The organism is Streptomyces sp. NPDC107498 (genome assembly GCF_055582805.1).
Genome location: NZ_JBVJPE010000037.1, coordinates 1 through 44,225, shown reverse-complemented (window position 1 = coordinate 44,225; position 44,225 = coordinate 1). Strand labels below are relative to the sequence as shown.

The following is a 44,225-nucleotide window of genomic DNA, read 5'->3' as shown; positions in this document are numbered from 1 at the left end:
TCGAGGAGTCCGGCGGAGCGGTGGATCACGCGCTGGAGCTCGGCCGGGTCGTAGAACTCCATGTGCGCGGTGAAGCCGAAGCGGTCGCGCAGCGGGGGCGGCAGGAGTCCGGCCCGGGTGGTGGCGCCGACCAGGGTGAAGGGCGGCAGTTCGAGCGGGATGGCGGTGGCGCCGGGGCCCTTGCCGACGATGACGTCGACCCGGAAGTCCTCCATCGCCATGTAGAGCATCTCCTCGGCGGGCCGGGACATCCGGTGGATCTCGTCGAGGAAGAGGATCTCGCCCTCCTGGAGGGAGGAGAGGATCGCGGCGAGGTCGCCGGCGTGCTGGATGGCGGGGCCGGAGGTGATGCGGATCGGCGCGTTCATCTCGGCGGCGATGATCATCGAGAGGGTGGTCTTGCCGAGGCCGGGGGCGCCGGAGAGCAGTACGTGGTCGGCGGTGGCGCCGCGCTGGCGGGCGGCCTTGAGGACCAGGTCGAGCTGCTGGCGGACTTTTTCCTGGCCGACGAACTCGCTGAGGTCCTTGGGGCGCAGGGCCGCCTCGACGGCCTGGTCGTCGCCCTCCGCGGAGGCGCCGACGATGCGCGCGTCCGACTCGGCGGTGCTGTCGTCGTCCCAGTTCACGGTGATGGTCTTCCTTCGTACGGGAGGTCAGCGGGCCCGGTTGAGGGTCTGCAGGGCGGCGCGGAGCAGCTGCGGCACGGGCGCGGTGCCGGTCTCGGCGAGGGCGGCCTCGGCCTGCGGGGTGACCGCGCTGACGGCCTCCTCGGCCTCGCGGCTCGCGTAGCCGAGGCCGATCAGGGCGGCGGACAGCTGCTCGGTCCACGGCGCGGGGCCGGAGGCGGCGGCGCGCTGGGCGCCGACCAGGCCGCTGCTGCCCAGGGGGGCGCCGAGCTTGTCCTTCAGTTCGAGCAGGAGCTTCTGGGCGCCCTTCTTGCCGATGCCGGGGACGGCGGTGAGGGCCTTCTCGTCGCCGGTGGCGAAGGCGAGGCGCAGCGCGTCGGGGCTGTGCACCCCGAGCATGGCCTGGGCGAGGCGGGGGCCGACGCCGCTGGCGGTCTGGAGGAGCTCGAAGACCTGCCGCTCGTCGTCGTCGGCGAAGCCGTACAGGGTGAGGGAGTCCTCGCGGACGACGAGGGAGGTGGCGAGCCGGGCGTGCTCACCGAGGCGCAGGCCGGCGAGGGTGTTCGGCGCGCACTGGACGGCCATGCCCACTCCTCCGACCTCGACGACGGCGGTCGTGGGGGCGAGGGCGGCGACGGGGCCGCTGACGAAGGCGATCATCGGGTTCGGCCTTTCACTGCGGAGGCGTGCCGGGCGGCGGCCTGCTGGAGACGGTTCTGGGCGGCGGCCTGCTGCAGCCGGTTCTGGGCGGGGGCCCGCCAGATGTGGCAGATGGCGAGGGCGAGGGCGTCGGCGGCGTCGGCCGGCTTGGGCGGGGCGGAGAGCCGGAGCAGTCGGGTCACCATCGCGCCGACCTGGGCCTTGTCGGCGCGGCCGCTGCCGGTGACGGCGGCCTTGACCTCGCTGGGGGTGTGCAGGGCGACGGGGATGCCGCGCCGGGAGGCGCAGAGCATGGCGACCGCGCTGGCCTGGGCCGTGCCCATCACCGTACGTACGTTGTGCTGGCTGAACACCCGCTCCACGGCGACGAGTTCGGGAGAGAAGCGGTCGAGCCACTCCTCGATGCCGCGCTCGATGCCGACCAGGCGGACGCCGATGTCGTCGTCCGCCGCCGTGCGGACGACGCCGACGCCGAGCATGGTCAGGGGCCGGCCGGCGACGCCCTCGACGACGCCGACGCCGCAGCGGGTCAGTCCGGGGTCCACTCCGAGTACGCGCACGACGCCCCCTTCCCGTTCTTCTCTGTCGCAAGTCTGTTTGTGCAGGCTATCGGCCGGCACTGACAACGCAGCGGGCCGACGGGGTGTGTGTCCCGTCGGCCCGCTGCTGAGAAGACCGCGATCAGGCGTCGACCTTCGCCATGACCTCGTCGCTGACGTCGAAGTTGGCGAAGACGTTCTGCACGTCGTCGCTGTCCTCCAGCGCGTCGATCAGCTTGAAGATCTTGCGCGCGCCCTCTTCATCCAGCTCGACCTGCATGGTCGGGACGAAGCTCGACTCGGCGGAGTCGTAGTCGATGCCGGCCTCCTGGAGGGCGGTGCGGACCGCGACCAGGTCGGTGGCCTCGCTGATGATCTCGAAGGACTCGCCGAGGTCGTTGACCTCCTCGGCGCCGGCCTCGAGCACCGACTCCAGCACGTCGTCCTCGGACAGCTCGCCCTTGGGGAGCACGATGACGCCCTTGCGGTTGAACAGGTACGAGACCGAGCCCGGGTCCGCCATGGAGCCGCCGTTGCGGGTCATGGCCACGCGCACGTCGGAGGCGGCGCGGTTGCGGTTGTCGGTGAGGCACTCGATGAGCACCGCGACGCCGTTCGGACCGTAGCCCTCGTACATGATCGTCTCGTAGTCGGCGCCGCCGGCCTCGAGACCCGCGCCGCGCTTGAGCGCGGAGTCGATGTTCTTGTTCGGGACCGACTGCTTCTTCGCCTTCTGCACGGCGTCGAAGAGGGTCGGGTTGCCGTCGAGGTCGGCGCCGCCGGTCCGGGCCGCGACCTCGATGTTCTTGATCAGCTTCGCGAAGAGCTTGCCGCGCTTGGCGTCGATCACGGCCTTCTTGTGCTTCGTCGTAGCCCATTTAGAGTGGCCGGACATCTGCCTGTCTCCTTCGCGTAACCAACTTCTTGAACGAACCCCAGAGATCCTACCGGGATCGCGTCACCGTTCGGCGCGCACCATGTCCACGAAGAGCTCGTGAATGCGGTGGTCGCCGGTGAGTTCGGGATGGAAGGAGGTCGCGAGGGCCCGGCCCTGACGGACGGCGACGATGTGCCCCTCGTGCTCGGCGAGCACCTCGACCCGAGCGCCGATCGACTCCACCCACGGGGCGCGGATGAAGACGCCCTCGACGGGGGAGTCGATGCCCGCCACGGTGACACCGGCCTCGAAGGACTCGTTCTGGCGGCCGAAGGCGTTGCGGCGGACGATCATGTCGATACCGCCGAAGGTCTCCTGGCCCGAGCGCGGGTCGAGGATCTTGTCGGCGAGCATGATCAGGCCGGCGCAGGTGCCGTACACGGGCATGCCGCCCGCGATCCGCTCGCGCAGCGGCTCCATCAGGCCGAAGAGGTCGGCCAGCTTGGAGATGGTGGTGGACTCACCGCCGGGGACGACCAGGCCGTCGACCTCGGCGAGCTCCTCGGGGCGCCGGACCGGCCTGGCCACGGCGTCCGCCGCGGCCAGGGCGATCAGGTGCTCCCGTACGTCGCCCTGGAGGGCCAGGACACCGATCACGGGCGTGCTCATGGGTGCTTACCAGCCCCGGTTCGCGTAGCGCTCGGACTCGGGGAGGGTGTCGCAGTTGATGCCGACCATGGCCTCGCCCAGGTTGCGGGAGGCGTCCGCGATGACCTTCGGGTCGTCGTAGAAGGTGGTGGCCTTCACGATGGCGGCGGCGCGCTTGGCCGGGTCGCCCGACTTGAAGATGCCGGAGCCGACGAAGACGCCCTCGGCGCCGAGCTGGCGCATGAGCGCGGCGTCGGCGGGGGTGGCGACGCCACCGGCGGAGAACAGCACGACCGGCAGCTTGCCGAGCTCGGCGACCTCCTTGACGAGCTCGTACGGGGCGCGCAGCTCCTTGGCGGCGGCGAACAGCTCGTTGTTGTCGAAGCCGCGCAGCTTGGCGATCTCGTTCTTGATCTGGCGCAGGTGGCGGACGGCCTCGACGACGTTGCCGGTGCCGGCCTCGCCCTTGGAGCGGATCATGGCCGCGCCCTCGGCGATGCGGCGCAGGGCCTCGCCCAGGTTGGTGGCGCCACAGACGAAGGGGGTCGTGAAGGCCCACTTGTCGGAGTGGTTGATCTCGTCGGCCGGGGTCAGGACCTCGGACTCGTCGATGTAGTCGACGCCGAGGGACTGCAGGACCTGGGCCTCGACGAAGTGGCCGATGCGGGACTTGGCCATGACCGGGATGGAGACCGCGCCGATGATCTCTTCGATCATGTTCGGGTCGGACATGCGGGCGACGCCGCCGTCCTTGCGGATGTCCGCGGGGACCCGCTCCAGGGCCATGACGGCCACGGCGCCGGCGTCCTCGGCGATCTTCGCCTGCTCGGCGTTGACCACGTCCATGATCACGCCGCCCTTGAGCTGCTCGGCCATGCCGCGCTTGACGCGCGCGGTGCCGGTCTCGGGGGACTGGAAGGTGGTGGAAGGCGTGGTGGACACGGATACCTCACTCGTGACAACGGGGGTTGACGACAAGACGAGGAAACAGGCCACCTGGGGTCCACATCAAGGGCCAATGTGGACCCGGTGGATCGTTTTCCCAGGCTACGAGGGTCAGGCCGGACGATCAGCAAGGGCCACGGGCGGCTCGTCGTCCATTTCGAAGGCCAGGGGGAAGGGGGCGTGGCCTGCGAGCCGGAACCAGCGGACCTTGCGGTGGCGGCGCAGGGCGCGGGCGGCCCGGACGGCGTCGTTGTGGAAGCGGCGGGCCATCGGCACCCGGCGCACGGCCGCGGCCAGCTCCCCCGCGGCCTCCTCGCCACCGGGCGCCTCCCGTACGAGCTCCACCTGCTCCGGCTCGCCGAAGACGGCCCGCAGCGCCTGGCTCAGCTCGCTCTCGGCGACCTCCCGGTGGTCCTCCTCCGCCTGCCGGGCCGCGTGCGCGGCCTCGTACAGCACGATCGAGGCGGCCGGGTCGAGGACGCCGGAGGTGGCGAGCTCCTGGGTGACCGAGGCCCGGCGCAGGAGCTGCGCGTCCAGGGCGGCGCGGGCGGCGTCGATGCGCGAGTGCAGCCGGTCGAGCCGTCCGGCGGTCCAGCTCAGATAGACGCCGATGAAGATCAGCGCGACGACGGTCCAGATCAGGGTTTCGGTCACGGGCGCACAGGCTACCGGGGCGGCGCCCGCACCCGTCATGGGCGATCCTCCCGCACGGGCACCCACCGCACCCGCCACGGGCGACAGCCCCGCACGGGCGATCACCCGCGCGGGGCGGGGTCCGGCCTACAGCCGCAGCCGGGCCCTCAGGCCGCCCGTCCGTTCGTCCGTGTCCACCGCCGCCGCCCCGTCCGCCACCGTCTCGTACACGGCGAGGATGTCCGCTCCCACCGTCGACCAGTCGAAGCGCCGCACGTGCGCCGAGCCCCGGGCGCTGAGTTCCGCGCGCCGTTCCCCGTCCCCGAGGAGCGCGATCGCCGCGTCCGCGAGCGCGTCGGCGTCCTCGTTGGCGAAGAGTTCGCCCGCCGCCCCCTGGTCGAGGACCTGCGCGAAGGCGTCCAGGTCGGAGGCGAGGACGGGCGCGCCGGCGGACAGCGCCTCGACGAGGATGATGCCGAAGCTCTCGCCGCCGGTGTTGGGCGCCACGTACACGTCGACGCTGCGCAGCAGCCGCGCCTTGTCCTCGTCGCTGACCATGCCGAGGAACTCCACCCGGGAGCGCATCTCGGCGGGCAGCGAGGCCACGGCCTCCTCCTCGTCGCCGCGCCCGGCGACGAGGAGCCTGGTGCCGGGCCGTTCGGCGAGGATCCTCGGGAGGGCCCGCATGAGGACGGGCAGGCCCTTGCGCGGCTCGTCGATGCGGCCGATGAAGCCGAGGGTCTCGCCCTGCCACTCCTTCTTCGGCTCGGCGCGGGCGAAGAAGTCGACGTCGACGCCGTTGGGGATGACGACCGCGTCGCCGCCGAGGTGCTCGACGAGCGTGCGCCGCGCGTACTCGCTGACCGCGATGCGGGCGCTGATCTTCTCCAGGGCCGGCTGGAGGATCGGGTACGCGGCGATCATGGCCCGCGAGCGCGGGTTCGAGGTGTGGAAGGTGGCCACGATCGGCCCCTGCGCCGCCCAGCAGGTGAGCAGCCCGAGCGACGGCGAGGTCGGCTCGTGGATGTGGACGACGTCGAAGGTGCCGTCGTGCAGCCAGCGGCGGACCCGCGCGGCGGAGAGGAAGCCGAAGCTGAGCCGGGCCACCGAGCCGTTGTAGGACACGGGCACGGCACGGCCCGCGGAGACGACGTACGGCGGCAGCGGGGTGTCGTCGTCGGCGGGGGCGAGGACGGAGACCTCGTGGCCGAGGCGGACGAGGTGCTCGGCGAGGTCGCGGATGTGGAACTGGACGCCGCCGGGCACGTCCCAGGAGTACGGGCAGACGATCCCGATCTTCACGCGTCCGGCCCCCGCCGCTCGTCCAGGTCCGAGAGCCACAGTCGTTGCAGCATGTGCCAGTCCTCCGGATGGTCCGCGATGCCGTCGGCGAAGGCGTCGGCGAGCGCCTGTGTCATGACGGACGTCCTCTCGGCCCGCGTACCCGCCTCGGGTACGTCGACGGGCGGGTGGATCCGCCCCTTCATGACCGGCGTGTCGTCGTACCAGAGCGTCACGGGCAGCAGCAGCGCGCCCGTCTGCTGGGCGAGGATCGCCGGGCCCGCCGGCATCCGCGCCGTGTCCCCGAAGAACGTGACCTCGGTGCCGGAGGACGACAGGTCGCGGTCGGCGACCAGGCAGACCAGGCCGCCGGCCCGCAGCCGGCGCGCGAGCGTGCCGAAGGCGGAGCCGCCGGTGTGCGGCAGGACCTCCATGCCGAGGGACTCTCGGTAGGCGACGAACCGGTCGTACAGCGACTCGGGCTTGAGCCGCTCCGCGACCGTCGTGAACGGCACGCCGACCGAGCGGGTCACCCAGACGCCCGCGAGGTCCCAGTTGGCCAGGTGCGGCAGGGCGAGGACGACCCCGCGCCCGGAGGCGAGGCCCTCCTCCAGGTAGTGGCGGTCCTTGACGTCGATGGACCGTTCGACCCGCTCCCTGCTCCAGGTCGGCAGCCGAAAGGACTCCATCCAATACCGCATGTACGAGCGCATGCCGGCCTTCGACAGCTCGGCGAGCCGCTCGGGCGTGGCGTCCGGCACCACGCGCGCGAGGTTGGACTCCAGGCGCAGGACGCTCTTGCCGCGCCGCTTCCACGCGAAATCGGCGATCCGCCGTCCGAGGCCCGTCGCCACCGGCTCCGGCAGCTTCTTCACGGTCGCCCATCCGGCGCCGTACAGGCCGTCGCTCAGGCGTTCCTTCAGGGTGCTCACGAGGCCGCCCCGCCGCCCCCGGCCGCGGCGGCGTCCGCCTCGGCCGATTCCCGGCGCACGGTCACGACGCGCTGGCCCAGGGTGACGGCGCTGCCGACGGCCACGATCCACAGGGCGATCGGGAGCAGGACCTGGATTCCGGGCACGCCGAACGCGTGGAGTCCGGCGAGGCCCGCCGCGACCAGCGAGATCACCAGGCGCTCGGCGCGCTCGACGAGCCCGTTCACGGCGACGGGCAGGCCGATCGATTCGCCCCGGGCCTTGGTGTACGAGACGACCTGGCCGCTCGCCAGGCAGAAGATCGCCACGGCGCACAGGACGTCGTCGTCGCCCTTGCCCGCGTACCAGAGCGCGAAGCCGCCGAAGATCGCGCTGTCGGCGACCCGGTCGAGCGTCGAGTCGAGGAAGGCTCCCCATCGGCTGGAGATCCCCGCCTGACGGGCCATGTTGCCGTCGACGAGGTCGGAGAAGACGAACAGGGTGATGACGATCGTGCCCCAGAAGAACTCTCCGCGGGGGAAGAAGACCAGCGCACCGGCCACCACCCCCGCCGTGCCGATGAGCGTGACCGCGTCGGGGCTGACGCCCCGCCGGAGCAGAAACGCGGCGAACGGTGTGAGGACACGCGTGAAAAAGGCACGCGCGTACTTGTTCAGCATGGCCTTCCCGAGGTTCGGTGGGCCGCGCGGCCCCTACGACCACCGGCGCGCCCATCGTAGCCACGCGCGTCCCGGCGCACCGGCGGGCACCCGTCCCCGCCGCGTCGGCGTCCCTCCGGGAGCCTCCCGCGTGTACGACGTATGGACGCGTCCCGGCGTCGGTGCAAAGCTCGAAGGACCACCGCGGGCACCGCAGGAGCCGTACCGCGACACACCACTCCCCCGCGCCCGCGTCCCGCCGCACCGTGCGAGCAGTCGGGAGGAAACATCATGGGTGACAAGGCGAAGACGCCCGCCGGGGCCGCCGGCAGGGCTCCTACGGCCGACCGGCCCTCGGCCGTGCGGAACGTGGTGCTGGTCGGCCACAGCGGATCGGGCAAGACGACCCTCGTCGAGGCCCTGGCGCAGACCGCGGGGGCGGTCAACCGGGCCGGACGGGTCGAGGACGGCGCCACGGTCTCGGACTACGACGAGATCGAGCACCGCCAGCAGCGGTCCGTACAGCTCTCCCTCGTCCCGGTCGGCTGGGGCGGATACAAGATCAACCTCCTCGACACCCCCGGGTACGCCGACTTCGTCGGGGAGCTGAGGGCCGGTCTGCGCGCCGCGGACGCGGCCCTCTTCGTCGTCTCGGCCGCCCAGGAGGCCGACGCCGTCGCCGCCTCCACCCGCATGATCTGGGAGGAGTGCGCCGCCGTCGGCATGCCCCGCGCCATCGTCGTCACCCACCTGGACACCGCGCGCACCGATTTCACCGAGCTCACCGCCGTCTGCGCGGAGCTCTTCGGCCGGGACGACCCCGACGCGGTCCTCCCCCTCTACCTGCCGGTGCGCGGCACCGAGGGGGCCGACGGGCACGCGCCCGTCACCGGACTGGTCGGCCTGCTCTCGGAGCGGATCTTCGACTACTCCTCCGGGGTGCGCCGGGAGGAACCGCCCGACGGGGCGCAGCGGGAGCTCATCGCGGAGGCCCGCGCCCGGCTCATCGAGGGGATCATCGCCGAGAGCGAGGACGAGACCCTCATGGACCGCTACCTCGGCGGCGAGGAGATCGACGTGAAGACCCTCGTCGACGACCTGGAGAAGGCCGTCGCCCGGGGCTCCTTCCACCCGGTGCTCGCGGCCGCCCCCGCCGCCGACGGCGGGACGCAGGGCCTCGGCACCCTCGAACTCCTGGAGCTGATCACCGGCGGCTTCCCCTCCCCCCTGGAGCACGAGGCGCCCACCGTCACCACCCCCGACGGCCGCTCCCGTCCCCCGCTCGCCTGCGACCCCGAGGGGCCGCTGGTCGCCGAGGTCGTCAAGACGGCCGCCGACCCCTACGTGGGCCGGATCTCCCTGGTCCGGGTCTTCTCCGGCACCCTGCGCCCCGACGAGACCGTGCACGTCTCCGGCCACGGGCTCGCGGACCGGTCCCACGACGGCCACGACCTCCACGAGGCGGACGAGCGGGTCGGCGGGCTCACCTCCCCCTTCGGCAGGCAGCAGCGCCCGCTCGCCGCGTGCATCGCCGGTGACCTCGCCTGTGTCGCCCGGCTCGGCCACGCCGAGACCGGTGACACCGTCTCCGCCAAGGACGATCCGCTCCTGATGGAGCCGTGGACCATGCCGGAGCCGCTGCTGCCGCTGGCCGTCCGGGCCCACGGCAAGGCCGACGAGGACCGGCTCTCGCAGGGCCTCGCCCGGCTCGTCGCCGAGGACCCGACCCTGCGGCTCGAACAGAACCAGGACACCCGGCAGGTGGTGCTGTGGTGCCTGGGCGAGGCCCATCAGGACGTCGCCCTGGAACGTCTGCGCGGCCGGTACGGCGTGCAGGTCGACGCCGTGCCGTACGAGGTGGCGCTGCGCGAGACCTTCGGGAGCGCCGCCTCGGGCCGGGGCCGGCACGTCAAGCAGTCCGGCGGCCACGGCCAGTACGCCATCTGCGAGATCGACGTGGAGCCGCTGCCGCCGGGCAGCGGCATCGAGTTCGTCGACAAGGTGGTCGGCGGGGCCGTCCCGCGCCAGTTCGTCCCCTCCGTCGAGAAGGGGGTGCGGGCGCAGGCGGCGCGCGGGCTCGCCACCGGCCATCCGCTCGTCGACATCCGGGTCACCCTGCGGGACGGCAAGGCCCACTCGGTGGACTCCTCCGACGCCGCCTTCCAGACCGCCGGGGCGCTCGCGCTGCGCGAGGCGGCCGCCGACGTGCCCGTCCACCTGCTCGAACCGGTCGCCCAGGTCGACGTCCTCGTCCCGGACGAGTACGTCGGCCCGGTCATGAGCGACCTGTCGGGGCGGCGCGGCCGGGTCGTCGGGACCGACCAGGCCGGTCCCGGGCGGACCGTGGTCAGGGCCGAGGTGCCGGAGATCGAGATCGGGCGGTACGCGATCGACCTGCGCTCGATCTCGCACGGCACCGGCCGGTTCGACCGTTCCTACGCCCGGCACGAACCGATGCCGCCGCAGCTGGCGGCGAAGATCCGCGAACGGGCCGGAAAGGGCTCCTAGTTGGCGGAACGGCAGGAATGACGTCCGCCCGGCGGTCACCGGGCGGACGTCATTCGGCCGACGCCATCCACAGGCCGTGACGCATCAGGCCGTACCCGGTTACGCTGGGGTGCCCAGCTCAGAAGGTGTGCGGGGCGCGGCAGTTGGGAACAGCCCGCACAGGTACTCGCGCGCGATGGGGGCGGCAGTGGCGATCGACGGTTTCGGACCGGGGGCTCAGATCCCCCTCCAGAACTCGGGAGGCGGTACGGGCGCGACGAACGCGCTCGCGTCCGCCGCGTACCGGGACAGCCCCCTCAAGACGATCCAGGAAGCCGACAACGAGCTCTACAGGACCACGGTCAAGGAAGGGAAGTGGGGGCTCTTCAGCCCCGACCTCGGCGAGGCCTTCTGCCGCGCGGTCCAGGTCCGCATGCTCGGCGGCGCCCGCAAGGCCCTGATCCAGTCCTTCGGGGCCGAGCCGCAGCCGGTGGTCGAGCACTGCCTCGCAGCCTCCCACCTGCGCCGGCAGCGCGACGTCAAGCTGACCCTGGTCACCTTCTTCTGCGGCGTCCTCTTCCTGCCCGGACTGCTGATCTGGCTCGGCGTCATCCAGCTGCGCCGCTTCGTCTCCGGCTCCGACAACAGGCGCAACAGCGCCCTCGGCACCGCCCTGCTGTGGGCCGCCGGGCTCTTCGGGGCACTCGTCCTGATCAGGCTGCCCTTCGACGGGTTCCTGTGGAACTACCTGCGCGCGATGGTCGTCCTCCCGGTCGTCGGCTGGTACCTCGCGAGCCGCATCTGCCTGAACGCCGCGATCGACCTGCGCGATCGCTGGTCCGGCCTGCTCGGCGGCGGCGGGATCGGCCCGCACGTCCCCAAGTCCGTCCCCCAGGACCCGGGCGAGAAGTCGGCGGAGGCCCTCCGGGTCAACCTGGAGAAGCTCTCCGCGGAGCAGCAGTCCAACATCGTCTTCTACGCCGGCACCAAGGGGATCCTCGGCCTGGGCACCCGCTGGGGCAGCTGGACGCTCGCCGAGGAGCTGGTCCCCCAGCCCGGCCGGGAGCTCCACGCCTTCCGCGCCTGGGACGTCATCCGCAGGATCCACGACGAGCTGACGCTCCTGGAGCGCGGCTCGCTGAAGACCGGCTTCCCCAAGCCGACCGTCAAGCACTGGATCGTCTCCCCGGTCGGCGAGGGCGCCGACGAGGTCACCCGCCCCGAGGGCGACGACGTCGTCCACTACCAGGTCAAGCCGCACGAGATACAGCGCATCTGCAACGACCAGCAGTTCGGCGCGGGCAACCGTCACTACCTCGGCGTGCAGTTCACGCTCTGGGACGGGAACCTCGTCCTCACCATGATGATCACCGTCACCTCGCTCCACCACACGCTCCGGATCGAGGTCACCGGCCACGCGCTCGGCCCCGTCCACGGCCTCTTCACCACGAAGCCCAAGGCGAAGACGAGGGAGGTCGCCAAGACCGTCCGCTTCTGGGAGACGAAGGAGATCCAGCAGCCGCTGCTCACGACCAACGACATCGTGCGGCTCGCGGTGCGCGCCCCGTTCACCTGGTACCCGCCGGTCCTGGATTTCCTCGGCGGCAAGATGACCCTGCCCGAGCCGTTCGGCCTGCGGCACGTCTGGGCCGGGCCGCTCTGGAAGAACCGCTTCATGGCCGACGACGCCATCCGCATGGCCACGCCCGTCCTCCGGGCCGTCCACGCCGCCGCGCTCAAGGTGCTCGACGAGCACAACGTGGACACGGAGCGCTTCGCCGCCCGCTCGCTGTTCCTCAGCGGCAGCGTCCAGGACCCGGGCCCGAAGAAGGCCGACGTCTACGACGCCTGACCCGGGTCCCCCGCGGCGCTCAACGGCTCACAGGGTGGCCGGCCAGGCGTCGGCCAGCATCTTCCGGGTGTCGGCGAGCAGCTGGGGCAGCACCTTGGTGTGCCCGACGACCGGCATGAAGTTCGTGTCCCCGCCCCAGCGCGGCACCACGTGCTGGTGCAGGTGCGCGGCGATGCCCGCGCCGGCGACGGCGCCCTGGTTCATGCCGATGTTGAAGCCGTGCGCGCCGGACGCCGCCCGCAGCGCGACCATCGCGCGCTTGGTGAAGGCGGCGAGCTCGACCGTCTCCGCCTCGTCGAGGTCGGTGTAGTCGGCGACGTGGCGGTACGGGACGACCATCAGGTGACCGCCGTTGTACGGGTAGAGGTTGAGCACCGCGTACACGCCCTGGCCGCGCGCGATCACCAGACCGTCCTCGTCCGACTTCGACGGAATCACACAGAACGGGCAACCGTCCTCCGACCCCGGCCCGGTCGGCTTGTTCTCGCCCTGGATGTACGCCATCCGGTGAGGCGTCCACAGGCGCTGGAACGCGTCCTGCGTCCCCACTCCGATCTGCTGCTCCGGCTCAGTCGTCATGCTGTGCAGCATATTGCGTCGCCCGTTCGGAACGTGTCGCCGGGGCGGAGGATCCATCCGGCGGCCATGCTGATCCGATGAGCGTCAGGCCACCGAAACCACCCCGGCAGGAGCGCTGGGACCGTCGCATGGAGATCCCCCTCGCCGTGGCCTCCGGCGTCTACCTGACCGGCTACGCGGTGCGGATCCTCGCCGGCTCCCACCTCCCCCGGTTCTGGCTCGACCTCTGCCTCGCCGTCACCCTCGCCGCCTGGGCCGTCTTCGGCGTGGACTACGCGGTACGGCTCCGGCTCAGCGGCCAGGGCGTGCTGCGCTTCGTCCGCTCCCACCTCCTCGACACGGTGGTCCTGGCCCTGCCGCTGCTGCGGCCGGTGCGCATGGTGAACCTCTACTACCGGCTGCAGGGCCGTCGCGACACACCGCGGTTCAGCCTGTACGGGCGGGTGATGGTCTACGCGAGCCTCAGCGCGTCCCTGCTGGGCTTCGCGGGGGCGCTCACCGTCTACCGGTACGAGCGGGACGCCCCCGGCGCCACGATCCTCACCTTCGGGGACTCCGTGTGGTGGACCTGCGCGACGCTCGCGACGGTGGGGTACGGGGACGTGGTCCCGGTGACCCCGATGGGCCGACTGGTGGCGGTGGGCATGATGGCCTGCGGGCTCGCGCTCCTGGGCGCGGTGACGGGCTCGTTCTCGTCCTGGCTGATCCAGGTGTTCGCCCGGGAGGACGAGAAGGGGGACGGGAGGAGGCCCCCGGGGGATCCCCCGGGGGCCTCCTGAACGGCTCGGGTCGTCAGACCTGGACGCGGTCCTCGACGATCTTGGCGAGCTTGGCGATCGCCTCGTCGACGGGGATGCCGTTCTCCTGCGAACCGTCGCGGTAGCGGAAGGAGACGGCACCGGCGGCCATGTCCTCGTCACCCGCGATGATCATGAACGGGACCTTCTGCTTCTGGGCGTTCCGGATCTTCTTCTGCATCCGGTCCGAGGAGGAGTCGACCTCCACCCGCAGGCCCTGCTTCTTCGCCTTGGCGGCGAACTCGTGCAGGTAGTCGACGTGCGCGTCGCCGATCGGGATGCCGGTCGCCTGCACCGGGGCCAGCCACGGCGGCATCGCGCCCGCGTAGTGCTCCAGGAGCACGGCGAAGAAGCGCTCGATCGACCCGAACAGCGCGCGGTGGATCATGACCGGGCGCTGCTTGGTGCCGTCCGGCGCGGTGTACTCCAGGTCGAAGCGCTCCGGCAGGTTGAAGTCGAGCTGCACGGTCGACATCTGCCAGGTGCGGCCGATGGCGTCCCGCGCCTGCACCGAGATCTTCGGGCCGTAGAACGCGGCGCCGCCCGGGTCGGGGGTCAGCGGGAGGCCCTGCTTCTCGGCGACCTGCTGGAGGACCGCGGTGGCCTCCTCCCACACCTCGTCGGAGCCGACGAACTTCTCCGGGTCCTTGGTCGACAGCTCCAGGTAGAAGTCGGTCAGACCGTAGTCGCGGAGCAGGTTGAGGACGAAGGTCAGGGTGCGGTCGAGCTCGTCCGCCATCTGCTCGCGGGTGCAGTAGATGTGCGCGTCGTCCTGGGTGAAGCCACGGGCCCGGGTGAGGCCGTGGACGACGCCGGACTTCTCGTACCGGTACACGGTGCCGAACTCGAACAGGCGCAGCGGCAGCTCACGGTAGGAGCGCCCGCGCGCGTCGAAGATCAGGTTGTGCATCGGGCAGTTCATGGGCTTGAGGTAGTAGTCCACGCCCTCGTCGAGCTGCATGGGGGGGTACATGCCCTCGGCGTACCAGTCCAGGTGGCCGGACTTCTCGAACAGCTTGCCCTTGGTGGCGTGCGGCGAGTAGACGAACTCGTAGCCCTCCTCCTCGTGGCGCTTGCGCGAGTAGTCCTCCATGACCCGGCGGATGATGCCGCCCTTGGGGTGGAAGACCGCGAGGCCGGAGCCGATCTCGTCCGGGACGGAGAAGAGGTCGAGCTCGTTGCCCAGCTTGCGGTGGTCGCGCTTCTCGGCCTCGGCCAGGAAGTCGAGGTGTGCCTTCAGCTCGTCCTTCGACGGCCAGGCGGTGCCGTAGATGCGCTGGAGCATCGGGTTCTTCTCGCTGCCGCGCCAGTAGGCGGCCGCGTTGCGCATCAGCTTGAACGCCGGGATGTTCCGGGTGGTCGGCAGGTGCGGACCGCGGCAGAGGTCCTTCCAGCACAGCTCGCCGGTCTTGGCGTCGAGGTTGTCGTAGATGGTCAGCTCGCCGCCGCCCACCTCGACGTTCGCACCGTCGTCGGTCGACGCGGAGCCCTTGATGCCGATGAGCTCCAGCTTGTACGGCTCGTCCGCCAGCTCCTCGCGGGCGGCCTCGTCGGTCACCACGCGGCGGGCGAAGCGCTGACCGCGCTTCTGGATCTCCTGCATCTTCTTCTCGATGACCTTGAGGTCCTCGGGGGTGAAGGGCTTCTCGACGTCGAAGTCGTAGTAGAAGCCGTCCCGGACCGGCGGGCCGATGCCCAGCTTGGCCTCGGGGAAGAGCTCCTGCACGGCCTGGGCCATGACGTGCGCGGTCGAGTGGCGCAGGATGTCGAGACCGTCCGGGGAGGAGATCTCGACGCCCTCGACGACATCGCCGTCGGCGAGCTCGTACGACAGGTCCTTCAGTTCGCCGCCCACGCGGGCGGCGATGACGGTGCGGTCGTCGGCGAACAGGGCGCCGGCGGTGGTGCCCGCGCTCACCGCCCTCTCCTCTGCTTCCGAGGCGGACTGGACGGTCACACGGACATCAGACACGGGTGCTCCATACATAAGGGCGCGGGCAGACACGAGGTGCCGGCGCCGGCGACGCGCGGCAGAGACGAGGTGCCGCGTCGTCACCGATCCTACCGAGCGGTCCGCACCGCCCGCGAAAGGGTTTCCCGGCCCAGCCCCGGCCCTCACTCCCCGTCCGGCCCGCACGCCTCCTCGAAGAGGTCCAGGTTCTCGTACAGGCCCTTCAGCAGCCGGTCCCGCTCCGTCTCGTCGACCTGGACGGGGACGACCCCGGTGGCGTCGGTGAGGCGGCGGAAACCTCCCCGGCTCTCCAGCCTGCCCGCGACCCGGATCGGGAGGCCGACGAGGTGGGCGTGGCCGGCCGTGCGGTACGCCTCCTCGTCGAGGGCGACCCGGACGTGCGGCACCTCCGCGCCGCCGAGCACCCGCAGCCGTACGATCCCCTCGCCGCGCGGCCCGGAGCGGCGCATCCGGACGACGACGCCGGTGAGCCGGACCGGTACGGACGGCTCGTCGGTCAGGTAGCGGGCGCTCGCCTCCCGCAGGGCGGGCAGGTCGCCGGGCGAGAACTCGACCGGTTCGGGCCGGGGCGCGCACCCCTCGGGCGCGCCGGCGGACGGCGCCCACTCCAGGGCGACGCGGGCGCCTTCGGTGCCCCGGACGAGCGCGACGAGGGCCTCGGTGAGCTCGCGGCTGACGCCCGCCTCGACGGCGGCGTCGAAGGCCTCCGTGCCGCCGGTGGCCCGCTGGTAGTCGGTGGCCTCGCGGGCCGCGTGGAGCGCGTGGTAGAGCCGGACGGCGATCGGGCGGCCCGGTTCGACCGGCAGGAAGGCGGTGAGGCCGCGGCCGCCGGGCGCCGCGCCGACGACGGCGGTCTCCAGGGAGGCCTGGGCGGCCCGGCGGTGGCGGGCGCCGTGGTAGCCGGCCCGGCCGCGCACCGCGAGGGCGCCGGCGAGGAGGAGCTGGCGGGCGGCGGACCTGAGCTGCTCCTGCACGGTCCAGGGGACGGTGCCGGCCGGGCCCGGGGGCACGTCGCGCCACCAGCGGACCTCGTCGCTGGGTACGGAGAGGCCGGTGAGGACCTCGCGGGCGGAGGGCGTGGCGCTGCGGGCGAGGGCGGTGAGCGCCTCGCCGAGCAGGTCCTCGCAGTCCGGGAAGGCGCGGCTCTCCGGGACGAGGAGGCTGGTGCCGGTGCCGCTGCCGGGCGGCGTCCAGCGGCTGTAGCGGCCCACGGCGCCGCCGCGCCGCCGCCAGCCGTGCCGGGCGAGCAGCGCGCCGAGGACCCGCGGGTCGACCCCGCCCGGGTCGGGGGTGCCCTGGGTGTCGGCCCACGGTCCGACGGGCGGGGCGGGGACGCCGGTCCAGGGTCCGGGGGTCTCGCCGGGCGCCGGGTGGGGCCGGTAGGGCGGGGGGACGGAGCCGCGGCCGGCCCCGTCCCCCTCGTCCCCGAATCCTGGTTCGTCGATCGGTCGGTGCATCAAGGTCTCCCTCCCACGCCGACCCGGGTCATGATCTCGCAGAGCGCCCGGTCGTCGAAGATCCGCGTCGTCGGGACGCGCACGGTGGTCCGGCGCCGTCCCGTGACCGGGTGCCCGGCCAGGTTGATCCAGTAGCAGCAGTGCCGCAGGTCGAGCCGGTCGTGGCTCGCCCTCAGCCAGTCCTCCTGTGACCTCGGGACGAGCATCACGACGAGGATCTTGTGCACGGACACCGGGGTCCGGGCGAGTTTCACCAGGTGGTCGTTGTCGAGGGTGAACGAGAACGCGGTGGACGCGTCGCCCGGCGGGCGCGGTGCTATCTGGTAGGTGCACTTGAGCTGCACCTTGATGGTCACTTCGTCGTCGACGGTGTGCCCGGGAGCGCTGTGGCTCACGTGCCAGTCGATGCCGTTGTCCGGAAAGGGCTGGGACAGCGAGCAGCCGGCCGCTGCGGCGACGGCGTGCAGGTATCCCACCTGAAGGGTCTCCATGCAGGCGGTGGTGGCGAGTGAGCCGCGCGTCGGCGCCGCCCGCTGGGGCGGCAGCCCTCCCGACTCGGGCTGGGCGAGCGCCATGTCGTCTTCCTTCCCCGTCCCTTGTGTTGTGACCGGTCCGCGTACGACGCAAACAGTCCGGGTATCACCGTTTCGGGGCAGGGGGTTGGCCATCTGCCGCGGGTGTGCAGGGAGTTCGGGGATGTCGATGCACTGGTACGAAGGGCCCCTGGCCGCTTTCGACACGGAGACCACGGGAGTTGACGTCGAGGAGGACCGGATCGTCTCGGCCGCCCTCGTCGTCCAGGACACGGAGGGGGCGCGTCCGCGGGTGACGCGCTGGCTGGTCAACCCCGGCATACCGGTGCCGGAGGGCGCGACGGCCGTCCACGGCCTGACGGACGACCACCTCCAGCGGTACGGCCGGTGGCCGGCCCCGGTGATGGAGGAGCTGGCGCGCGCGCTGGCCGAGCAGTCGGCGGCGGGACGACCGCTGGTGGTGATGAACGCGCCGTTCGACCTGACGATCCTGGACCGCGAGCTGCGTCGGCACCGGGCGTCGACGCTGGGCGACTACACGGCGGGCAGCCCCCTGTGCGTGCTCGATCCGCGGGTCCTGGACAAACACCTGGACCGCTACCGGAAGGGCCGCAGGACGCTGACGGACCTGTGCGCCCACTACGAGGTCGACCTGTCGGGCGCGCACGACGCCGCGGCGGACGCGACGGCGGCGATGGATGTCGTGCGGGCGGTGGCGCGGCGCTTCTCGTCCCGTCTCGAACGGCTGACGCCGACGGAGCTCCACACGCTCCAGGCGGTGTGGCACGCGGCGCAGGCGCGGGGGCTCCAGGCCTGGTTCACCCGGCAGGGCACGCCGGAGACGGTGGACCCGGCGTGGCCGCTGAGGCCGGAGCTGCGCACGGCGGCGTGACGGGCCGGAGAAAGCGGAAGGCCGGTCCGTCTTTCGACGGACCGGCCTCTCCCGGTGGGCGATACTGGGATCGAACCAGTGACCCCTTCGGTGTGAACGAAGTGCTCTCCCGCTGAGCTAATCGCCCGGGAACGGGTTGAACCATACAGGCCCGCGCGCCCTTCGTTCAAACCGCGCCGAGCGGGGCGGCGAGCCGCCGGACGCGGCGGAAGCGGTGCCGACCCCGGTCCGTGCCCCCGGCGCGGACGTACTCAGGCGGGAATCTGAGTACCGGGACGCATTCCCGCCGCCTGTGGCCGGAGCCACACTCCGGGGATGGACAACTCCCTGCCGCCCGCGGAAGAGCTGGTGCTCGTCGACCGCGAGCTGGCCCGACTCGACGCGCGCCGGTCCCGATTGCTGGCCCGCCGCGCCTGGCTGGTCCAGGTGCTGTACCCGCCGGTCGCGGCGGCCCCGCCCGGTTCCCGACCGCCGGTCGCGGACTCGTCGCCCCGCGGCGCGCAGAACGTGCTGCTGACGCTCGGCGGCACGCTGCTGACGATCGCGGCGGTCGCCTTCACCCTGGTGAGCTGGGGCTCGATGGGGATCGGCGCCCGCGCGACGGTGCTGGCCGTGGTGACCGGCGCGGCGCTCGCGGCGCCGGTGGCGCTGCTGCGCAAGGGCCTGGCGTCGACGGCCGAGTCGGTGGCGGCGCTGGGGCTCGCCCTGATGGTGCTCGACGCGTACGCGCTGCACCGGGTGGCGCTGCCGGAGACGGACGGCCTGGGGTACGCGGCGGTGGCGTCGGCGGTCCTCGCGGGCGCGTGGACGGCGTACGGCTCGGCCCTGTCCCGGCTGCGGATCCCGCTGTCGGTGGCCGTGGTCGCGGCGCAGCTGCCGCTGCCGCTGGGCGTGCTCGCGGCCGGCGGCGGGCCGACCGCCCTCGCGTGGGCGGCGTTCCTGACGGCGACGGCGGACACGGCGCTCGCGCTGTGGACCCGGCCGGCGTCGGTCCGGATCACGGCGGGCACGGCCGCGGCCGTCCTGGGCGGCTGGGCCCTGCTGACGGGCGGCCGGCTCTCCCTCGTCTCCCCGTGGAGCGGCGCACCGCTCCTCCTCACGGGCGCGGCGGTCGTCCTGTACGCGGCCCGGCGCGCCCCCGCCTTCGCGGCGGCGGCCTCGGCGGTCGCGGGCCTGGCGACCCTGGCGGCCTCGGGCGGCCTCCTGCGCGCGGCCCTCCCGGCGGACTGGACGGTGCCGGGGTACGTCCTCTGTGCCCTGGCCCTGGCCTCGGTGTGGCTCCTCGGCGGCGCGCCGGAGCCCGACGGCGGCCGACCGCACGCCGCGGGGTCCGGGCCGACGGCCCCGGCCGGAACGGAATCGGCCCCGGCGGCCGCCGGCCCGGAGTCCGGTCCGGCCGGCTTCGGTGGGCGCGTGCCGCACGGGATACGGCTCGGTCTGGCCGGTGCGGGTGCCGGTGTCGCGGCCCTCGGGGTCGTGTGGGCGCTGCCGCCGGTGGTGGCGGGGCTCCTCCGGCCGGTGGCCCGGACGACCGAGGTCTGGTCGGGCGAGCACACCGCGCGCGCCCTGGCCTCCTACCCGGCGACGGCCCTCCTCGTCCTCGCGGCGGCCGTCGCCGCTCTCGCGGCCCTCCCCCGCCTCTGGGCCCGGTGCGGGGCCCTCGCCCTCGCCTGGGCGCTGCTCACGGCCCTGCCGGTCTCCCTCGACCTGCCGTACGCGGCGGCGCTCGCCCTCCAGCTGCTGACGTCGGCGACGGCCCTGTGGATCGCGGTCCGCCCGGGCCCGCTGACGCGCGGCCTGCCCCCGGCCGCCGTTCCGGCCGGCCACCACGGCTCCCCGGAGACGGCCGCGCCCCGGGCCTCCGGGGCCGGGACCCCCTGGTCCGCCTGGGCGCCCTCCTCGCCCCGGAAGCCGGTCCCGGAGTCCGGGACCGTCCTCGGGTGGACCGCGTACGCCGGCGGGGTCGCCTCCGCCGTGGGCGCGGTGGCGCTCGCCCTGGACGTCCGGGGCGCCACTTTCGTCGCCCTCGGCGCGGTCCTCGCGCTCCTCACGGGGGTCGCGGTGTTCGGCGCGGACGCGCGCCGGGTGGTCTCCGCCTGCGGCGCGGTCCTCGCGGCGACGGGGCTCGTGTGCGCGGTGGCGGCCGCCGGCGGGTTCGAGGACCGCTGGACGGCGCTCGCGCTGCTGCTCGTCCCGGCGGCGACCGCCGCGCTCGGCTCCAGGGCGCCGCGCCCGGTGGCCCTGGCGGTCGAGGTCACGGGAGGGGCCGTGGGGCTGCTCGCCCTCGGGACCGCCGCGTCCCGGCCCGCGTTCCTCGCGCTGGCGCTGGCCCTCGGCGGGGTGATCGCGGCGGCCACGGCCGTCCGGCCCGAGCGGCGGCGGTTCGCCTCGTGGACGGCGGCGGTGCTGTTCCTGCTCGCCACGTGGGTGCGGCTGGCGGTCTGGGACGTGACGACCCCGGAGGCGTACACGCTGCCGGTGACGGCGCCCGCGCTGGTCGTCGGGTTCCTGCGGCGACGCCGGGACCCGGAGGCCTCCTCCTGGACGGCGTACGGCCCCGGTCTGGCGGTGACGCTGCTGCCGAGCCTGTCGGCGGCCTGGGTGGACCCGGAGTGGGCGCGCCCGCTGGCCCTGGGGGTCGCGGCGCTCGTGGTGACGCTCCTCGGCGCCCGCTTCCGGCTCCAGGCGCTCCTGGTGCTGGGCGGCGCGGTGCTCGCCCTGGACGGGCTGCACGAGCTGGCGCCGTACGTGGTGCAGGTGGTGGGCGCGCTGCCGCGCTGGCTGCCGCCGGCCCTGGCGGGGCTGCTGCTGCTCGCGGCGGGCGCCACGTACGAGCAGCGGCTGCGGGACGCCCGGAGGCTGCGGGAGCGGCTCGGGCGGATGCGGTGAGACGCCGAAGGCCCGGAGACGGTTTCCGTCTCCGGGCCTTCGGGCCGGGTGGTGGGCGATACTGGGATCGAACCAGTGACCCCTTCGGTGTGAACGAAGTGCTCTCCCGCTGAGCTAATCGCCCCGGCGCACCGCAAACATTACCGCATGTCAGCGGTGCTTCCGAACCGTCGGAAGGTCACTCGTCGATCTTCCACGGCATGACGAAGCCGAACTTCCAGAGGTAGACGCCCAGCAGGGCGGCGACGATCACCAGACCGATGGTGGTGAGGATGATGTTCCGGCGGCGGACCTGGGGGTCGAGGGCGCGCTGCGCGGCCTCCGTGACCTTGCGCTTGGTCCAGCGGAGCACCAGCTGGGCCCAGACGAACTCGGTCGCCCAGATCGCCATGCCGCCGAAGATGACCAGCCAGCCGGGCCCCGGGAGGGGCAGCATCACCACTCCGGCGCCGACCACGGCGAGTCCCACGACGAAGACCCCGACCTGCCAGCTCAGATGCAGGCCCCGCCGGGACTTGATGAACTCCGGTGCGCGGGATCCCAGTTCGGCTTCCTGGCCGTCTGCGGACTCCCCGGTGCGCTCGTCACTCTCCGCATTCATGCCCCCCAACCTACCGGACGGGGAGCTCCCACCGGAATGGCGGTATTACCGCAGGTCACACGCCCCCGTACGAGCTACCTGAACAACCACAAAAACGACAGAGGGGTTTACAACGCCACCGGAGGTGGCATGTCGATTTCGCCGACGTGCGAATCCCCGAGCGCACACTGAGCGAAAGGCCCTGGCGCTTATGAACACCACGGTCAGCTGCGAGCTGCACCTGCGCCTCGTTGTGTCGAGCGAGTCCTCACTGCCTGTACCCGCGGGCCTGCGGTATGACACGGCCGATCCGTATGCCGTGCACGCCACCTTCCACACCGGAGCCGAGGAGACGGTCGAGTGGGTCTTCGCCCGCGACCTTCTCGCCGAGGGGCTGCACCGGCCCACCGGCACGGGCGACGTCCGCGTCTGGCCGTCCCGCAGCCACGGTCAGGGAGTCGTCTGCATCGCGTTGAGCTCCCCCGAGGGAGAAGCCCTGCTCGAGGCCCCGGCGAGGGCCCTGGAGTCGTTCCTGAAGAGGACCGACGCCGCCGTGCCACCGGGCACCGAGCACCGGCACTTCGACCTCGACACGGAGCTCTCCCACATCCTGGCCGACAGCTGAGCCAGGCCGAAAGCCGCACGGCGCCGTCCGACTCGGGGAGACGGCGCCGCGCGGACAGTCACATAGGCACGAGATCCGGCGTCCACCACCGCGCAGCCGGCGCGGTGGTGGGCGCCGGTGTCGTCTTCCGGAGCGCGCTAAAGTCAGCGCCATTCCGCGGGCGCCCGCCCGCGGCCGGCCAGGGAGCGAATCGTGCTGATCCCCCACGACACCCGGATCGCCCTCGACACCGTCGTCGATCTGATGAACACCGCGCCCCGGGGCGACCGCGCCGACGAGCTCGCGGGCCTCCCGGAGCTCCACGACTTCCTGCGCGCGCACAAGGTCAGCGGCGTGGGCGAGCTCGGTGCCGACGACCTGCGCGCCGTGCGCGAGGTGCGCGAGAAGTTCGCGGCGGTCTTCTCCGCCCCCGAGGCCCGGATCGCGGCCCCCCTGATCAACCAGCTGGTGGCGGCTGCGGGCACCACTCCCCAGCTCACCGACCACGACGGCTACGACTGGCACGTGCACTACTTCGCGCCGGGCGCCTCGGTGGCGGACCACCTCGCGGCCGACTGCGGCATGGCCCTGGCGTTCATCGTCGTGGCGGGCGAGCAGGAGCGGCTGCGGCGCTGCGAGGCGCCGGACTGCGGCCGGGCCTTCGTGGACCTCTCGCGCAACCGCTCGCGCCGGTACTGCGACAGCCGCACCTGCGGCAACCGTCTGCACGTCGCCGCGTACCGGGCGCGCCGCAAGGAGGCCGCGGGCTGACCGCCCCCGCCCGGGGGGCGGAGCACGGATCAGAGCACGAAGAGGTCGTGCACCGCGGCCATCAGCAGCAGACAGCCGATCACCCCGAGGAAGATCATCAGCGGCGGCTGGGAGAGCGCGAACAGGCAGCCGCGCGGCTCTTCGGCGGGGGCGTCGGTGGCGGCGGGCACGGGCTCCCGCGAGGTATCCAGCATCTCGGGGGGATGATGACGCACCCCGCGTCCGGCGAATCCCGCAACACGCCCCGTCGCGGGGGCCGTTCACCCCTTCCCGTGGTTCGCGGAAAGGGGACGGACACCGGAACCGCCAGAAGTGATCAGATTCCGTGCTTCTTCAGAATCGCCTCGATGTCGCTGAAGTCCTCGCCGGTGGACCGGCCGGCCCGCGGCTCCGCCGCCACGGTGCGGGAGGGCGCCGCCGGGGCCACGGCTCTCGGCTCGGCTCCCCCGGCGGTCACCCCACGGCCGGCCCGGCGCCGCTCCACGGCCCGGGTGGACAGGAAGAGCAGCCAGGCGGCGCCGAGCACGCCGAATCCGGCCCAGGCCACCGGGCTGAAGGCCGTGTCGGCGATCCACTCGACCGCGCCCGTCATCACCAGACCGAGCGGCACCAGGGCGTAGGCCGCGATCCGGGCGGCGGACAGGAACCGCTTCCGGTACGCCGAAATCGCGGCGATGCCCAGGCCCGCCGCGGACACCGCGGAACAGATGGTCTCGGCGAGCATGCGGTCCTCCAGGTGCCGGGCGGTACGTCCCTTCCATCCTGCACCGCGGGGACGGCCCGGGGCCATGCCACGGGCCCGGTCTCAGGGAGATCTCCGGGTCGTCCCGGACGGGCCCTCCCCCTCGGGTCCCGGCCGGGACGGCCCGGATCCCGGTGAGCTCATGACCCCGGCGAGCCCCGGGGCCCCGGTGAGGGAGACTGCTGCCATGAACGACTCCACCACCGCACCCGCCTCCCCCGTCGTCCTGGAGGCGTGGTTCGACCTCCAGTGCCCCGACTGCTTCCGGGCGCTCGACGACGTCCGCGCGCTCCGCGAGAAGTACGGCGACCGGCTCGACGTACAGCTGCGCCACTTCCCGCTGGCCAAGCACAAGCACGCGTACGCCGCCGCCCAGGCCGCCGAGGAGGCCGTGGAGCAGGGCCGGGGCTGGCCGTACGCGGAGGCGCTGCTCGCCAGGACCGCCGAGCTCGGCGAGCGCGGCGAGCCGGTCCTCCTGGAGGTGGCGACCGGGCTCGGCCTGGACGCCGAGGAGTTCGACACCGCGCTGATCGACGGCCGGCACCTGCTGACCGTGGACGCCGACGAGGCGGAGGGCAAGGCGATCAAGGTCACCGGCACCCCGACCTACGTCATCGGCGGCGAGCGCCTGGACGGCGGCCGGAGCCAGGAGGGCCTGCGGGAGCGGATCGAGACGATCGCCGACCGCCTGCTGGGAGCCTGACCGTCCGCGCGGTCAGAGCAGGGACTTCGCGCTGTTGACGTACGTCGTGCGGTAGCCGAGCGACTCGTAGAGCCGGAGCGCCGGGGCGTTGCCCGCGAAGACGTGCAGTCCGATCAGGTCCTCGCCGGCCTCGCGCGCGACGCGCTCGGCGAGCAGCATGAGCGCCCGCCCGTATCCGCGTCCGCGCTGCTCCGCGTCGACCTCGATGTCGTACACGAAAGCCGCCCGCCGTCCCGGTTCGAGCTCGATCCGGCCGGTCCACAGGAAGCCGGCCGGCCGGCCGTCCCGGACGACCACGTGGATCGCGACGCCGGGAGAGGCGAGGCCCTCCGGGAGGTACCTGCGGTGGCTGTCCTCGGCCTTGGCGCGGGCCTGGTCCCCGGGGACGCCCCGGTCGATCCAGCTCCGCGCGAAGCCCTCCTTGGCCCGCGCCTCCCACTCCGCGTACTCGGCCTCGTCCATCGGCCGGACCTCGACGCCCTCCGGCAGGGCCGGCGGCTCGGCGGCCAGTTCCTTGACCATGTTCCGGCTGCGCTCCGCGTAGCCGAGCGAGCGGGCCATCCGCAGCGCGGCCTCCGCCTCCGCGGGCACCGAGACCTGCACCTCGCCGCAGCCCCAGGCGCGCAGCACCTCCTCCGAGGCGAGCGCCGCCACCGTGCCCCGGCCGCGGCCCCGGTCGGGCTCGTCGACCCGCAGGCGCTCGATCAGTCCGGAGGCGGCGCCGAAGGCCGGATCGGTGGCGAGGCGGACGGAGCCGACCCGCCGGCTGTTCACGCAGATGTCGAAGGTGCGGGAACGGCCGCCGTCGGCGGACTGCTGAAGCGGCTCGGTCGGCCGCAGGGTGGTGGTCATCACGGGTGTTCTACCCACCCCGCCGCCGTCCGTCATCCGGATTTACGTCGATGCGAGCCGCGGGTCGCGGTCCGCGGCCGCCCGCTCGTCGAAGACCCGCATCGCCTTGGCCGTGACGGGGCCGGGCGCGCCCGTGAGCTCGCGCCCGTCGACCCGGTGCACGGCCTGGACGTCGCGCAGGGTCGAGGTCAGGAAGATCTCGTCGGCGCTCTCCAGCACGTCCAGCGGCAGGTCGGTCTCCTCGGCGCCGGTCCACTCCACGGCGAGCGCGCGCGTGATGCCCGCGAGGCAGCCGGAGGAGACGGGCGGGGTGAGGACCTCGCCGTCGACGACCACGAAGACGTTGGAGCCGGTGCCCTCGCAGAGCCGGCCCACGGTGTTGGCGAAGAGCGCCTCGGAGGCCCCCTGCTCGCGCGCCCTGGCGAGGGCGACGACGTTCTCGGCGTACGAGGTGGTCTTGAGGCCGGTGAGGGCGCCGCGCTCGTTGCGCGTCCAGGGGACGGTGATCACGGCGGTGGAGTCGGGGCGGCGGCCGGTCTCGCCGAGGGCGACGACCAGGCTCGTCCCGGCGTCGCCGCGCTCCGAGCCGAGCGGGGAGAGCCCGCCGGTGTACGTGATGCGGAGCCGGCCGAGCTCCATCGGGTTGGCCTCCAGGACGGCCGCGCAGGCGCGACGGACCTCGTCGAGGTCGGGGTCGGGCAGGCCGAGGCCGCGGGCGGAGCGGGTGAGCCGCTCCAGGTGGAGCGTGAGAGCAAACGTTTCTCCACGCTCCGCCTTGACCGTCTCGAAGATGCCGTCGCCGACGGTCAGTCCGTGGTCCAGGACGGAGACCCGGGCGGTCTCCGCGTCGTGCAGCCCGCCGTTGACCCAGAGTTTCATCGAGAAGTGGCCTTTCCGCTCGCCTCACAGGCGCCTGACTCGTAGGCGCCCGACGCTATCGCGACGAGCCGGCCCGCCTTCAGCTCGGTCTCCTCCCACTCCCTCTCCGGGTCGGAGCCCCAGGTGATCCCGGCGCCCGTGCCGAAGCGGAGCACGCCCTCGGGGCGGTCGATCCAGAAGGTGCGTATGCCCACGGCCAGCTCGGCGGTGCCCGCGTCGGCGTCGACCCAGCCGATGCCCCCGCAGTACGGCCCCCGGGGCGCGGTCTCCAGCTCCTCGATGATCCGCAGCGCGCTGGACTTGGGCGCGCCGGTGACGGAGCCGGGCGGGAAGGTGGCGGCGAGCAGCTCGGGCCAGCCGGCGTCCTCGCGGAGCAGTCCGGTGACCGTGGACACCAGGTGGACGAGGCCGGGGTGCTCCTCGACGGCGCAGAGCTCGGGGACCGCGACGGTGCCGGTCTCGCTGACGCGGCCCAGGTCGTTGCGGACCAGGTCGACGATCATCACGTTCTCCGCGTGGTCCTTGGGCAGGAGGTCGGCGGCGGTGCGCCCGGTCCCCTTGATGGGACCCGAGGAGATCAGGGCGCCCCCCCTGCGCAGGTAGAGCTCGGGGGAGGCGGTGGCGATCTCCACGCCGTGGGCGGGCAGCCGGATCGTCCCGGCGTAGGGGGCGGGGTTGCCCCGGGCCAGGAGCGCGGTGAGGGCGTCGACGTCGGCGGTGGCCGGGTCCGGCAGCGGCGCGGTCAGCACCCGGCAGAGGTTCGCCTGGTAGACCTCGCCGCGCGCGATGTGCTCGCGCACCCGCCGTACGCCCGCCGTGTACGCGGCGCGGTCGAGCGAGGACGTCCAGTCACCGGCGGCGGGTCCGCGCCAGGCGCCCGGGGCGGGCGCGGGGACCGGGTCGGGCCGGACGTCTCCGAAGCGCGCGCAGGTGAGGCGCCCTTCGAAGTCCGCGCAGACGGCCCAGAAGCCCGCGGAGTCCAGCGCCCCGGGATCATGGGTGACGTCCCGGAGGTCGGTCGCGAGGAGGCCGCCGAAGCGGGCCAGGGGAGCGAGGTCGTGCACGCATCGAGTCTAGGTCCGGCGGGGCGGGGGCACGGGATCGTGGGCGCCGGGGCGCGAGGGGCGCACGGGGCGGGGCACGGGAGGGCGCCCGACGGAGGCTCCCTGCCACCCCGGGGACACGGCGGGTGAACGCCGCGCGAACCCTCCGGGAGGCCCGGCGGGGTACGGGGAAGGGCTCGCAGGTCAGCACGCTGCGGAAACGCGTTTTTGTACTGGCCCGGGAATCCGCTAGAGTTCAACACGTCGCCGGGACGCGCAAGCGGAACGGAAACGACAAGCGGACGTGGCTCAGTTGGTAGAGCATCACCTTGCCAAGGTGAGGGTCGCGAGTTCGAATCTCGTCGTCCGCTCGATGTGGGGGATCTTCCCGAACCCCCGTATTCACTCCTGGTGGAGTGGCCGAGAGGCGAGGCAACGGCCTGCAAAGCCGTCTACACGGGTTCAAATCCCGTCTCCACCTCCAAGGACGATTAGCTCAGCGGGAGAGCGCTTCCCTGACACGGAAGAGGTCACTGGTTCAATCCCAGTATCGTCCACTGGACCCCCGGGTCCTGGATCTTCGGATCCCCCGCGCGATTAGCTCAGCGGGAGAGCGCTTCCCTGACACGGAAGAGGTCACTGGTTCAATCCCAGTATCGCGCACCACAGTTCACGCGCCCTTCGGGTGCGCCCGCGCGATTAGCTCAGCGGGAGAGCGCTTCCCTGACACGGAAGAGGTCACTGGTTCAATCCCAGTATCGCGCACACAGCACAGGCACCCCTCGGGTGTACCCGCGCGATTAGCTCAGCGGGAGAGCGCTTCCCTGACACGGAAGAGGTCACTGGTTCAATCCCAGTATCGCGCACCGTCAAGAAGCCCCCGGCCGCAGCTCGCGGCCGGGGGCTTCTTCGCGTCCCGGTCAGGAGGAGAAGAGCATCCGCCCGAAGCCGCCCTTGCGGTAGTGACCGCCGTGGTGGCCGCCGTGGTGCGGGGCGCCCCAGGCGGGCGCGGCGGGGGCGGGCTGCGCCGGGTACGCCGGCGGGGCGGGCGGGGCCTGCTGGACCCACTGGGACTCCAGGCGGGTCAGGGCCTCCAGCTCGCCGTAGTCCAGGAAGATGCCGCGGCAACCGCTGCACTGCTCGATCTGGACACCGTTGCGGTTGTACGTGTGCATGGCCGCATGGCACTTGGGACACTGCATGCTCGGCTCAACTCCCTGACGTCGCCGTTCGAATGGTGGCTTCACCTTACGTGGACGCCGGAAGGGCCTACCCGGTTCGGTGTCCGGCGATGCGGGCACAGGTGTCGATCATCACTTCCTCGACCTCGTCGAGCGGCCGGCGCTCGTCCGTGGACTTGGCCAGGGCCAGCGCGGCGGTCTGGACCGTCAGCGCCCGGGCGGGCACGTCGAGTCGGTCCCAGGGCTCCCCGTCCACGGCGGGACCGCCCGCCTCCCGGTACGCGCCGAGGAACCGGGTCCAGACCTCGGACGGCAGGAGGCCGGCGGCGAACCAGGCGGCGGGCCGGGCCAGATCCCACGCGGGGTCGCCCAGACCGAGGTCGTCGATGTCGATGAGCCGCCAGGGCGCGTCGCCGCCGGTGTCCCCCCGGGCCTCGGGGCGGACGGCGCGGACCAGCTGGCCGAGGTGGAAGTCGCCGTGGCACAGGAGCCGGTGCGCCGTCGCGGGACCCTCGGGAACCGTCCGCCAGGCGTCCAGGACCGTGGCCGTCGCCGGGTGGTCCGGAGCCGTGCGGCGCATCCGCCCCACGGCGAGGGCCGCCTTCTCCGGGGCCCGCATGTCCGGGAGGCGGCCGGCGCAGCCGGGCGGGGGCGGGGTGCGGTGCAGCAGGGCGAGGAGCCGCGCCGCCTCCTCCCACGGTGCGGCGTCGGGGTTCTCCGGGTCGACGGGCGGGCCGTACGGCCAGACCGTGACCGGGCGGCCGTCCAGCGCGTCGGGCTCCGGCGGGAGGGGCGGCAGGAAGACGCCGTCGACGTCCTGGTGCGCGGCCAGCGCGAGCCGTGCGCGATGGGCCTCGGGGTCGGTGCCGGGCGCGTGCGCCTTGGCGACGAGGTCCCCGTGCCGCACGACGGTCCCGTCGTCCCGGTCGGCCAGCACCCCGACGAGGGCGCCCGCGCAGCGGCAGGGCCCGCCGGACGGGTGGGCGGCGGCGTGCGCGAGGGCGGCGAGGCGGTGGAGCGGGGCTCGGCCCTCGGGCGCGGGGGGCGGAGCGGACGTCGGGGGTATCGGGGGTGCTGGGGCCACTCCGGGAGCGTACGGGGTGGCCGCTCGCCCGGCTGCCGCCCGGTGGACGGCCGGCTCTTCCGGGAAAGTCGGCTGCCGCCCGCTGGGCGGCCGGCCTTCCGGGAAAGCGCGAGGGCCGGTCAGCTCCCCAGCTGACCGGCCCCACGCTGCCGTCCGCCGCACCCCCGTCCCCACGGGGTTGATGGCCGGATGTCCCGACCCGGGCCGCTCTCCCGGGTCCGGGGCGCCGCTCAGCGCCCCAGCATCACGCCCACGGACGACGCCTGTGTGACCACCGCTTCCCAGCCGCCGAAGACGACCACGAGCAGGGCCGCGAGAGGGAGGACCATGGCGGTGGCCACCAGGGGGTGACGGCGGCCGGAGGGCCGGGTGGTCCGCGGTGCCGTGTACGCCATGGTTCCTCTCCTGTCGTGTCGGGCGCGGCGGGTGCGTGACCTCGGGGGACGAGTGCTGCACCCGCCGCATGACCTCAACACTAGGGAGCGGGAGGCGCCGGGACGTCATGCCCGCGTACCGACTTCCGGGCCTCCCGGAGGATGACGCCCGCCCGTGCGACGTACTCCCCTGGGTGGAGACGGCGGTCCGGAAGCCGGGGTCTTCCCGGAGGGGGCGGTGGGCGAGTGACATCGCTCACTTCCCCGGGCGCCGGGTGCGCGGCCGGGCGGGCGGGCCCGGTCCGGCGGCCCCGGGAGGCGCCCTCCGGGGTGTCCGGCCGCACCCGCACCCGCACCTCAAGTGGGTTCCCCGGCAGGGGGGTTGGGACCTCCCCCGGTTGCCTCCGGTCTCCCGGTCTCCCCCTCAGCACTGACAATCGATCCCGGTGCGAGGGCGCGGCCTATGAGCGCGTACGGGCGCCACTACGTAAGCTGTGCCACGTCGAACGGACGAGGGGACGGACATGGCGATGATGCGGCTCCGGCGCGAGGATCCGCGGATCGTCGGGTCGTTCCGGCTCCACCGCAGGCTGGGGGCCGGCGGGATGGGCGTCGTGTACCTGGGGTCCGACCGGCGCGGCCAGCGGGTGGCGCTGAAGGTGATCCGGCCCGACCTGGCCGAGGACCAGGAGTTCCGCTCGCGGTTCGCCCGTGAGGTGTCGGCGGCCCGGCGGATCCGCGGCGGCTGCACGGCCCGGCTCGTCGCCGCCGACCTGGAGGCCGACCGCCCCTGGTTCGCCACCCAGTACGTGCCCGGCCCCTCGCTGCACGACCGGGTCGCCGAGGAGGGTCCGCTGCGGGCCGCCGACGTGGCCTCGATCGGGGCGGCGCTCTCGGAGGGCCTCGTCGCCGTGCACGAGGCCGGGGTCGTCCACCGTGACCTGAAGCCCTCGAACATCCTGCTCTCCCCCAAGGGCCCCCGCATCATCGACTTCGGCATCGCCTGGGCCACCGGGGCCAGCACCCTGACCCACGTGGGCACGGCCGTCGGCTCACCCGGTTTCCTCGCCCCCGAGCAGGTGCGCGGCGCGGCCGTCACCCCGGCCACCGACGTCTTCTCGCTCGGCGCCACCCTGGCGTACGCGGCGATGGCCGACTCCCCCTTCGGGCACGGCAGTTCCGAGGTCATGCTCTACCGCGTGGTGCACGAGGAGCCCCAGCTGCACGGGGTGCCGGACGCGCTGGCACCGCTCGTCAGGGCCTGTCTCGCGAAGGACCCGGAGGACCGTCCCAGCACCCTCCAGCTGTCGATGCGGCTCAAGGAGATCGCGGCGCGCGAGGCCCAGGGGCTGCCGGCCTCCCGGCCGCCGGCGCAGCGGGAGCGCGTCGAGGAGCGGAGCGCCGTCCGGCCCACCGAGCGGTACACCGACCGGGACGTGCCCGGACGCGGCCCGGAGCGTGAGCGGGGCGCCGAGCGCGGTACGGAACGGGGACGGGCGGCCGGTCCCTCGTCCCGGCCTTCTGCGGGGCCCCGGACCGGTGGCTCGCGGGGACCGCAGTCCCGTCCCGGGACCCGGCCCGGCGCCCGCTCCACCTCGACGGGGCGCCGGCCCGCCAATCCCCGGCTGCTGCGGCAGCGGCTCTTCGTCTTCGTGGTCGTGACGCTCGTCGTGGCCCTCGGGATCGCCGCCGCGCAGGCCCTGCAGGGGTAGGACCGCCGGGTCTCAGGACTCCGGGCGGCCCGTCGCCACCGCGTAGAACGCGACGGCGGCCGCCGCGCCCACGTTGAGCGAGTCGACGCCGTGGGCCATCGGGATGCGGACCCACTCGTCGGCGGCGCGCAGGGCCTGCGTGGACAGGCCGTCGCCCTCCGCCCCGAGCATCAGCGCCACCCGGTCCAGGCGGTGCGGGGCGGCCTCGTCGATCGAGGTCGCCTTCTCCGCCGGGGTGAGGGCGAGGAGCCTGAAGCCCGCCTCCCGTACGGCCTCCAGACCCCGGGGCCAGGTGTCCAGGCGGGCGTACGGGACCGAGAAGACCGCGCCCATGGAGACCTTCACCGAGCGGCGGTACAGCGGGTCCGCGCAGTCCGGGGACAGCAGGACCGCGTCCATGCCGAGGGCGGCGGCGCTGCGGAAGATGGCGCCGATGTTGGTGTGGTCGTTGACCGACTCCATGATCACCACCCGGCGGGCGCCGGCGAGCAGTTCGGCGGCCTCCGGGAGCGGCTTGCGCTGCATCGAGGCCAGTGCGCCCCGGTGCACGTGGTAGCCGGTGACGCGCTCGGCGAGGTCCGGCTGGATCGCGTACACCGGCGCCGGGACCTCGTCGATGACGTCCCGCATGACGTCCACCCACTTGGCGGAGAGCAGCATCGACCGCATCTCGTACCCGGCCTGCCTGGCGCGGCGGATGACCTTCTCGCCCTCCGCGATGAACAGGCCCTCGGCCGGCTCGCGCCTGCGGCGGAGCTCGACGTCGGTCAGGCCGGTGTAGTCGCGCAGGCGCGGGTCGTCGGGGTCGTCGATCGTGATGAGTTCGGCCACGAGGTGATACTGCCTTGTCCGGGGTGTGGTGCCAATGTGCGCGGCGGGGGCGGGCCGTCGTCCGGTCGCTCCCGGTCGCGCGCTTGTCGTCGTGCGGAGGGGTGGGGCTACTTCGTCAGTCTGTCGGGCCCTTCGGTGACCACCTCGCCGATGACGATGACCGCCGGCGGGCGGACCTCCTCGGCCCTGACCGTCTCCGCGACGGTCGCCAGCGTCGCGTCCACCCGGCGCTGGGTCGCCGTCGTGCCCTCCTGGACCAGGGCCAGGGGGGTGTCAGGGGACTTGCCGTGGGCGATCAGCGTCTCGGCGATCCTGCCGATCTTGTCGACGCCCATGAGGATGACCAGCGTGCCCGTGAGCTTCGCCAGGGACGCCCAGTCCACCAGCGAGCGCGGGTCGTCGGGGGCCACGTGGCCGCTGACCACCGTGAACTCGTGGGCCACCCCGCGGTGCGTCACCGGGATGCCGGCCGCTCCGGGGACCGAGATCGAGCTGGAGATGCCCGGGACCACCGTGCAGGCGATGCCCTCGGCGAGCAGCGCCTGGGCCTCCTCCATGCCCCGGCCGAAGACGAACGGGTCCCCGCCCTTGAGGCGGACCACGGACTTGCCCTGCTTGGCGTGCTCGACGAGCGCGTTGTTGATGGCCTCCTGGGCCATGAAGCGGCCGTACGGGATCTTCGCCGCGTCGATCACCTCGACGTGCGGCGGCAGCTCGTCCAGGAGGTCGCGGGGGCCGAGCCGGTCCGCGATGACCACGTCCGCCTCCGCGAGCAGCCGGCGGCCCCGGACGGTGATGAGGTCCGGGTCGCCGGGGCCACCGCCCACCAGGGCGACGAAGGGGGTGCGGGAGCGGTGCGCGGGAGCGGCGATCGAGCCGTCGCGGAGGCCCTCGACGATCGCGTCGCGCACGGCGGCGGAGCGGCGGGGGTCGTGGCCGGTGAGCACCGCCACCGTGACGCCCGCGTCCCTGCCGGTCGCCGGGGTCCAGGCCGTGGCCGCCTCGGCGTCGTCCGCGCGCACGCACCAGGTCCTGGTCCGCTCGGCCTCGGCGGACGCGGCGGCGTTCGCGACCGGGTCCGTGGTCGCCACCAGGGCGTACCAGGCGTCGGCCAGGTCCCCGTCCTCGTACCGGCGCCTGACCCAGGTGATCTCGCCCGTCTCCGCCATCACGTCCACGGACGGGGTCGCCGACGGGGAGATCAGGGTGATGTCCGCACCCGTGGCGATGAGGGCCGGGAGCCGGCGCTGGGCCACCTGGCCGCCGCCGAGGACGACGACGCGGCGGCCTGCGAGGCGCAGTCCGACGGGGTAGGCGGGGTGCTCGGCGTTCTTCTCGGCCATGGGTGAGCGGCTCCTCGGAGAGCGGGGCGGTGCGGGCGAGGGTGCCGCTGCGGCGGTGGAGCGGCTCGTGCACGATCACGATAGCCGTGACCTGGGGTTTGCAGGGTGTGACGGTCGTCCCCCCGCCGGTGGGCGGGGGGCGTGTGACGCGCCGCGGCCCTACTTCTCGGTGACTCCCGCCGAGTCGAACGTGGCCACCTCGTGCATCGCCCGGGCCGCGCTCTGGACCAGGGGCAGGGCCAGCAGTGCGCCCGTGCCTTCGCCGAGGCGGAGGTCCAGGTCGACCAGCGGGCGCAGGCCCAGCTTGTTGAGGGCCGCCACGTGGCCCGGCTCGGCGCTGCGGTGGCCCGCGATGCACGCCGCGAGCGACTCGGGGGCGATGGCGCGGGCGACGAGGGCCGCCGCGCCCGTGGAGACGCCGTCCAGGATGACCGGGGTACGGAGCGAGGCCGCGCCCAGGACGAGGCCCACCAGGGCCGCGTGCTCCAGGCCGCCGACCGCCGACAGGACGCCGATCGGGTCCGCCGGGTCCGGCTTGTGCAGGTCGAGGGCGCGCCGGACCACGTCCACCTTGCGGGCGTGCGTCTCGTCGTTGATGCCGGTGCCCCGGCCCGTGACCTCGGCGGCGTCCGCGCCGGTGTAGACCGAGATCAGCGCGGCGGACGCGGTGGTGTTCGCGATGCCCATCTCGCCGGTGAGGAGTGCCTTGTTGCCCGCCGCCACCAGGTCGCGGGCCGTTTCGATGCCCACCTCGATCGCGGCCAGCACCTCTTCGCGGGTCATCGCGAGGCCCGTGGTGAAGTCGCCCGTGCCCGGGCGGACCTTGCGGGGCAGGAGGCCCGGGGTGGCGGGGAGTTCCGACGCCACGCCCACGTCGATGACGCAGACCTCGGCGCCCACCTGGTTCGCGAAGGCGTTGCAGACCGCTCCCCCGCCGAGGAAGTTGGCCACCATCTGGCCGGTGACCTCCTGCGGCCACGGGGTGACGCCCTGGGCGTGGACACCGTGGTCGCCGGCGAAGATCGCCACGGCGGCCGGCTCCGGGACCGGGGGCGGGCAGACGCGGGAGAGACCCGAGAGCTGCGCGGAGATGATCTCCAGCATGCCCAGCGCCCCGGCGGGCTTGGTCATGCGCTTCTGCCGCTCCCACGCCTCGCCGAGCGCCTTGGCGTCCAGCGGGCGGATGTTCGCGACGGTCTCCTGGAGCAGGTCGTGCGGCTCCTCGCCGGGCAGCGCGCGGCGGCCGTACGTCTCCTCGTGGACGACCCAGGCCAGCGGGCGGCGCTTGGACCAGCCCGCCTGCATCAGCTCGGGCTCCTCGGGGAACTCGTCGACGTATCCCACGCAGAGGTACGCGACCACTTCGAGGTGCTCGGGAAGGCCGAGCGCACGGACCATCTCGCGCTCGTCGAAGAAGCTGACCCAGCCGACGCCGAGGCCCTCGGCGCGGGCCGCGAGCCAGAGGTTCTCGACGGCGAGCGCCGAGGAGTACGGGGCCATCTGCGGCTGCGTGTAGCGGCCCAGCGTGTGGCGGCCGCCCCGGGTGGGGTCGGCGGTCACGACGATGTTCACCGGGGTGTCGAGGATGGCCTCGATCTTCAGTTCCTTGAACTGCTTCGCCCGGGCCTTCGGCAGCGACTTGGCGTAGGCCTTGCGCTGACGCAGGGCCAGCTCGTGCATCGTCTGCCGGGTCTCGGCGGAGCGGATGACGACGAAGTCCCAGGGCTGCGAGTGGCCGACGCTGGGGGCCGTGTGCGCGGCCTCCAGGACGCGGAGCAGCACCTCGTGCGGGATCGGGTCGGAGCGGAAGCCGTTGCGGATGTCGCGGCGTTCGCGCATCACGCGGAGGACGGCCTCGCGCTCGGCGTCGTCGTAGCCCGGGGCCGGGGTGTCGGGGCGCGTCTCCGTCTGCTCCTCCGGCTGCTCCCCGGCCGGGGAGCCGGGCGTCGGGGCCACGGGCGTCGGCGGGACGGGGCGGGACTCCGGCCGGTCGTCGGCCGGGGCCTCCGCCACGGCCTCCTGCGCCGGTGCGGCCTCGGCGGCCGGCTCCTCGGCGGTCGGCTCCTCCGCGGCCACGGGGGTCTCCTCGACCACGGCCTCCGCCGGTGCCTCCACCGGCTCCTCCGCCGGGATCTCGGCGGGCACTTCGGCCGGGGCCTCCGCCACGGCCTCGACGACGGGGTGGTCGACGGCCTCGACGACGGGCTGCTCGACGACCTGCTCGACCGCGGGTTCCACGAGGACCTCCGCGACCGGCTCCACGGCCTCGGGCGCGAGCTCGGCCGGGACCTCGACGGGAACGGGCTCGGCCTGGACCTCGGCGGGCGCGGCTTCGGGGGCCTGGACCTCGGCGGGCGCGGCTTCGGGAGCCCGGGGCTCGACCGGCTGGGTCGGGGCGGGCTCCTCCACGGGCTCCACGGCCTCGGGCGCGGGCTCGGCCGGGACCTCGGCGACGGGCTCGGCCACCTGCGCCGGTTCGGCGACGGCCTCGGCCGCCTGCGGCTCGGGGACCTGCGCCGGTTCGGCGACCGGCTCGCCCTCGCGGGGCGCGGGCACGGTCGCCGGGGCGTACACGACCTCCGCCACGGGCTCCACGGCGGGCTCGGCGGGTTCTGCGGGCTCGACCGCGTCGGCCGGGGCCTCCGCCGCGGCCTCCACGGGCGTCTCCGCCACGGGCTCGGCCGGCTGCGGCAGCTCCTCGGCCGGGGCGGTCTCGGCGGCCGGGACCGGGGCCAGGTGCGGGGTCGTCGGGACGGAGCCCTCGACCTGGACGAACTGGGCCGTCGGCGGGACGACCGTTTCTGCGGGTGCCTGCGGTGCGGCCGGCTCCTGCTGCGGCTGCGCGACCCACGGCTCGGCGCCCTGCGGGGCGAGCTGCTGGTCCTGCGCGATCTCGAAGTACTCGGGGCCGGTGGTCGGCGGGCCCGGGTTCCGCACCGGCATCGGGGCGGGGGCCGTGGCCACGACCGGCTCGGGGGCCGGCACGGGCTGCGGGGCCGGAGCGGGCGCGGTGGCCGGGCCGCGGTCGGCGAGGGAGAGCACGACGCCGCCGCCGGCGTCGGGCACCGGCGGGCCCATGTGCAGCGGGCGGCGGGCCGGCGGCGGGGTCGGGGCCGTGGCCTGCTGGGGCATGCGGACGCCGCCGAGGTCGACGGAGCCGGAGTCGCGGCCGGCCGCCTCGTGGGCGCCGGTGTCGAGGATGCCGGGCTCGTAGCCGTGCCCGGTGGCCACGGGGACGCCGTGCGCCGGGGTGCCGAGCGGCACGCCCTGCGGCGGGGTGTGGCCCTGCGGGGCGGTCAGCACGTCGGCGAGCGCGACCCCGTCGGGGAGCGGGCCCGTGAGCGGGTCCGGCAGCGGGTCGGTGAGCGGGTCGCCCGTCGGGGCCTGCGCCTCCGGGGCGGTCGGGTGCGGCACGCCCTGGTCGGGGACGACGGGCGGGGCCGGCACGGCGACCGGCGGCGCGGGCGCGACGCCCGGCGGGTGCTCGCTCCAGGCGCCCTGGGCGCCCGGCATCAGGAGCAGGTCGTCGTCCTCGGTGGTGTGGCCGGAGGGGTCCAGGAAGGTGTAGGCGTCCGGGGCGGGGATGCCCGGCTGCTCGACCGTGCCTGCGTTCTCCGGCAGCCCCTCGCCCGGGACCTGGCCGGTGTCCGTCATGCGTACCCCTCGCCCATCGCTTGTGCTCCTTCAGACCTGCGCCCGTCGACAAGAACGAGCGCGCGCGCCGCGCGGCACGAAACACGCGCGGACACCCACACATTGTCGCGGCCTTCGGCCATCGTGGCAGGGAGATCTGCCACGGTGCGCTGTGGACTGCGCCACGTCGCGCGGTCCCCCCTTGTCGACTACCACATCAGTGACACAAAAGGGCCACCCATTCGGGACATTGGCGAACAGACTGCCGAACGTTCCGGTGCGGTACAACAATCGGCCAGCCTACCCTGCCCCGGCGGAGCGGGCCGGTCGCGGGTGGGGCCCCGGCGGGGCCCGGGAAGCCGCGAGCCCGGCCCGACCGGCGGGTCCTAGGAGTTCGCCCTGCGTCCGGACAGCAGGAAGACGACCGAGCGCTCGCGTTCCGACCAGTCGTCCGGGTCGAGTCCGACGGTCTGGAGGAGGACGGTCTCGACGACGTAGCCGCCGTCGGCGAGGGCGGTGCCGATCGCCTCCGCCTCGTCCCGGGTGGAGGCGTGGACCACGATGCGCTCCGGGCGCCGGTCGGTGCAGGCGGTGACGACGGGGACGCCACCGGCCGCGATCCGTACGACGTCGGGTTCGGGCAGGCTCTCCAGGACGTGCGGGGCGCGGCCGGGGACGGTCTGGAGGAGGACCCCGTGGCGGCGGGCGGCCCGTTCGGCGCGGGCGCAGGCGGCCGGGTCGAGGTCCACGGCGATGACGGCGGCGCCGAAGCGGGCGGCCTCGACGGAGAAGGCGCCGCCCGCGCAGCCGATGTCCCAGACGAGGTCGCCGGTGCGGGGCCCGAGGCGGGCCAGTTGGGCGGCTCGGAGGGCGGGGTCCGCGCCCGCGCCGGTGTGGACCGGTCCGGTTCCGGGGCCCTCGCCCTCGGAGTCGTACTCCTCGGTGGGCAGTCCCCAGCCGCGGACCGTGCGCGCGGCCGGGTCCCGGCCCATCAGCCAGGGGGCGGCGGGGGTGCCGCCGGGCGCGCCGCCGATGACGAGGACGACGTTCGGGTCGCGCCAGGTGTGGTCGGCGGCCTTGTCGGAGGTGAGGACGGAGACCTGTTCGCGGTCGGTGCCGAGCTCCTCGCAGACGACGAAGGTGCGGTGGACGCCGTCGAGGAGGAGGGCGAGTTCGGCCGGTCCCGCGCCGGGCGAGGTGAGGACGGCGACCTTGGGGTGGGCGCGGCAGACGTTGACGGCGCGGCGCAGGGTGCGCTGGTGGGCGGCGACGATCCGGGCGTCCTCCCACGGCATGCCGGCGCGCGCGAAGGCGGTGGCGACCGACGAGACGGCGGGGACGACTTCGACCTCCAGGCCGTGCTGGGGGGCGCGCAGGGTGCGGACGACGCCGAAGAAGCCGGGGTCGCCGTCGGCGAGGACGACGGCGGTGCCGCGGTGGCCGGCGATGCGGCGGGCGGCGAGGTCGACGCTGCCGAGGCGGATGCGCTCGGCGTCCGGCGGCACCTCGGGCAGCGTCAGGTGGTGGCCGGCGCCGGCCACGAGGGTGGCGGCGGAGAGCGCGGACCGGGCCGCCGCGGTGAGGGGCGAGCCGTCCCAGCCGATCACCGTGACACGGTCGGCCATCGTCCTCTGTCTCCCTGGTGTCGTCGCAGGTCGGGGGCGTGCCGAGCCTACCCCGGGATCGTCCCGGGAGCTCAGCTCCAGTCGGTGTAGGAGGAGTAGCCGGCCTCGGCCATCTGGTCGGCGACGCCGTCGAGGTCCTCGGGGAGGAGGCCCCAGACGATGAAGTCGGTGCGCAGTTCGGTCCAGCTGCCGTCCTCGGTGCGGGTGCGGGCTATGCAGGCGTTGCGCAGGACGCCTTCGCTGATGCAGCCGATCTTCTGGGCGACCTGCTGGGAGGCGGTGTTGTCGGCGGCGGTGCGCAGTTCGAGGCGCTCGAACCGCTGGTCCCCGAAGAGCCACTGGGCGGTGGCGAGCGCGGCTTCGGAGGCGTAGCCCTCGCCGCGGGCCCAGGGGGCGACGATGTAGGACATCTCGGTGGAGCGGACCCGCCAGTCGGTCTTGCTCAACTGGACGACGCCGACGAGGCGCTGGGTCAGGAACTCGGTGACGGCGAGGTCGAGGCCCCGGCCGGCGGTGCGTTCGGCGGGGGCGTACTCGGTGATCCAGTGGCGTGCGGCGGTCTCGGTGAAGGGCTGGGGCACGGCCGTCCAGGCGGCCACCATCTCGTCGTTCATCATCTCGGCGAGGGCCGGGGCGTCCGTCTCCTCGAGCGCGCGCAGCACCAGCCGGTCCGTGTTGATGGAGATGTCCGGGAAGGTGGTAGTCATGCTCAGCTCCATGCCGTGGACCGTCCGAATCGACCGTGAACGCACAGCATGCAGCATGCGACCGCCGGTGCGCATGGCCGGGTCGGGTGTGCCGGGGGTGTGAGGGGGGCGGGCGCGGCGAAGGCCCCGCGCACCGGACGGGGTGCGGGGGCCTTCTGCCCGAGGACTGTACGGGGGAGCCGGTCTGACGGCCCCTCGGACGGGGATCTCGTCCGGTGGGCCTTACTGGGCGGTGCCGAAGGCGGGGACGACCGAGCCCTTGTAGGTGTCCTCGATGTACTTCTTCACCTCGGGCGAGTCGAGGAGTTCGGCGAGCTTCTGCACGCGGGCGTCCTTCTCGTTGCCCGCCTTGACGGCGAGGAAGTTGGCGTACGGGTTGCCCTCCGCCTTCTCCAGGACGAGGGCGTCCTTCGCCGGGGAGAGCTCGGCCTCGATGGCGTAGTTGCCGTTGACGACGGCGGCGTCCACGTCGTTCAGGGCGCGGGGCACGGTGGCGGCCTCCAGCTCCTTGAACTCCAGGCCCTTCTTGTCGGTGATGTCGGAGAGCTTGGCGTCGGTGCCGACACCGGACTTGAGGGTGATGAGGCCGTTGTCGGCGAGGAGGTGGAGCGCGCGGCCCTCGTTGGTGGTGTCGTTGGGGACGGCGACGGTCTGGCCGGCCTTGATGTCCTTCACCGACGTGACCTTCTTGGAGTAGAGGCCGAGCGGCTCCAGGTGGACGTTCACCACCGGGACGATGTGGGTGTTGTTCTTCTTGTTGAAGTCGTCGAGGTACGGCTTGTGCTGGAAGAAGTTGGCGTCGACCTGGCCGGTCTCGGTGGCGGTGTTCGGCAGGACGTAGTCCGTGAACTCCTTCACCTCCAGCTTCAGACCGGCCTTCTCGGCCAGGTTGTCCTTGACGAAGTTCAGGATGTCGGCGTGCGGCGTCGGGGACGCGGCGACGACGAGGGGCTTGTCGGCGGCGCCGGCCGAGTCCTTGGCGGAGGACGGGTCCGAAGAGGTGCCGCAGGCGGTGAGGCCGAGGGCGAGGGCGGCGGTGGCGGCGACGCCGGCGGTGAGCTTGATGTTCTTGCGCACGAAGAGTGCCTCTTTCCGGTGGAGCGGTGGACGCCTGGACAACAAGTCCGGGCTGTTCTTCGAAAATCGAAGTCTGGGGTGGCCGGGGGGCGTTACGCGGTACGGCCCCGGCGGGCGAGGAGTCGGACGACCCCGTCGCCGATGAGCTGGACGACGGTCACGACGAGGACCAGGACGACGACGGTGACCAGCATGAACGTGGTGTCGAAGCGCTGGTACCCGTAGGTGACGGCCTTGGAGCCGAGGCCCTCGCCGCCGACCGCGCCGGCCATCGCGGAGTAGCCGATGAGCACGATCACGGTGGTGGTGACGGCGGAGACCAGCGAGGGCAGGGCCTGCGGGAGCAGCACCTTGCGGACGATGGTGGGGATGCCGCCGCCCATGGCCTGGACGGCCTCGACGAGTCCGTGGTCGACCTCGCGGATCGCCGTCTCGACGAGGCGCGCGAAGAAGGGGATGGCGCCGATGGCGAGCGGCACGATCATCGCGGTCGGGCCGATGAAGGTGCCGACGACGAAGGTCGTGAAGGGGATCAGGGCGATCAGCAGGATGATGAACGGCAGCGAACGCCCGACGTTCACGATCGCACCGACGACCTTGTTCACCGGCCGGTTCTGCAGCAGTCCGCCCTTGTCCGTGAGGACGAGGAGGATGCCGAGCGGCAGGCCGCCGACGATGGTGACGACGGTGGCCCACAGGACCATGTAGAGCGTGTCGACGGTGCCCTGCTCCAGGAGGGGCTGCATCTCCGACCAGGTCACTTGGCACCTTCCTTCACCAGCACGGGCGCGGCGGCCGGCTGTGCGTCGTCTTCCACGCGTTCGACCTGGAGGCCCTGCTCCCGCAGGAAGCCGACCGGGACGACGTTCTCCTCGTACCGTCCGGAGAGCTCGATCCGCATCCGGCCGATCTGCTTCCCGCCGACGGTGTCCATCGCCGCCCCGAGGATCGAGATGTCGATGTTGTACGTGCGGGAGAGCTGCGAGATGACCGGCTGGGTCGCGGCCTCGCCGTGGAACGTGACGTCGACGACGGTGCGGTCGGGGCCCGTGGGGGCGCCGCTGACCGGGAACAGTTCGGCCGCCAGCTGGGAGCCGGGGGTGGCGAGCAGTTCGCCGACGGTGCCGGACTCGACGACGCGGCCCTTCTGCATGAGCGCGGCGGAGTCGCAGATCGTCTTGACGACGTCCATCTCGTGCGTGATGAGCAGGACGGTGAGGCCGAGCTGACGGTTGAGGTCGCGCAGGAGCTGGAGGATGGAGCGGGTGGTCTCCGGGTCGAGGGCGCTGGTGGCCTCGTCGGAGAGCAAGACCTTGGGGTTGCCGGCGAGGGCGCGGGCGATGCCGACGCGCTGCTTCTGGCCGCCGGAGAGCTGGCCGGGGTAGGCCTTGGCCTTGTCGGCGAGGCCGACCAGGTCGAGGAGTTCCAGGGCCCGGCGGGAGCGCTCGGCGCCGGGGACGCCGAGGATCTCCAGGGGGAGCTCGATGTTGTCCTTGACCGTGCGGGAGGACAGCAGGTTGAAGTGCTGGAAGACCATGCCGATGCTGCTGCGCGCCCGGCGCAGGTCCTTGCCCGCGCGGCGGCCCCTCCCGGCCAGTGCGGTGAGGTCGACGCCGTCGACGGTCACGGTGCCGGAGGTGGGGCGCTCCAGGAGGTTGACGCAGCGGATGAGCGAGGACTTGCCGGCGCCGCTCTGGCCGATGACGCCGAACACCTCGCCCTCGCGGACGTGGAGGTCGACGCCGTCCAGAGCGGTGACCTGCCGGCCGCGCGACTCGTAGACCTTGGTCAGGCCCGAAGTGGTGATCACAGGGGTTTCCGTCACTGTCGAGTGCGCGACGCGGGGTCCGTCGCGCACGGGGCATTCGTCTTCGGACAGTCAGGCGCACGGGGGGCTGTTCCGGCCGGCTGGTGGCCGGTGGGCAGCGGTGCGCGGGGCGGGCACGGCCCGGCGCCGGGTGGCGGGCGGATCGGCTCGGCCGTCGGGGTCTCGCTTCGGGGCGCGAGGCTCAGGCGGGGGCCCTCAGATGGCGCACATTCGACACGTACAACGAGCACCGGGCGTCGTGTTCGCCTCGGTCGCAAGGGTGCGGCTGCTCGTCGTGGTCATGGCTGCAAGTAAAACATGCGCAGCTGCGAAGGGAAGCGCCCTGTCCGAATAGCGGACGTCGCTGAGACGCCAGGCGGACACGCGCGGGACGGCTCGCGGCGCCCCTTCCCGGGCGCGGCGGGGCGCGCGCCGCCTCCGCTCCGGTCGTGACGGGGACCGCCGGGGGACGCGGGATGTGGCCAAGGCCACGTGGCGGACGGGGCCGCGAGGGAGCGGGGGGCGAGCGCATCGGGGCGTTCGGGCCGTAATACCCTCGGGCGCATGCTTGACGCCCTGACGGTCGCGGTCTCCGTGGCCGCGCTCGCCCTCGCCGCCTGGTGCGGCTTCGCCGCCTTCCGGGATCAGCCGACCAAGGACTGGCACTTCATCGGCATGGCCGTGGTGACCTTCCTCGTCCTGGTCCAGCTGATCGTCGGCATCGTGCAGCTGGCGCGCGGCGAGAAGGCCGAGGAGGGCGCGACGATCTTCGTCGCCTATCTGCTCGGCGCGCTGTGCGCGGTACCCATCGCCGGTTTCATGTCGCTCGCGGAGCGCAGCCGGTGGGGTTCGGCGACGGTGGCGGCCGGCGCGGTCGTCCTGGCCGTGCTCGAAGTGCGTCTCTACGACATCTGGACGGTGGGCTGACCATGACCGAGACGCAGGAGAAGGCGGCGGGCGCGAAGACCCGTCTCGTCACCGGCCCGGGCATGCTGCTCGTCTGGCTGTACGGCGTGATGTCGGTCGGCGCGGTCTCCCGCTCGATCTACCAGATCGCCACCGAGTTCGACCGCGCGCCGCTGGCGTACGGCCTGTCGGCGGTGGCGGCGGTCGTCTACGTCTTCATCACGTACACGCTGGTGCGCGGCGGGGAGAAGGCCCGCAGGGCGGCGCTGGTGTGCTGCGCCGCCGAGCTCGCGGGCGTGCTGGTCGTGGGGACCTGGACGCTGGTGGAGCCGTCCGCCTTCCCGGACGCCACGGTCTGGTCGGACTTCGGCTACGGCTACGTCTTCATCCCGGTGCTGCTGCCGCTGACCGGCATCTGGTGGCTGCGGAGGTCGAAGGCCGCCTAGGCCGTTTCCTTCGGATCATCTCGCCGACCAGATGAAGATGGCGGCGATGTGGAGTCCGGCGAGGTAGATGGTGGCGGTCTTGTCGTAG

General features: G+C 73.4%; 42 protein-coding genes and 8 tRNA genes. 17 read left to right on the top strand and 33 right to left on the bottom strand.

Features of this window, described 5'->3' with window-relative positions; genetic code table 11:
• The 10 genes from ruvB to pgsA all read right to left on the bottom strand — a co-directional run.
• Positions 1–626, bottom strand: a 626-nt coding sequence (gene ruvB, locus ACZ66Z_RS35360; RefSeq protein WP_469939978.1) for a Holliday junction branch migration DNA helicase RuvB, incomplete at its 3' end; no start/stop codon positions are given.
• A gap of 27 nt (positions 627–653) precedes the next feature.
• Positions 654–1,286 carry a Holliday junction branch migration protein RuvA gene (ruvA, locus tag ACZ66Z_RS35355; RefSeq protein WP_469939977.1) on the bottom strand — a complete coding sequence of 211 codons (633 nt, stop codon included), beginning with the start codon at positions 1,284–1,286 and terminating at the stop codon, positions 654–656.
• The gene (gene ruvC / locus ACZ66Z_RS35350) at positions 1,283–1,846 is read right to left on the bottom strand and encodes a crossover junction endodeoxyribonuclease RuvC (RefSeq protein ID WP_469939975.1); all 564 of its coding nucleotides are present in this window, start codon (positions 1,844–1,846) and stop codon (positions 1,283–1,285) included. The genes ruvA and ruvC overlap by 4 nt, the downstream gene beginning before the upstream one ends.
• 121 nt (positions 1,847–1,967) lie before the next feature.
• On the bottom strand, positions 1,968–2,720 hold the full coding sequence (locus ACZ66Z_RS35345; RefSeq protein ID WP_361846484.1) for a YebC/PmpR family DNA-binding transcriptional regulator: 753 nt from the start codon (positions 2,718–2,720) through the stop codon (positions 1,968–1,970).
• Positions 2,721–2,783: 63 nt separating this feature from the next.
• Entirely contained in the window at positions 2,784–3,371 is a 588-nt protein-coding gene (gene pdxT, locus ACZ66Z_RS35340) for a pyridoxal 5'-phosphate synthase glutaminase subunit PdxT (RefSeq protein ID WP_469939973.1), read from the bottom strand.
• A gap of 6 nt (positions 3,372–3,377) precedes the next feature.
• Positions 3,378–4,292, bottom strand: a complete 915-nt coding sequence (gene pdxS / locus ACZ66Z_RS35335) for a pyridoxal 5'-phosphate synthase lyase subunit PdxS (RefSeq protein ID WP_184932491.1) — start codon at positions 4,290–4,292, stop codon at positions 3,378–3,380.
• Between the two features lie 114 nt (positions 4,293–4,406).
• Entirely contained in the window at positions 4,407–4,949 is a 543-nt protein-coding gene (locus tag ACZ66Z_RS35330; RefSeq protein WP_469939972.1) for a hypothetical protein, read from the bottom strand.
• Between the two features lie 126 nt (positions 4,950–5,075).
• Positions 5,076–6,230: a glycosyltransferase family 4 protein gene (locus ACZ66Z_RS35325; RefSeq protein WP_469939970.1), complete on the bottom strand. Its 1,155-nt coding sequence runs from the start codon at positions 6,228–6,230 to the stop codon at positions 5,076–5,078.
• On the bottom strand, positions 6,227–7,141 hold the full coding sequence (locus tag ACZ66Z_RS35320) for a phosphatidylinositol mannoside acyltransferase (RefSeq protein ID WP_469939969.1): 915 nt from the start codon (positions 7,139–7,141) through the stop codon (positions 6,227–6,229). Before ACZ66Z_RS35320 ends, ACZ66Z_RS35325 begins: the two co-directional genes overlap by 4 nt.
• Positions 7,138–7,800 (bottom strand): phosphatidylinositol phosphate synthase, encoded by a 663-nt coding sequence (pgsA, locus tag ACZ66Z_RS35315; protein WP_469939968.1) that lies wholly within the window; start codon positions 7,798–7,800, stop codon positions 7,138–7,140. The genes ACZ66Z_RS35320 and pgsA overlap by 4 nt, the downstream gene beginning before the upstream one ends.
• A gap of 270 nt (positions 7,801–8,070) precedes the next feature.
• Between pgsA and ACZ66Z_RS35310 the strand changes: the two genes are divergently transcribed.
• Entirely contained in the window at positions 8,071–10,287 is a 2,217-nt protein-coding gene (locus ACZ66Z_RS35310; protein ID WP_469939966.1) for an elongation factor G-like protein EF-G2, read from the top strand.
• A gap of 175 nt (positions 10,288–10,462) precedes the next feature.
• Positions 10,463–12,118 (top strand): hypothetical protein, encoded by a 1,656-nt coding sequence (locus ACZ66Z_RS35305; protein WP_469939964.1) that lies wholly within the window; start codon positions 10,463–10,465, stop codon positions 12,116–12,118.
• 27 nt (positions 12,119–12,145) lie between these two features.
• Here ACZ66Z_RS35305 and ACZ66Z_RS35300 read toward each other — a convergent pair whose 3' ends face one another.
• The gene (locus ACZ66Z_RS35300; protein WP_469939963.1) at positions 12,146–12,709 is read right to left on the bottom strand and encodes an HIT family protein; all 564 of its coding nucleotides are present in this window, start codon (positions 12,707–12,709) and stop codon (positions 12,146–12,148) included.
• Between the two features lie 65 nt (positions 12,710–12,774).
• Between ACZ66Z_RS35300 and ACZ66Z_RS35295 the strand changes: the two genes are divergently transcribed.
• Positions 12,775–13,476: a potassium channel family protein gene (locus ACZ66Z_RS35295; protein WP_469939961.1), complete on the top strand. Its 702-nt coding sequence runs from the start codon at positions 12,775–12,777 to the stop codon at positions 13,474–13,476.
• Positions 13,477–13,489: 13 nt separating this feature from the next.
• On the opposite strand, the gene thrS is transcribed toward ACZ66Z_RS35295, so the two are convergent.
• From thrS to ACZ66Z_RS35280, 3 genes are all read right to left on the bottom strand, one after another.
• A complete protein-coding gene (gene thrS, locus ACZ66Z_RS35290; RefSeq protein ID WP_469939960.1) occupies positions 13,490–15,466 on the bottom strand; it encodes a threonine--tRNA ligase in 1,977 nt (658 codons plus the stop codon).
• A gap of 143 nt (positions 15,467–15,609) precedes the next feature.
• A complete protein-coding gene (locus ACZ66Z_RS35285) occupies positions 15,610–16,923 on the bottom strand; it encodes a serine/threonine-protein kinase (protein ID WP_469939959.1) in 1,314 nt (437 codons plus the stop codon).
• Complete coding sequence (locus ACZ66Z_RS35280) at positions 16,923–17,498, bottom strand: DUF4365 domain-containing protein (protein WP_469939957.1); 576 nt, start codon at positions 17,496–17,498, stop codon at positions 16,923–16,925. The genes ACZ66Z_RS35285 and ACZ66Z_RS35280 overlap by 1 nt, the downstream gene beginning before the upstream one ends.
• A 121-nt stretch (positions 17,499–17,619) precedes the next feature.
• Between ACZ66Z_RS35280 and ACZ66Z_RS35275 the strand changes: the two genes are divergently transcribed.
• A complete protein-coding gene (locus ACZ66Z_RS35275; protein ID WP_469939956.1) occupies positions 17,620–18,348 on the top strand; it encodes an exonuclease domain-containing protein in 729 nt (242 codons plus the stop codon).
• A gap of 55 nt (positions 18,349–18,403) precedes the next feature.
• Here ACZ66Z_RS35275 and ACZ66Z_RS35270 read toward each other — a convergent pair.
• Positions 18,404–18,475: transfer RNA gene (locus ACZ66Z_RS35270), tRNA-Val, on the bottom strand.
• Positions 18,476–18,663: 188 nt separating this feature from the next.
• Between ACZ66Z_RS35270 and ACZ66Z_RS35265 the strand changes: the two genes are divergently transcribed.
• The gene (locus ACZ66Z_RS35265) at positions 18,664–21,237 is read left to right on the top strand and encodes an SCO7613 C-terminal domain-containing membrane protein (RefSeq protein WP_469939954.1); all 2,574 of its coding nucleotides are present in this window, start codon (positions 18,664–18,666) and stop codon (positions 21,235–21,237) included.
• 49 nt (positions 21,238–21,286) lie between these two features.
• Here the strand turns inward: ACZ66Z_RS35265 and ACZ66Z_RS35260 are convergent.
• Together ACZ66Z_RS35260 and ACZ66Z_RS35255 are read right to left on the bottom strand one after the other, a co-directional pair.
• Positions 21,287–21,361: transfer RNA gene (locus ACZ66Z_RS35260), tRNA-Val, on the bottom strand.
• 54 nt (positions 21,362–21,415) lie between these two features.
• Positions 21,416–21,838 carry a TIGR02611 family protein gene (locus ACZ66Z_RS35255; protein ID WP_469939952.1) on the bottom strand — a complete coding sequence of 141 codons (423 nt, stop codon included), beginning with the start codon at positions 21,836–21,838 and terminating at the stop codon, positions 21,416–21,418.
• Between the two features lie 190 nt (positions 21,839–22,028).
• Here ACZ66Z_RS35255 and ACZ66Z_RS35250 point away from each other — a divergent pair, with 190 nt between their 5' ends.
• Both ACZ66Z_RS35250 and ACZ66Z_RS35245 read left to right on the top strand, forming a co-directional pair.
• Positions 22,029–22,442 carry an SsgA family sporulation/cell division regulator gene (locus ACZ66Z_RS35250; protein ID WP_015032345.1) on the top strand — a complete coding sequence of 138 codons (414 nt, stop codon included), beginning with the start codon at positions 22,029–22,031 and terminating at the stop codon, positions 22,440–22,442.
• Between the two features lie 192 nt (positions 22,443–22,634).
• Positions 22,635–23,192 carry a CGNR zinc finger domain-containing protein gene (locus tag ACZ66Z_RS35245; protein ID WP_469939950.1) on the top strand — a complete coding sequence of 186 codons (558 nt, stop codon included), beginning with the start codon at positions 22,635–22,637 and terminating at the stop codon, positions 23,190–23,192.
• Between the two features lie 29 nt (positions 23,193–23,221).
• Here the strand turns inward: ACZ66Z_RS35245 and ACZ66Z_RS35240 are convergent, their stop codons facing one another.
• Together ACZ66Z_RS35240 and ACZ66Z_RS35235 are read right to left on the bottom strand one after the other, a co-directional pair.
• The gene (locus tag ACZ66Z_RS35240) at positions 23,222–23,386 is read right to left on the bottom strand and encodes a hypothetical protein (protein ID WP_177181792.1); all 165 of its coding nucleotides are present in this window, start codon (positions 23,384–23,386) and stop codon (positions 23,222–23,224) included.
• A 122-nt stretch (positions 23,387–23,508) separates the two neighbouring features.
• Positions 23,509–23,916, bottom strand: coding sequence for a hypothetical protein (locus ACZ66Z_RS35235; protein ID WP_469939948.1), 408 nt, complete (start codon positions 23,914–23,916; stop codon positions 23,509–23,511).
• 205 nt (positions 23,917–24,121) lie between these two features.
• Here ACZ66Z_RS35235 and ACZ66Z_RS35230 point away from each other — a divergent pair, with 205 nt between their 5' ends.
• Positions 24,122–24,637: a DsbA family protein gene (locus ACZ66Z_RS35230; RefSeq protein ID WP_469939947.1), complete on the top strand. Its 516-nt coding sequence runs from the start codon at positions 24,122–24,124 to the stop codon at positions 24,635–24,637.
• A 12-nt stretch (positions 24,638–24,649) separates the two neighbouring features.
• Here the strand turns inward: ACZ66Z_RS35230 and ACZ66Z_RS35225 are convergent, their stop codons facing one another.
• The 3 genes from ACZ66Z_RS35225 to ACZ66Z_RS35215 are packed head-to-tail and all read right to left on the bottom strand — an operon-like array spanning position 24,650 to position 27,432.
• On the bottom strand, positions 24,650–25,489 hold the full coding sequence (locus ACZ66Z_RS35225; protein ID WP_469939945.1) for a GNAT family N-acetyltransferase: 840 nt from the start codon (positions 25,487–25,489) through the stop codon (positions 24,650–24,652).
• Positions 25,490–25,531: 42 nt separating this feature from the next.
• On the bottom strand, positions 25,532–26,368 hold the full coding sequence (locus ACZ66Z_RS35220; protein ID WP_469939944.1) for an aminotransferase class IV: 837 nt from the start codon (positions 26,366–26,368) through the stop codon (positions 25,532–25,534).
• On the bottom strand, positions 26,365–27,432 hold the full coding sequence (locus ACZ66Z_RS35215) for a chorismate-binding protein (RefSeq protein WP_469939942.1): 1,068 nt from the start codon (positions 27,430–27,432) through the stop codon (positions 26,365–26,367). The genes ACZ66Z_RS35220 and ACZ66Z_RS35215 overlap by 4 nt, the downstream gene beginning before the upstream one ends.
• A 277-nt stretch (positions 27,433–27,709) precedes the next feature.
• Between ACZ66Z_RS35215 and ACZ66Z_RS35210 the strand changes: the two genes are divergently transcribed.
• The 6 genes from ACZ66Z_RS35210 to ACZ66Z_RS35185 all read left to right on the top strand — a co-directional run bounded on the left by ACZ66Z_RS35210 (position 27,710) and on the right by ACZ66Z_RS35185 (position 28,277).
• Positions 27,710–27,782, top strand: a tRNA-Gly gene (locus ACZ66Z_RS35210).
• 39 nt (positions 27,783–27,821) lie between these two features.
• Positions 27,822–27,895 (top strand) — tRNA-Cys (locus ACZ66Z_RS35205).
• A gap of 1 nt (position 27,896) precedes the next feature.
• Positions 27,897–27,968 (top strand) — tRNA-Val (locus tag ACZ66Z_RS35200).
• 34 nt (positions 27,969–28,002) lie between these two features.
• Positions 28,003–28,077 (top strand) — tRNA-Val (locus tag ACZ66Z_RS35195).
• Positions 28,078–28,104: 27 nt separating this feature from the next.
• Positions 28,105–28,176: transfer RNA gene (locus ACZ66Z_RS35190), tRNA-Val, on the top strand.
• A 29-nt stretch (positions 28,177–28,205) separates the two neighbouring features.
• A tRNA-Val gene (locus ACZ66Z_RS35185) sits at positions 28,206–28,277 on the top strand.
• 54 nt (positions 28,278–28,331) lie between these two features.
• On the opposite strand, the gene ACZ66Z_RS35180 is transcribed toward ACZ66Z_RS35185, so the two are convergent.
• From ACZ66Z_RS35180 to ACZ66Z_RS35170, 3 genes are all read right to left on the bottom strand, one after another.
• Positions 28,332–28,613 carry a TFIIB-type zinc ribbon-containing protein gene (locus ACZ66Z_RS35180; protein ID WP_030691993.1) on the bottom strand — a complete coding sequence of 94 codons (282 nt, stop codon included), beginning with the start codon at positions 28,611–28,613 and terminating at the stop codon, positions 28,332–28,334.
• 67 nt (positions 28,614–28,680) lie between these two features.
• Complete coding sequence (locus ACZ66Z_RS35175) at positions 28,681–29,658, bottom strand: phosphotransferase family protein (protein WP_469939980.1); 978 nt, start codon at positions 29,656–29,658, stop codon at positions 28,681–28,683.
• Positions 29,659–29,906: 248 nt separating this feature from the next.
• Positions 29,907–30,071, bottom strand: coding sequence for a hypothetical protein (locus ACZ66Z_RS35170; protein ID WP_030691991.1), 165 nt, complete (start codon positions 30,069–30,071; stop codon positions 29,907–29,909).
• A gap of 503 nt (positions 30,072–30,574) precedes the next feature.
• Between ACZ66Z_RS35170 and ACZ66Z_RS35165 the strand changes: the two genes are divergently transcribed.
• Positions 30,575–31,762, top strand: a complete 1,188-nt coding sequence (locus tag ACZ66Z_RS35165) for a serine/threonine-protein kinase (protein WP_469939940.1) — start codon at positions 30,575–30,577, stop codon at positions 31,760–31,762.
• 12 nt (positions 31,763–31,774) lie between these two features.
• Here ACZ66Z_RS35165 and ACZ66Z_RS35160 read toward each other — a convergent pair whose 3' ends face one another.
• The 8 genes from ACZ66Z_RS35160 to ACZ66Z_RS35125 all read right to left on the bottom strand — a co-directional run bounded on the left by ACZ66Z_RS35160 (position 31,775) and on the right by ACZ66Z_RS35125 (position 42,788).
• On the bottom strand, positions 31,775–32,593 hold the full coding sequence (locus tag ACZ66Z_RS35160) for a TrmH family RNA methyltransferase (protein ID WP_469939939.1): 819 nt from the start codon (positions 32,591–32,593) through the stop codon (positions 31,775–31,777).
• Positions 32,594–32,700: 107 nt separating this feature from the next.
• Complete coding sequence (gene cobA / locus ACZ66Z_RS35155) at positions 32,701–33,936, bottom strand: uroporphyrinogen-III C-methyltransferase (RefSeq protein WP_469939937.1); 1,236 nt, start codon at positions 33,934–33,936, stop codon at positions 32,701–32,703.
• A 159-nt stretch (positions 33,937–34,095) separates the two neighbouring features.
• Positions 34,096–37,590, bottom strand: coding sequence for a nicotinate-nucleotide--dimethylbenzimidazole phosphoribosyltransferase (gene cobT, locus ACZ66Z_RS35150; RefSeq protein WP_469939936.1), 3,495 nt, complete (start codon positions 37,588–37,590; stop codon positions 34,096–34,098).
• Between the two features lie 365 nt (positions 37,591–37,955).
• Positions 37,956–39,194 (bottom strand): precorrin-6y C5,15-methyltransferase (decarboxylating) subunit CbiE, encoded by a 1,239-nt coding sequence (cbiE, locus tag ACZ66Z_RS35145; protein ID WP_469939935.1) that lies wholly within the window; start codon positions 39,192–39,194, stop codon positions 37,956–37,958.
• A gap of 71 nt (positions 39,195–39,265) precedes the next feature.
• Positions 39,266–39,901, bottom strand: coding sequence for a GNAT family N-acetyltransferase (locus tag ACZ66Z_RS35140; protein ID WP_469939933.1), 636 nt, complete (start codon positions 39,899–39,901; stop codon positions 39,266–39,268).
• Positions 39,902–40,123: 222 nt separating this feature from the next.
• Positions 40,124–40,978, bottom strand: a complete 855-nt coding sequence (locus tag ACZ66Z_RS35135; protein WP_469939931.1) for a MetQ/NlpA family ABC transporter substrate-binding protein — start codon at positions 40,976–40,978, stop codon at positions 40,124–40,126.
• A gap of 92 nt (positions 40,979–41,070) precedes the next feature.
• Positions 41,071–41,739 carry a methionine ABC transporter permease gene (locus tag ACZ66Z_RS35130; protein ID WP_469939930.1) on the bottom strand — a complete coding sequence of 223 codons (669 nt, stop codon included), beginning with the start codon at positions 41,737–41,739 and terminating at the stop codon, positions 41,071–41,073.
• Positions 41,736–42,788 (bottom strand): methionine ABC transporter ATP-binding protein, encoded by a 1,053-nt coding sequence (locus tag ACZ66Z_RS35125; RefSeq protein ID WP_469939928.1) that lies wholly within the window; start codon positions 42,786–42,788, stop codon positions 41,736–41,738. The genes ACZ66Z_RS35130 and ACZ66Z_RS35125 overlap by 4 nt, the downstream gene beginning before the upstream one ends.
• Before the next feature lie 561 nt (positions 42,789–43,349).
• Here ACZ66Z_RS35125 and ACZ66Z_RS35120 point away from each other — a divergent pair.
• Both ACZ66Z_RS35120 and ACZ66Z_RS35115 read left to right on the top strand, forming a co-directional pair.
• Positions 43,350–43,712, top strand: a complete 363-nt coding sequence (locus ACZ66Z_RS35120) for a hypothetical protein (RefSeq protein ID WP_469939926.1) — start codon at positions 43,350–43,352, stop codon at positions 43,710–43,712.
• Positions 43,713–43,714: 2 nt separating this feature from the next.
• The gene (locus ACZ66Z_RS35115) at positions 43,715–44,137 is read left to right on the top strand and encodes a hypothetical protein (RefSeq protein ID WP_469939925.1); all 423 of its coding nucleotides are present in this window, start codon (positions 43,715–43,717) and stop codon (positions 44,135–44,137) included.
• Positions 44,138–44,225: the final 88 nt, after the last annotated feature.

What these genes read in the sequence shown, in the direction of transcription:
- ACZ66Z_RS35300 (WP_469939963.1), bottom strand. Translation starts at nt 12,709, where the DNA reads ATGCTGCACAGCATGACGACTGAGCCGGAGCAGCAGATCGGAGTGGGG.
- ACZ66Z_RS35165 (WP_469939940.1), top strand. Translation starts at nt 30,575, where the DNA reads ATGGCGATGATGCGGCTCCGGCGCGAGGATCCGCGGATCGTCGGGTCG.
- ACZ66Z_RS35230 (WP_469939947.1), top strand. Translation starts at nt 24,122, where the DNA reads ATGAACGACTCCACCACCGCACCCGCCTCCCCCGTCGTCCTGGAGGCG.
- ACZ66Z_RS35255 (WP_469939952.1), bottom strand. Translation starts at nt 21,838, where the DNA reads ATGAATGCGGAGAGTGACGAGCGCACCGGGGAGTCCGCAGACGGCCAG.
- pgsA (WP_469939968.1), bottom strand. Translation starts at nt 7,800, where the DNA reads ATGCTGAACAAGTACGCGCGTGCCTTTTTCACGCGTGTCCTCACACCG.
- ACZ66Z_RS35115 (WP_469939925.1), top strand. Translation starts at nt 43,715, where the DNA reads ATGACCGAGACGCAGGAGAAGGCGGCGGGCGCGAAGACCCGTCTCGTC.
- ACZ66Z_RS35265 (WP_469939954.1), top strand. Translation starts at nt 18,664, where the DNA reads ATGGACAACTCCCTGCCGCCCGCGGAAGAGCTGGTGCTCGTCGACCGC.
- ACZ66Z_RS35225 (WP_469939945.1), bottom strand. Translation starts at nt 25,489, where the DNA reads ATGACCACCACCCTGCGGCCGACCGAGCCGCTTCAGCAGTCCGCCGAC.
- ACZ66Z_RS35250 (WP_015032345.1), top strand. Translation starts at nt 22,029, where the DNA reads ATGAACACCACGGTCAGCTGCGAGCTGCACCTGCGCCTCGTTGTGTCG.
- cobA (WP_469939937.1), bottom strand. Translation starts at nt 33,936, where the DNA reads ATGGCCGAGAAGAACGCCGAGCACCCCGCCTACCCCGTCGGACTGCGC.
- ruvA (WP_469939977.1), bottom strand. Translation starts at nt 1,286, where the DNA reads ATGATCGCCTTCGTCAGCGGCCCCGTCGCCGCCCTCGCCCCCACGACC.
- ACZ66Z_RS35310 (WP_469939966.1), top strand. Translation starts at nt 8,071, where the DNA reads ATGGGTGACAAGGCGAAGACGCCCGCCGGGGCCGCCGGCAGGGCTCCT.
- ACZ66Z_RS35240 (WP_177181792.1), bottom strand. Translation starts at nt 23,386, where the DNA reads ATGCTGGATACCTCGCGGGAGCCCGTGCCCGCCGCCACCGACGCCCCC.
- cbiE (WP_469939935.1), bottom strand. Translation starts at nt 39,194, where the DNA reads ATGGCCGACCGTGTCACGGTGATCGGCTGGGACGGCTCGCCCCTCACC.
- ACZ66Z_RS35295 (WP_469939961.1), top strand. Translation starts at nt 12,775, where the DNA reads ATGAGCGTCAGGCCACCGAAACCACCCCGGCAGGAGCGCTGGGACCGT.
- ACZ66Z_RS35140 (WP_469939933.1), bottom strand. Translation starts at nt 39,901, where the DNA reads ATGACTACCACCTTCCCGGACATCTCCATCAACACGGACCGGCTGGTG.
- ACZ66Z_RS35180 (WP_030691993.1), bottom strand. Translation starts at nt 28,613, where the DNA reads ATGCAGTGTCCCAAGTGCCATGCGGCCATGCACACGTACAACCGCAAC.
- ACZ66Z_RS35305 (WP_469939964.1), top strand. Translation starts at nt 10,463, where the DNA reads ATGGGGGCGGCAGTGGCGATCGACGGTTTCGGACCGGGGGCTCAGATC.
- ACZ66Z_RS35280 (WP_469939957.1), bottom strand. Translation starts at nt 17,498, where the DNA reads ATGGCGCTCGCCCAGCCCGAGTCGGGAGGGCTGCCGCCCCAGCGGGCG.
- ACZ66Z_RS35275 (WP_469939956.1), top strand. Translation starts at nt 17,620, where the DNA reads ATGTCGATGCACTGGTACGAAGGGCCCCTGGCCGCTTTCGACACGGAG.
- ACZ66Z_RS35345 (WP_361846484.1), bottom strand. Translation starts at nt 2,720, where the DNA reads ATGTCCGGCCACTCTAAATGGGCTACGACGAAGCACAAGAAGGCCGTG.
- cobT (WP_469939936.1), bottom strand. Translation starts at nt 37,590, where the DNA reads ATGACGGACACCGGCCAGGTCCCGGGCGAGGGGCTGCCGGAGAACGCA.
- ACZ66Z_RS35235 (WP_469939948.1), bottom strand. Translation starts at nt 23,916, where the DNA reads ATGCTCGCCGAGACCATCTGTTCCGCGGTGTCCGCGGCGGGCCTGGGC.
- ACZ66Z_RS35220 (WP_469939944.1), bottom strand. Translation starts at nt 26,368, where the DNA reads ATGAAACTCTGGGTCAACGGCGGGCTGCACGACGCGGAGACCGCCCGG.
- ACZ66Z_RS35170 (WP_030691991.1), bottom strand. Translation starts at nt 30,071, where the DNA reads ATGGCGTACACGGCACCGCGGACCACCCGGCCCTCCGGCCGCCGTCAC.
- ACZ66Z_RS35285 (WP_469939959.1), bottom strand. Translation starts at nt 16,923, where the DNA reads ATGCACCGACCGATCGACGAACCAGGATTCGGGGACGAGGGGGACGGG.
- pdxT (WP_469939973.1), bottom strand. Translation starts at nt 3,371, where the DNA reads ATGAGCACGCCCGTGATCGGTGTCCTGGCCCTCCAGGGCGACGTACGG.
- ACZ66Z_RS35120 (WP_469939926.1), top strand. Translation starts at nt 43,350, where the DNA reads ATGCTTGACGCCCTGACGGTCGCGGTCTCCGTGGCCGCGCTCGCCCTC.